Here is a 41,224-nt window from a genome sequence, read left to right as displayed (position 1 = left end):
ACCCCCGCCATCGAGCGCCGCATCAAAGCCGCTCTTACACATGGAGCGAGCCGCCAAAGGACGAGGCAACATCATCGTCGTCGCAGCCACTCCCGCTAACACAGGTGTTTTGATGACAGTTCCGGCAACAACCACAGGCCCAGATACAGGGCACTCGTCGTGACAATCATGGAGAGCACGGCCTCGCGATCCGTCATCCCGCGCAGCGCGTCCTCCGTCTCGTCCCACACCGAGTCCAACGCGATGGAGAAGGCCAGCGTGCGCTTGCCGTCCTCATCCAGCGTGGGCCCTCGCTCCAACAGGTGGAGACAATCACCAGTGAGCGCCTTGCGCTTGCACCATCGGCCATACGCCGCCGCCAGCTCCGCCTCCGGAGCATCACTGAGCCGGAGGTGTCCGCGCCCAGGCTCCTGCACGGAGACGAGCCCCAGGTGCCCACGCACGTGGGCATAGGGCCGTGACGGAAGCGAAGCCGCCAGCAGCCGGCGGGCCGCCTCCATGGAGTGCAAGGAGACAGGCGCGGTGCGCGCGAGCCCCGCGACCGCGGACACGAAGGCGCCTTCGTCCAAGACCACGGGCCGGAGGTCCCGCTGTGGCATGTGGACACGGGTGGGTCCCCGGCCCGTACTGAGGCGCACGCTTCGGGACGCCGCACAGCCGGTCCCCACGAGCAGCATCCACGCGATGACGGCCATGTGTGTCATCCGGACAGTGACACTGGATCCGAGCGACCGGTGCGGTTTACCCGGGACGTGGGGCTGTGGCATGGGTGAAGAGAGTCTACCCGCCATGAAACGCCGCCCCGAGTTCGACAGCCTGCGCGGAGTGCTGCTCGTCCTGATGACGCTGACGCACCTGCCCACCCGGCTGAGTGTCATCGGCAATCAGCCGTTCGGCTTCGTGTCCGCCGCCGAGGGCTTCGTGTTCCTCTCCGCGTTCCTCGTGGGCGTGGTGCACGCGAAGAAGCTGGGGACCTCAAGCCCCGTGGCTATGTTCAAGAGCCTCTGGAGCCGTGCCCTCAAGGTGTACGGCTACCACGTCGCCCTGCTCTTCTTCGCGTTCACCATCATCGCCGCGCTGGGCGTCGCCGCGCGCAGGCCCGCCATCCACAACCTGATTGGCTTCTTCCATCAGGATCCGTTCACCGCCCTGTGGAGCAGCCTGTTCCTCCTCTACTGTCCCCCGCTGCTCGACATCCTTCCGCTCTATGTCGTGCTGCTGCTGCTCACGCCCGCCGTGCTGCTCGGTGCGCGCAAGGAGGGCTGGTCCCGGGTGCTGGGGCTGAGCGCCCTCATCTGGGTCTGGGCGCAGGTGGGCCTCAAGCGCGCCCTGTATGACCTGCTCGTCGCCATCCCCGTGCTGCCGTGGCCGCCGTTGAGCATCGACCTGTCGGGCGCGTTCGACCTGTTCGCGTGGCAGTTCCTCTGGGTGCTCGGGGTGTGGATGGGCGTGGCCCGCGCCACCGCGCCGGAGCAGCGCGAGCCCGTGTCCCGCCGGCTCCTCACGGGCGCCATCGTCGTCAGCCTGGGGTTCTTCGTCGTGCGCCACCTCGACGTGGACCTGGGCGCCGCGGGGGTGCTGTTCGACAAGTGGTCGCTCGCGCCGCTGCGGCTCGTGAACTTCCTGGCCGTGGCCCTGCTGGCGAGCTGGCTCGCGCCCCGCCTGTTCCAATGGCTGCGTCCCAAGGTGCTGGAGGCGTTGGGACAGGCGTCGCTGCCCGTGTTCGCCGTGCACGTGGTGCTGTGCCTACTCAGCCTGTCGCTGCTGGACGAGAACGAGGACCCGCTGGACTACTGGGATGAAGCCGCGGTCCTCGTGGCCACGTTCTGCAGCATGTACTTCGTGGCGCTGCGCCAGCGCATCGCGGGCCGGAGCATGGGCCCGCCGTCGACGTCCTGAATCAGCCGCGCACGGCGGCCAGCGCGGCGTCGGTCTCCACAACCAGGGCGCGCACCAGGTCCGCCGCGGGGCCCTCTCGCGAGAGGCCAATGCCCTGCCCCGCCCACAGGGCCATGAAGCGCGTGTCGTTCTGCTTCGACGACGCAGCCCTCAGCGTGCGCGTGGCTCCGTGCTGCTGCGGAAATGGCAGGATGGCTCCGGCCTCCTCCAGCGTGGTGGTCAGCTCGTTCGGAATCGCGCGGGCCGGGCGTCCGGAGAAGGCGCGGGTGATGCGTGACGATTCATCCCGGGCCTCGCGCAACAGCGCCTTGTGGGCCGCCGCCGCGCTGGACTCCTGGCACCGCAGGAACGCCGTGCCCAGCTGCACGGCCGCCGCGCCCAGCATCCGGGCCGCCGAGATACCGCGTCCGTCCATGATGCCGCCGCTGGCGATGACCGGCACCCGCACGGCGTCCACCATCTGCGGCACGAGCGCCATCGTGCCCACCATGCCCGCCTCGAACGAACCGCCGAAGGAGCCCCGGTGGCCTCCCGCCTCCGAGCCCTGCGCGACAATCGCATCCACGCCCGCGGCCTCCAGTGCCTGGGCCTCGCGCACGTTCGTCGCCGTGCCCACGACGAGGATGCCGCGCGACCGGAACGCCTCCAGCACCGGCGCGGGCGGAATGCCGAAGGTGAAGCTGAACACCGTCGGCGCCGCTTCGAGCACGGCCTCCACCTGCTTCGCGAAGTCCGGCATCGCGGTCGCCGGAATCACGGGAGGAGGCAGCCCCAGCGCGGCATGGAAGCGCTCGATGATGGCGAGCGTGGGCCCCGGGTCCGAGGGAGCCACCGCGGGCTGTGGCGCGAAGAGATTGATGGCGTAGGGCCGTGAGGTGAGTGAGCGCACCGCGCGGGCCTGCTGGACGATGTCCTCCGGCTGCACGTACGCGGCCCCCAGCGAGCCCAGACCGCCGGCTTCCGACACCGCCGCGACCAACTCCGGCGGCGTCAGGCCCCCTGCCATCGGCGCCTGGATGATCGAATGCTCCACCCCGAGCCGCTCCGAGAACCTGCGCCACGCCTGCGGATCCATCATGGCTACACCTCCCCGTGATTCACGTCGGACAGCATTAACGGCCCGGCTTCACATGGGAGCGCCGCGCGCTCCGGAGGCATCAGTCCTACTTTCACGCTCCATGCCAGGAACGAGGCGCCATGTCCCCCCGCGTCAGTCCGATAGGGTTCCGGCATGACGGCCACCTCCCGGCCGGGCCGGTCCCAAACCTGTCGGACAGTCGGACAGCCTTCCGTCGTCCGGACCTGTCCGACTGTCGGACAGCCTTCCGCCATGTGCCGTCCGGTCTGACTGTCGGACAGGTTTTCGTCGCGCGGTCCCGACGGGTCCGACTGTCCGACAGGTTTCCGTGGCCCGAACTGGTCCGACTGTCCGACAGGTTTCCATGGCCCGAACCGGTCCGACTGTCCGAGAGGTCTCCGTTGCCCGAACCGGTCCGACTGTCCGAGAGGTCTCCGTTGCCCGAACCTGTCCGACTGTCCGACAGGTCTCCGTTGCCCGAACCTGTCCGACTGTCGGACAGGTTTTCGCGGTCCGCCTCCGGCGGGGAGCCTGACGGGATTCTCACCTTCTCATTCGCAGTCGTAGTTCGGCGCGGGCGCTCCGGGCTCCAGCACCACGGGCACCGGGCCTCCCGCCCGGGCCAGGGCCTCTCCACAGTCCAGCGCCGCGTCCTTCGCCAGGTGCCGGTACAGGACACACGACGCACGCTCCACGAAGAACGCCTGCTTCGGCCAGTCCGGTCCTCTCGAGGCCAGGATGGCCACCGCGTACCGGCCACCGTCCGGCAGCGTCACCAGCCCCACCTCGTTGAGCACGTTGTAGCGCGCGTCATCCCCGCAGCAGCCCGGCGGCAGCCACCCGCCCTTGTGCTGGAGCGACGCGCGGGCGCTCGCGGGCAGGCGCGTTCCCAGCCAACCGCCGCAGCCCTCCCGAGGCGTCAACTCCATCCACTTCAGCAGCCGCGCCGTGGGCTCCGGCTCCATCAGCTCCCGCTGCTCCAACCGCGCCAGGAACGACACCATGTCGTCCGCGCAGAAGTAGTTGTCCCGCCCCATCACCCGCGGAGAGTTCGTCGCCCAGCGCTCCCGGCCGTAGTTCCACTTCGTCAGCGCCGTGTGCTCCAGACCCAGGCCGCGAAGATAGACATTGATGGCATCCGGGCCGCCCACCAGGTCAATCACCTCGCCGGAGGCTTCATTGTCCGACGTGCGGAACACCTTCTCCGCGAGCGGTGCCACCGTCGCCAGGTCCCGCTGTCCCAACGCCGCCGCCACCCAGAACACCTTCGCGGAGCTGGCGGAGATGTGCGGCTCCAGGCCGGAGACGCTCGCCGTCTCGCCCGTGCGCAGGTCCATCACCGCGAGCGACAGGTCCGTCCCGGGCGACAGGCGCGTGGCCTCGCCCGCCAGTGACTCCACCACCGCCTTCAGGGACTCACGAGGAGCGCCCGCCTCCGGCTTCGTCGCGCAACCACTCATCGCCAGGAGCCCTGCCCAGAGCAGCACCGTCCGCATCCGCGACTCCCTTCAGTGAATCAGCTGGTGCACCTGCTCCAGCATCAGCGCCGTCACCAGCCCGCAGTACGTCCCCAGCACGTACCCCAGCACCGCGAGCAGCACGCCCACCGGCGCGAGCGCGGGGTGGAAGGCCGCCGCCACCACGGACGCGGAGGCCGTGCCGCCCACGTTCGCCTGTGACCCCACCGCCGCGAAGAACACCGGCGCCTTCAGCCAACGGCGCGTGCCCATCGTCACCGCCGCGTGGATGCACATCCACAGCGCGCCCACCGCCACCAGCGCGGGCGCGTCCCACAGCCGCCGGAACTCCGCCTGCGCGCCAATCGTCGCCACCAGCAGGTACAGGAACAGCGAGCCCATCCGACTCGCCCCCGCGCCCTCCAGCCTGCGCACCGGCGTGAACGACAGCACCACGCCCACCGTCGTCACCAGCAGCACCACCCACGTGAAGCCCGTCACCACGTTGCCCAGGTCCGGCAGCAGCTTCGCCAGCGCCGTGCACACCACCGTCACGCCGAACGCCACCGCCAGCATCGACAGCAAATCGGACAGGCTCGCGGGCCTCGCGGACGCCGCCTGGATGCGCGCGGACTCTTCGCGCACGTGGTCCAGCGCGGTCCGATCCGCGCCGATGCTCGCGTCCATCGCCTTCTCACGCCCGGCGAAGGACAGCAGCACCGCCGTCCACACGTTGGACACGCCCACGTCCACCACCACCAGCATGCTCAACGTGCTGTCCAGCGCGCCCACGCTCTGGCCAATCGCCACGAAGTTCGCGCTGCCACCAATCCACGACCCGCTGAGCGCCGCCAATCCCTTCCACGCCTGGTCCCCCAGCTCCGCCGGCACCAACCACCCCAGCGCCAGATACGCGAGCGGCCCGCCCACCATGATGCCCACCGAGCCCGCCAGGAACACGCCCACCGCGTTGCGCCCCAGCCTCGCGATGGCCGGCAGGTCCACCGACAGCACCAGCAGCACCAGGCTCGCGGGCAGCAGGTACACGCGCGTGAAGCGGTACAACTCCGACTGCGTGGGGATGACGCCCGTGTTCGAAAGCAGCGTCGGCACGAAGTACGCGAACACCAGCAGCGGCACGACGTTGAAGAACCGCGCCACCGCCGGGTAGCGCTGCAACGCATACAACCCCGCCAGCACCGCGAGCAGCACGGCGAGCACCGCCATCGGATCCTGGATGAGCGGTGGCGTCACCGGGGCTCCACACCCAGGCCCGCGCCCGCGCCCAGCTGGATGCGGCCCTGCACCACCGGATGCGCGCGGTACGGGTCCTCCGCGAGCAGCAGGTTGCCGTCCAGGTCCACCCAGTCCACCAGCGGCGCCAGGTGCGCACCCGCCGCGATGCCCAGCCCTGTCTCCACCATGCAGCCCAACATCACCTTCAGGCCGCACGCTCGCGCCGTCTCGATGATGCGCAACGCCTCACGGATGCCACCGCTCTTCTGGAGCTTCACGTTGATGCCATGGAAGCCCTCCGCCAGCTTCGGCACGTCCGACGCCTTCGTCAGCGACTCGTCCGCCACCAGCGGCAGCGGCGAGCGCGCGCGCAGCCACTTCGCGCCCTCCACGTCCGCCGCGGGCAGCGGCTGCTCCACCAACTCCACGCCCTGCGTGGACAACCACTGGATGTGCGCCAGCGCCTCGTCCGGCTTCCACGCCTCGTTCGCGTCCACGCGGATGGTCTGCCCCGTGAGCGCGCGCACCGTGCCGAACACCTCCTGCACGCGGTCCGCGCCCAGCTTCACCTTCAGCACCGGGAAGTCCGCCGCCTCGCGCACCTTCACGGCCAGCGTCTCCGGCACGTCGATGCCAATGGACATGGACGTCACCGGCTGCCGCGCGGGGTCCACGCCCAGCATCCGGTACAGCGGCACGCCCATCACCTTGCCCGCCCAGTCATGCAGCGCCAGGTCCACCGCCGCCTTCGCCGCGGGGTTGTCCGGCAGCGCCGCGTCCACGGCCTCGGACACGTCGCGGAAGTGGCGCAGGTCGCGGCCCTCCAGCACAGGGGACAACTTGTGGAGCGCCGCCTCCACCGTCTCCCACGACTCGCCGTAGCGCACGTTCGGCGCGGCCTCGCCGTAGCCCACGTGTCCTTCCGAGCGCACCTCCACGAACACGTTGCGCTTCACCGTGCTCGTGCCCCGGGCAATGGTCCAGGCGTGACGCAGCGGCAGCTCCACGGTGCGAAAGCTCAACGGCGAGGCCATGGCGGAATCCCTCCAGGGCCCTTCCCTTAACACGGCACTCCTCGCAAACACCGCTTCCGTTGCCTTCCCGGGCCGGAAGGCGCGAGCCTCTACTCCATGCGTCTTCTGCCCCTCGTCATCGCCTTGTTCGCGCTGGGTCCAAGCCACGCCGCGTCATCCCGTCCCGCGCCGAAGGATGAACTGCGGACGCTGCTCGCGGAGCTCGTCGCCGCGGACACCTCCAACCCGCCCGGCAACGAGACGGCCGCGGCCCAGGTGGCGGCGAAGTGGCTGCGCGAGGCCGGCATCGAAGCGGAGCTCATCGAGCCCTCGCCCGGTCGCGGCAACCTGCTGGTGCGCTTGAAGGGCAGCGGCAAGGGCCGGCCGGTGCTCGTGCTCGCGCACCTGGACACGGTGCCCGCCGTGAAGACCGAGTGGGCCACCGACCCGTGGACGCTCACGGAGAAGGACGGCCTGCTCTACGGACGCGGTGTGCAGGACAACAAGGGCATGGCGGCGGCGAGCATCCTCGCGCTGCGCCGGCTGAAGCAGGAGGGCGGCACACGCTCGCGCGACATCCTTCTGTATCTGGGCGCGGATGAAGAGGTGGGCTCCGGACAGGGGCTGGACTGGATGATGGAGCACCGCTCGGAGCTCAAGGAGGCGGAGTTCGCGCTCAACGAGGGCGGCCTCACGGAGCTGTCACCGGACCGCAAGGAGGTGCGCTTCGTGGCGCTCCAGGCCGCGGAGCGCGTGTCCCGCAACGTGACGCTCAAGGCCACCGGCCCCGGCGGTCACTCCTCCGCGCCGCCCGTGGACGCGGGGCCCCTGGTGCGGGTGGCCGCGGCGGTGGCGCGCGTGGGCGCCCTCACCTTCCCCGCGCACCTGACACCCGCCGCCAGGCTCCACGTGCAGGGCCGAGCACAGGCGACTCCCGGCGAGCTGGGTGAAGCGCTGCGCCGCATCGCCGCCTCGCCGGACGCGCCGCCCGAGGACGCGGTGGCCACCGTGGCACGGCTGGAGCCCGCGCTGGGCGCCGTGCTGCGCACCACGTGCGTGCCCACGGTGTTCAAGGCGGGCACGAAGTCCAACGTCATCCCCGCCACCGCCGAGGCCACCGTGAACTGCCGCCTGCTGCCGGACGCGGACCCGAAGGCCGTGCGCGAGCGCATCGTCGCCGCGGTGAACGACCAGGACATCCAGGTGGAGATGGACGTGTCGCCGCCGGACTCGCCCATGTCCCCCGTGGGGGACAACGCCATGTTCCGCGCGGTGAAGGCCGCAGCCGCGAAGGTGTGGCCGAAGGCGCCGGTGATTCCGCGCATGTCCACCGGCACCACCGAGTCCGCCACGCTGCGCCGCGCGGGGATTCATGCCTACGGCATCGACCTCTTCGCGCTGACGCCTGACGACGCGCGCACCGCGCACGCCCCCAACGAGCGCGTCCCGGTGGCGTCACTCCAGCCCGGCGCGGAGTTCGTCTACCTCACGCTGAAGCACCTGACGCGCTGACACACCGGCGCCACCTCCTCACGGGCCCTGGCATCACCTCCGGTGCTTGCTCAGGAGGCGTGCGTGAACCCCAGCAGGACCGTGGCGAATCTCCGGCTGGCGTTGTGTCTGGGGTTGATCATCGGCGCCACGGGCTGCGCGGACACGTCTTTCCTCCCGGCTCGTAAGGCCCACGGAATCCACCCGTACCGCCGTGGGCAACAGCCACTCGCTGGCCATCACGGCGGAGACCCGCGGGCGCCCAGGCTACTTGCGCGTGAGCTCTTCGATTCGGCGGATGACCGCCGCGCGCGTCTGGCTTGAGACCGTGCGGTGCTCGAGCAGGTCCGACATCCACAACCCGTCGATCGCCAGACGGCAGAGCGTGAGCTCCGGCGACTCTTGCTCCTGGGGGCTGAGTTGCTCCTCCCGCGCCTCGTCCCAGATGGAGCTCCAGAGCTCCCGGACCTCCGGGTCGAAGAGCATGAGCCCGATGAGCGAGCGCATGACGCGGGCCTCGTCGTCATCGGAGGGAGCGGCGACCGTCACCCGGAGATACGCGCGGGTTCCCCTGCCGTTGGCGTCCGGATCCTTCGCCATCTCGGCGGCGACGGCCCCGGCGAAGCGCTGGGTCACGTCGTCGAACAGCGCATCGAGCAGGATGGGCTTGCTCTGGAAGTGCTCCAGGAGGTCCCCCTTCGGGACCCCTGCCCGCCCGGCGATGGCGTCGAGCGTCACGGCTTGAAGCCCCTGAGCCAGGATGAGGTCCGCGGCCGCCCGAAGAAGCTTCTCGCGGGTCACGTCAGGCTCCTTGTTCCGCCACTGGGTCATCACCATTACCTCTCGCAACAGGAACGCCGCCGCCCGTCTTTCCAAGTTAATCACGAGTAACGTCGGGGAGGCGCGGAGTCTCATCCGACCTTCCCGTGTCAGGGTGATGCGATGGGACCTGGGAGGTATTGCTGGAGCCAGACCTTCTCCAGGCCCCAGGTGAACAGCATCCAATGGGAGGAGTGGCCGCTGAAGCCCTCCGCCTGGATGGGACGGGTGACGGTGATGATGCGCGTGCCGGGAGCGCAGGTGCGCAGGTGGGTGACGAGCCGGGCCTTCGTCTCCGGACTGAACGCCACCCAGTTGCAGAAGATATGGGTCGCGTCTCCCAGGGGTTCGCGGGTCATGTCACCCACGGTGAAGGTGATGCCCGCAGGCTGAAGCCACGGCGCCACGCGCGCCACGTGGTCCGAAATCAACTCCACGCCATGCGCCCCGGCCCCCCACCAGCGCGCGGCGAGCAGCACGCGTCCGCGCCCCGCGCCCAGGTCCACCACCCGGCTGCCGCGCCCCACGCCCGCCCTCTTGAGGAACCACAGCGCCGTCACCAGCGGCGTCTCGCCGTACATCAGCTCGCGGAACGACTGGCCCGTGGTCTGGAGCGCCCGCGTCATCTCGAAGGTGCGCCGCCAGCGGTAGGGCGTCCACAGGATGCGCTGCCACCACAGTCCCATATACGGCTTCAGGAGCCGGGGGCGTAGGAGCAGCAGCAGCAGGTCGGTGACGCGCAGCACGACCGCGATGACGATGCCCTGCATCTGGAGCGCCAGCCGCTCGAAGAACGGCAGGTCGAACTCGCCCAGCGTGTCGTCGCGGCGCGGTGGGGGCTCGGGAGGAGGAGCGGGATCCGTCATGCGGTGCGGAGGCTGTCCGGATTCCGGACGCCACGCAATGGCTCCGCGTTTGACCGGGACGCGCCTGCCTCCCGTGTGGACTTCGTGAGCTGGGCGCCAGGCACGTCGCGCTCACCCTGCCCGTTCGCTTCTACGCCAACCCACTGGTGTACTCGGTCAACCTGGACACGCTCGACTTCAGCGGCGCCGCCGGCAAGCCCTTCCCCGTGCCGGCCGCGCCCACGAGCATCGACCTCACCTCGAAGCTGTCGAGCTGAGCGTCACAAGAGCTTCTTCGCCGCCTTGGCCAGCGCCCTGTCCCCGGCCACGGCGGGAAGCTCCATGAGGCGCGCGGCCACGACCTTGCCCACCGCGGGGTTCACGGCCGCGACCTTGAGGTACGCCTCCGCGCGCTTGAGCAGGTCCACGTGCATGCTGGACCTGACCACGCGGGCGAGCAGCTCCTTCGCCAGGATGGACGGGTCGAAGGCGTCGAAGAGGCCGCGCAGCGCCTGCCGTTCCAACTGCTCCGGACGCTCTTCCGCCAGGTTCAGCGCGGGCCGCAGCAGGGCCAGCCCCAGCGTGCGCATGGCCTCCGCGACGACACTGGGCTTCCACCCGTCCGCGAACGCCAGCAGCAGGGCCTCCGCGCCGCGCACGTCGCCCAGCATGCCCAGCGCGTACACGGCGTGCTTCGCCTCCACGTCGTCATGGCCGCGGCCCTGCACCATGTCGACGAACCGGCCGAGCACGTCCGCGTCCCCCATCCGGGCCAGCGCCTCCGCCGCCTCGCGCCGCACCTCGCGCGCCGGGTCCGTGTTCAGCACCTGGCGCAGCACGGGCATCGCCACGGTGCCCAGGTCCGCCAGCATGGCCACGGCCGCCCCGCGCGCGTCCTTCGTCGTCTCCGACAGCGCCGCCTGAATCAACGGCACCGCCTTGTCCTTGCGGCGCCGCGCCAGCTCCACCACGGCCTTCTCTCCCGTCTCCCGGGCCTGCACGTCCTCCAGCGTCTCCCGAGCGAACAGGCGCAGGCCCATGTCGTGCCCCGCGCGCGTCAACGCGTCCAGCTCGCGCCGCGCCTGCACTCCGCCCATCGCGCCCAGCACGCGGATGGCGGTGCGGCGCACCATGCGGCTGTGGCGCTCGTTCAGCGCGCCCCGCACGACCCCCAGCGCCTCCTCTCCGCGCGCCGCCACCGTGCGCGCCACGAAGGCGCTCGCCGAGCCATCACTCCACGCCGGGTAGAGCTCCCGCATCAGCGCGTCCGGCCCCAGGCCCGCGTAGTAGCGCGCCGCGTGCGCCGCCGCCTCGTAGCGCGTCAGCTCCCCGAGCGCCCGGCGCACCATCGCCGTTCCCGGGCTCAGCACCTCTTCCGGGCGGTGCACGTGGATGCTCGGGTGCGTGGGCACGGACTCCAATCCGGCCATGTCCACCTGCACCGCGCCCGCCAGCCGCACCAGCGCGATGCCCAGCACCTGGTACACCTTGATGAAGTCATCCAGCCGCTCCGCCGGGTCCGCCCGCTGCGCCAGCGCTTCCAACAGCGCGCCCGGCTTCTCCAGCCCCAGCTCCTTCAGCCGGGACACCAGCGGCTCCACCGTGCGAGGGCTCACCGCCGACAGGCCGCTGGCGAACGCGTCCGCCAGTTCGTCGCGAACCTCCGCCAACGCGATGGCCGCCCGCGACGCACCCGCCGCCCGCGCCGCGTCCGCCCACCCGCTGCGGGGCAGCGCGCTCGGCGTCGCGGGGGCCCGGACCCGGCCGCGCCGCCGGGGCGACACGGGCACGTCCGAGGCGCGCGCCAGCGGGCGCAGGTCCAACCCTTCCGGCGTCCGCACCACGATGGCCGAGGGGAACAATGTCGGCAGCGCCGCCTCCAGGCCCACGTCGCCCAGCACCGCCAGGAGCTTCGCGTCCTCCAGCGCGCTCGCCAGCGGCTCCTCCAGCGACGGGTCCGCGGGCAGGAAGAGTCCGCGTCCCGTGCCATCCACGAACTGCGAGCGGGCCCCGCTGGCGAGCAGCGTCTCCACCCGCACGGACACCGGCAGCAGGTCCGGCGCGAACACGTCCTTGCGGTGCTCCTGGAAGGCCGTCATCACCGCGCCCACATCCGGCAGCGCCACCTCCACCAGCCGCTCCAGCGCCGCCCCGTCCACCGACGGCGCGTCCTTCCACGACTCCAGGTCCAGCCGGTGCGGCGCGAAGCCCGGGTACTGCCCGCCATGCGCGCCTTGAAGCACCGCGCCCGCGTGGCTGTTCTTCGGCGCCACCGTCTTGAGGTTCGCGGGGAGGATCTGCTTCTCGCTGTAGTGCGTGCCCGACCCCAGGTCCACGAAGCGGCTCTCGCGGACCATGAACCGGTCCGGCGTCACCTTGGAGGAGAACGCGTACTCCACCAGCTTGAGCCCCTCGACGGGCGCGCGGTCCTTCTTCGTCCACGTCTTGCCAATGAGTTCCTCGACGTGGCGGGGCTCCAGCGCGTCACCGCCCAGGTGCTTCTCCACCTTGCGCGCGGTGAGCAGCATGTCCGCCACCAGGTCCGTGTACACCGGCGCCTCGAACGTGCCCGTGCGAGCCGCCGCCGCGTCCAACAGGCCCGCCAGCTCCACCGCCCGCGCGGACAGCCGCCGCAGGCCGTTGGCCCGGAGCGCCTCGCCCAGCGCGCGCACCTGCTCCGGCCGCTCCGCGCCCAGCGACGCCACGCCGGACAGGCCCAGCTCGCGCACCAGCGTGGACACCTGCGCCACGCCCGCCTTCATCAGGTCGCCAGTTTCGGCCTTGCCCTTCTTCACGCTCTTCTTCGCGCCGCTGGAGCCCGCGGGCGCGGCCGGGGCCGACTCCGCCGTCACGAAGGCCTGCGGGGCCCGGGCCCACGCCACCAGCAGCGCCGCCGCGTGCTTGCAGAAGGGCCGCGAGCGCGCCGCCATGCACGAGCACCGCCCCTTCACGTCCGAGCGCACCTCGCCGAACACCAGCGACACCTTGTAGGGCGTCGCCCCGGAGCCCGACGCGTCCGCGAAGAGCCGGTTCTCGAAGCGCGACAGGTTGGTGAGCTGCTTGCCGTCGAACAGCTCAGCGCCCTTGGCCAGCTCCGCCTTGTCGCTGATGATCTCCGTCATTCCGCCCATCCCGATGACGGGCCGTACCTCAGCCATGACGCTCCCCCTTCTTGTCGACGGACGCGAGCAGCGGCGCCAGGTCCTGGTTGCGCATCACCCGCTCCACCACGTCCACCAGCTTGCGGGGCGTGCACCCGAAGCACGGAATCCCCAGCGCGGTGAGCTGCTCCGCCATCGCGTGGTCATACGAAGGCCGCCCGCTGTCAGACAGCGCCAGCAGGCACAGCACCTTGGAGCGTGAGTCCACCAACTGCCTCAAGCGGGCCACCAACTCCTCGGCATTGCCGCCCTCGTACAGGTCGGTGATGAGGATGAAGAGCGTCTTCTCCGGCCGGCGCACGTAGTGCTCCTGCGCGTACGCCACCGCCCGGTTGATGTCCGTGCCACCGCCCAGCTGCGCGGAGAAGAGCACCTCCACCGGGTCCGCCAGCACGGGCGTCATGTCGACGATCTCCGTGTCGAACAGCACCAGGCTGGTTCTCAGCACGTCCAGCGACGCGAAGATGGCCGCCATCACGGAGCTGTACACCACGCTCTCCGCCATGGAGCCGGACTGGTCCACCACCAGCGTCACGTCCCACTCGTGGTGACGGCGCTGGTTGGGCCAGAAGTAGAAGCGCTCCGGGATGAGGCGCTTCCGCTCCGCGTCCCAGCCCTTCAGGTTGGAGCGGATGGTGCGGCGCCAGTCGATGTTGCGCGCGATGGGGATGGGGCTCGTCCTGTCGCGCCTGAGCGCCCCCAGCACCGCCGTGCGCAGCGGCGACTCCAGCTTCTTGCGCAGGTCTTCCACCACTTCCCGAATGATGGCGCGCGCGGTGTCCTTGGCCTGCTCCGGGATGAGCCCCCGGGCGCTCACCAGCGTCGTCACCAGCTCCAGGTTCTTGTCCAGGAAGGGCAGCGTCTCCGGCTCGAAGAGCAGCTGGGTGAGCCCCTTCTTCTCGATGGCGTCCTTCTGCACCAGCGCGATGACGTCGTCCTGGAAGAAGTCGCGCAGCGCGCCCAGCCACTTGGGCAGGTACGGCTTGGAACCGCCGCGCCCCGCGGAGCGCTCGCCGTAGACGAAGGAGAGCGCGTCATCCAGGCCCTCCAGGTCGTCGCCCTTCAGGTCCACCGTGTCCGCGCTGGCGCCCAGCTCGCCCAGGGAAGGGCAAGAGCCTGTCTTCTCCGCCTCCGGGCCCAGCGCCAGCCGCCAGCGCAAGAGCGCGTCGCGGTCCTTCGGGTCCAGGTCCTTGGGGTCCACGCTCATAGCAGGTCATCCAGGTCATCGAGCGCCTTGCCCAGGTCCGCGCTCAGGTCCTTCAGCGTCGCCTTGTCCTTCTCCTCCAGCACCGCCTTCACCGCGCGGCCCTTGTCCTTCAGCTGGCGCACGCCCATCACGTTCTCCATCAGGTAGCGGCGCTCCGTGGCCCCCAGCGCGCCCAGCGCCCGGCGCAGCACCGGCAGCGTCTGCCGGAAGCGCTCCGGCTCCACGCTGGTGAGGAAGTCATCCAATGCCTTCACCACGTCGCGGCTCTTCACCAGCACCAGCGCGTTCACCTGCAGGAAGCCCTCCAGGTACGCCGCCGCGTCCGAGGGCTCCACCGCCGCCGACAGCCGCCGTCCCACCTCCAGCGCCACCTCCGCCTCCGGCAGCTCGCGCGCCAGGTACAACAGGCCCGTGGCCAGCCCCGACGTCGCCGGGTGCACCGCGTGGCTCTCCATCAACCCGCGCGCCTCCGCGAGCCAGCCCTCCTTGTCCGCGCGCGGCTGGGACAGCGCCACTTCGTGCAGCGTGCGCAGCGCCTCCAGCACCGGGAGCACTCCTTCCGGAGCGCAGGCGCTGGCCTCGCGCACGCGCAGGAGCGCCCGGCCGAAGGTCTTCTCCCCCAGGGCCGCCACCGCCTCGTCCCCCACGGCCGAGTGCGCGCGCGAGGTGCCATAGGCCATCAACCCCGACAGCGCCCGAGCAGCGCTCGCCAGCGACGGCAGGTCCGCGTCCGTGGCCGCGTGCGCGTCACAGGCCTTGAGCGCCTGCGCCACCGTCTGGGAGCAGCCGGTGATGACGGACTCCAGGAGCACGTCCGCCGCCTCCGCCGTCGTCTTCGCCTGCGTCAGCCGCTCCTGGAGCACGCGCGTCGTCACGCCCTCCAGCGAGTCGCCCAACACAATCTTCTCCACCAGCGCCACGTCCGTGGACGGCGTCCACTGCGCCTGCCAGGCCTCGCGCACGCGGGTGAGCGCCGCGTAACCGCCGGCCTCACCTTCCGCGCCCTGCTTGCGCGACGACCCCGTCCCGGACAGCGACGCGTACGGAATGCCCGCCACGCGCAGCCGGTGAAGGAACACGGAGGAGCCCACCTCCACCGGGTTGTTGAGCCGCAGCGTGAACGTCTCCGGGCTATCCGTGCGCGGCAGCCGCCGCTCGCCCACCTCGCGCCAGAACTCCGCCTGGAGCGAGTTCTGCCCGATGCGGCTCGCCACCTGCCCCACTTCGTGACCGATGACGCTCTTCCACAGGAAGCTGTCCACGTGCGTCGCGTCTCCGCGGCACAGCGTGGCCACGGTGGCCTCGCGCAGCTCGTCCAGGCCCGGGGCGCTCTTCTCGCGCAGGTCCGACAGCGTCACCGCCAGCCGGTACGCCTCCAGCACGTCCGACAGCGACGCGGAGAAGCCGCGCATCCGCAGGTGAGAGGCGAAGTCCAGCAGCACCTCCAGCGTGGCCCGCCGGAAGTCACAGTTCGCCTCGTGGGCCTTCTGGTAGAAGTGCGGCGCCCGGTTGCCCGCGCCGTACCCCAGCTGCTCCGCCAGGCGCGGGAAGCTGTACGGAATCACCGTCACCGCGCACGGCCCGGCCTCGGGCAGCTTCGCCTCCTCCTTCGGGTCCACGTCCCCCGCGAGGAACGCCGCGGTGTGCGCCGCGCCCGCCACCACCGCCACCTTCTCCGGCGCCACGCCACCCGCCACCACCTCCAGCACCTTGCGCGCCATGAAGGCGTCGCGCTGACGGTGGTAGCCCGGCCGAGGCCCCGCGTTGACCACGTCCGCCCAGGCGGTGAGCACCGGCCGGAACTGCTCCGGGCTCCAGTCCGGCGCCTCGAAGGACGCCTCCCAGAACTCCTCGAAGGAGCGGAAGCCCTGCGAGCGCGCGAACGCCTCCGTGAGCGGCACCGCCTCATCGGGAACGGGTGCGACCTCTTCCGTGGCCTCCGTCTCCACGCCTGGCCCGGGCGCATGGCGGTCCACCGCGAGGCTGACGCCCACCGGGATGTCGATGAACTCCGCCCGCGCGCCGTTCGCCCGGGCCCATTTCAGCGCCTGGTACTCCGGCGAGTAAGCCGCGAAGGGCCACAGCGACGAGGACGGGGTGCCGTCCGTGCGGTAGCCCAGGATGGCCACGGGCGGCCGGGTCTGCGCGTCGCACAGCACGTCCACCAGCGCCGTCGCGTCGCAGGGCCCCTCCACCAGGACGACGGCGGGCTTCACGCGCTCCAGCCACTTCAGGAGCACGGCGGTCGTGCGCGGCGAGTGGTGACGGACCGGGAAGTGCTGCACCCGGGAGAGCAGTGCGAAGTCCATCAGCCCCTCAGGAGCTTCTTGCTCGCGGTGTACAGCTCCTTCCACGGGCCCGTGCGCCCCTTGGCCACCGTCTCCATGTACTCGCGCAGCGCCTTCACGTCGTCCTCCTGCTCCTTCACCACCGCGCCCACCAGCGACGCCGCCAGCTCCTGCGACGTCACCGTCCCGGAGCCGAACTGCTGCGCGAGGATGGAGCTGTTGAACAGCACGCTGATGGCCTCCGCCGTGGACAGCACCGCGCCCGGCGTGCGCACCTTCGTCTTGCCGTCCTTCGTCACGCCCTTGCGCAGCTCGTGGAAGAGCGTCAGCAGCACGCGCGACAGCTCCTCCGGCGGCGGCACGCCCACCTGATAGTCCGTGCGCAGCTCCGCCTCGCGCTTGGTGACGATTTGGATCTCCTGCTCCAGGTCCTCCACCACCGGCACGGTGACGAAGTTGAAGCGGCGCTTGAGCGCGGCGCTCATCTCGTTGACGCCCCGGTCGCGAGTGTTCGCGGTGGCGATGAGGTTGAAGCCACGCTGGGCGCTCGTCACCTCTCCCAGCTCCGGCACCGACACCTGCTTCTCCGACAGGATGGAGATGAGCGAGTCTTGAATCTCCGGCGACGTGCGCGTCACCTCTTCAAAGCGGGCGAACTTGCCCGTGCGCATGGCTCGCAGGATGGGCGACGGCACCAGCGCCTCCGGCGTGGGGCCCTGCGCGAGCAGCAGCGCGTAGTTCCACGAGTACTTGATGTGGTCCTCGCTGGTCCCCGCCGTGCCCTGGACGACGAGCGCGGACGTGCCGCTGACGGCCGCGGAGAGGTGCTCCGACAGCCAGCTCTTCGCGGTGCCCGGCTCGCCCACGAGCATCAGCGCGCGGTCCGACGCGAGCGTCGCGATGCACACCTGGATGAGCCCCTTGTCGCCCACGTACTTGGGCGTGATGGTCACGCCCCCCACGGGCTTGGGGCTGCCCAGGATGTACGTCTCCACGGCGCGAGGCGACAGCGCCCAACCCGGTGGGCGGGGCTTGTCGTCATGCGCGGCGAGGGCGTCCAGCTCGTTCTTGTACTTCGCTTCGGCAGGCAGGCGGATGTCCGGCATGAGCTGCACGCTATCCACTCGGTCTGACATCCGGCAAACGCTTCGGCTGCCTTACGGGTCGCGTCGAAAGCGGTGGGACTCCCCACCCGGTGGGGACCGTGCCGCTACCCGGACGCCTGCCCCACGACGCACGCGCGCGACGGCGCGGCGGGGACGGTCCGCACGGTGAAACCCTGTGCATCCAGGTTCCGCGCGGCCACCGTGGCGAAGCGCTTCGCATGAGCGGCAACCGGCGCTTCGTGAAAGAGGTAGAGCGCGCCACCGGGACGCAGGTGTTGCCGCAGCCGCGAAAGCTCCGCGCGCGCGTCGTCCTCCGAGAACAGGCTGACGTTGATGGCGAAGGCGACATCGAACAGCTCGAGTCCCAGTTCCACGTCCGCGAGCGTCCCGGTGCGAGCCAGGACACGTCCCGCGCGGATGGCGTCCGCGTTCCGCCGCAGCGCCTGGGTGATCATCTTCTCCGAACGGTCGATGCCCAGGACGCACCCGTCGCCAACAAGCCGCGCGGCCACGAGCCCCAGAGCGATGCCGTGACCACACCCCACCTCCAGCACCCGCGCGTCCGGGGCGACGGACAGCACCTCCATCGCCCAGCGGAACCGGGGCGCGACCGGATCCGTGCTCATGCGCGCAGCGTGGCGTCCGGGCCCCGCCCCCTCAACTTTTCGAGCCCTGCTCGGCTTTTCGAGTCCTCTGGAGCCCCAGCCCTCCAGCGAGGAAGCGTTGGCATCCGCATTGCTCAGGGCCCCTGGACACACTTCCTTCCCAGGAGCTTCCCTTGAACATCCATCGACTCGGTCGTCTCTTCTCGCTCACCCTGCCCCTGGTGCTGGCGGGCTGTGGCGGACCGGAGGGCAGCGTGGACCTGACGGGCTACTCGGAGATCGCTTGCACGGACCAGAACATCTCCGTCAGCGGCCTGACGCTGACCCCAGAGCCGGACTTCGTGCAACTGCGCTCCTTCGACCCCGACCCCCTTGGAGACCAGACGCGCTCCCCCTCTGTCAGCATGAGTTCCTCTGGCCAGCCCTGCGCGACGGCCACCGACGTCCCCGCGTGTGAGACCGCGCTGGAGGACGCGGCCGTCACCACCGGCTTCCACTACAACTGCACGCGCGAATGCCGCCAGCACTTCCTGGTGACGACCCGGGGTGACGAGGTGAAGACGTATTCGTCGCAGGCAGAGCTCCAGCAACTGCTGGGCACCATCGACACGGAACAGGAGGCGGTGCTCCAGGCCTTCGCATCCAGCTACTCCTTCGTCTGCGGGGCCAAGGAGCTAGGAGCGGTGAAGAAGAACGCGGATGGGAGCTTCAATGTCATCGGGACGAATGGCTACGCTTGCGGACCGGGCACGAATCTGACGCAGTACGTGCTGAAGGTGACCGCGGCCGGTACGGTCCAGAAGCTGGAGACGCGCGTCCTGGCGGAGGGAGACTCGGTCTGCCCCGACGGCAGGTAGGGTTCCAGGTCGCCCTGCGAGCGCGGCGTCCAGGTCCTGTCCCCCTCAACTTTCCGAGTCCATCTCGGCCTTTCGGGGCAACGCGGAAGAGTGACTCCGCTGAGAAGACGCCCTGGCATCCGCATTGCTCAGGGATCCGGACACACTTCCTTCCCAGGAGCCTCCCTTGAACATCCATCGACTGCGCCGTCTCTTCTCGCGAGCCCTGCACGCCTCGCTCGCCACGCCCCTGGTGCTGGCGGGCTGTGACGGTTCGGAGGGCAGCGTGGACCTGACGGGCTACTCGGAGGTCGCGTGCTCGGTTCAAGGCCTGTCCGTCAGTGACCTGACGCTGACGCCGGAGCCGGACTTCGTGCAGCTGCGCTACATCAACTCCAACGGAGGCCAGCCGCCCGTCTCCTATGTCAACGTGAGCTCCTCCGGCGAGCCCTGCGCGACGGCCACCGACGTCCCCGCGTGCACGGCCGCGCTGGAGAACGCGAACGTCACCGCCGGCTTCCACCACGTCTGCGTGGATTTCTGCAGCGAGGCCTTCCTGGTGACGACCCGGGGTGACGAGGTGAAGACGCACTCGACGCTGGCGGAGCTCCAGCAGGTGCTGGGCACTGTCGACACGGAGCAGGAGGCGGTGCTCAAGACCTTCGCGTCCGGCTACTCCCTCATCTGCGGCAAGAAGGAGCAGGGCGCGGTGAAGAAGAACGCGGATGGCAGCTTCAACGTCATCGGGACGAAGGGCTACGCCTGCGGGCCGGGCACGGAGCTGACGCAGCACGTGGTGCGGGTCTCCGCTTCCGGCGAGCTCCAGGAGCAGGAGAAGCGCGTCCTGGAGAAGGGAGACCCCAACTGCAACATCGGCCGGCGGCCGGTGGGGCTCCAGGTCGCGGAGGCCTGCGAGAGCCCGGAGGCGCTGGGCCGCTACTTCGCGAACGCGGCGCACCTGGAGGCGGCGTCCGTGCATGCGTTCCTGCGGCTGCGGGATGAGCTGGCGCTACACGGCGCGGACGTGGGCCTCCAGGACGCGGCGCGCAGGAGCGCCATGGAGGAGGTCCAACACACCCAGGTGACGGATCGGCTCGCCCGCCGCTTCGGTGGCACGCCCCAGCGTCCGGTGGTGGAGGAGTTGCCTCCGCGCTCGCTGATGGACGTGGCCCTGGAGAACGCCGTGGAGGGCTGCGTGCGCGAGACGTACGGCGCGCTGCTCGCCCACCACCAGGCGCTGCATGCTCGCGACCTGGAGGTGCGCGACGCCATGGTCCGCATCGCGGAGGACGAGACGCGGCACGCGGCGCTGTCGTGGGACATCGACCAGTGGGCCCGGCCGCGTCTGTCCGCCGAGGAGCGTGAAGCGCTGCGCGAGGCCCAGAAGCGCGCGGTGGCGGCCTTGCGCGAGGACGTCGCGGTGCCGCTCGACGCGAGCATCATCACGATGGCGGGCATGCCCACACCCGAGGCGGCCCTGGCGTTGCTGGACACGCTGGAGCAGGACCTCTGGGCCTGAGCCGCCTCTTCTCACGAGTCTCCGAGGCTCTTCCCCTGCGCCTTCCGCATGGCCAGTTCCCGGGCCATGCGGAAACGTTCGCGCCAGGCCTGCAGCTCCGCTTGAGCGGAAGGACCTTCAGCCACGGACTCCTTCTCCACGAAGTCACTCAAGTCCTTGAGGGTGCGCATGGACTCTCCAAGGGCGAGGTCATGCCCATAACCCACGGAGCGTGATGCCGCACCGCAGGGTCGCGCACGGCGCTCTAGCAACCGCGTCTGACATTCCAGCGCCTGGACCGACATCTGTCCGCCCGGTCGGACTTTCCAGGAATCCGACTTGAGCCCCCGCGCGGGCGTTTGCGAAACTCAGTCCCGTGAACGCCCGCGCTCGCGTCCTCTCCGCCGTCCTGCTGGCCACCTGCATCTGGGCCTGCGCCTCCTCGCCGCCGTCGGCCCCTCCGGACACGTCGCCGGAAGCAGGCTCGCCCGCGCGCCTGTGGCAGAAGACGTCCGTGTCAGGCGACCTCGCGCGCTTCTCCCGCGACGGCACGCGTGTCACCGCCGACGGCGCGCTGGAGCTGGACCCCTCCACCGCGAAGGACGGCACCGACCCGTTCCCCGCGGGCGGCTGGCTCGACGGCGGCAGCTTCTACAACGGCGGCACCTTCCGCGTCGGCACCGCCACCTCCGAAGTCCAGTCCGTCCCCGGCGGCTTCGACAGCGTGGTGCCGTCCTTCGACGCCCAGACGCCTCCCGGCACCTGGGTGAAGCTCTCCGTCTCCGCCCGCATCGAAGGCACCTGGACGAAAGACTACGAGCTGGGCGTCTGGGCCTTCGACACCACCACCGTCGCGCGCCACAGCGTGGACGGCCAGGGCGACGCCGACGGCAACGTCCTCACCGACACCCTCAACCTCAAGCGCCGAGCGGACGCCCTGCGCGTCACCGTCCACCTCTTCTCCGAACGCCCTGACATCAGTCCCCGCGTCCGGGCGCTCGCCGCCGCCGTCACCGACACACGCCTCAAGCCCCAAGACGCCACGTCGGACCGCACCGGCTGGGGCGTCGTGCTCGACGTGCCGGGCTACTCGCAGATGATCTACCCCGACGGCGGCGAGGTCTGGTGCTCCCCCACGTCCACCACCATGCTGCTCGGCTACTGGAGCCGGAAGCTGGGCCGCGCGGACCTGGAACACCCCGTGCCCACCGCCGCCGCCCATACCTATGACTGGGTCTACAAGGGCACCGGCAACTGGGCCTTCAACACCGCCTACGCCTCCAGCATGTCCAATGGCGCGCTGCACGGACTCGTCGCCCGCTTCGACTCGTTCGCCCCCGTGGAGCGCCTCGTCGCCGCCGGCATCCCCGTCAGCATCAGCATCGCCTATGAACCCGGCGAGCTCCCCGGCGGCGCCTCCCGCCGCACCGACGGCCACCTCATCGTCGTGAAGGGCTTCACCGACAAAGGCGACGTCGTGGTCAACGACCCTGCTTTCGGCTCCAACGAAACCACCCACGCCACCTACCCCCGCGCCGAGCTGTGGCGCGCCTGGCAGCACTCCCGGGGGGCCGCGTACGTGCTGTGGCCCGCCGGCACCGCCCTGCCCGAGCAGGGGCTCGTTCCCCTCCCGTAGCTCGCGTCCGAATGCGGACACGCGGCCAATGCAGCGCGGCGCGCAGTGTCCACTGGCCGGGGCGTCAGGCACCCCGTCCCTTGACGTTCGAGCGTCCGTGCGCGCCCCAACAAAACCTTTAGCCTTCAGTCCGCCGAAATTAGGCTTGATTTCGCATCGCGGAATGTAAATACCTGCGCCCGTGCTTTTGATGTCTCCGCCGGTATTCCGGAACCGGGGACACGCCTGGAGGCAGGACCATGGAGCAGAAGCCGCTGCGGGACTTCCTGGAGATTCCCTACGACGAGTTGGAGGAGCTCAACCTCAAGGTGAAGCGCCAGCGCATCAAGCGCGAGTCGCCGGACAAGGTTCGCGAGGAGCGGATCAAGTACCTGACGGACGAGAAGCGCATCAAGGCCGTCACCGTGTGCTTCACCGACCTGGAAGGCCGGCTGCACATGCTGGACTACGACAAGAAGTTCCTCCTCAAGAGCGCGGACAACCTCACCTTCGACGGCTCCTCCATCCGCGGCTTCTCCGCGCAGGCGGAGAGCGACCTGCGCCTGAACGTGGACTGGAGCGCGTTCTACTGGCTGCCGTCCGACATCTTCGGCCCCGGCAAGGTGCTGGCGTTCTGCGAAGTGCTGGAGCGTGACGGCACGCCGTACCACTCGGACATGCGCGGGCAGCTCAAGCGCGCCACCGAGCAGCTGTTCCAGAAGGACGGCACCGTGTTCCACGCGGCGCCGGAAATCGAAGGCTTCCTCTTCAAGAACCGTGACGCCGAGCGCCACTACCACGAAGAGGGCAAGTTCGAGTTCATCTCCATCGGCGGCTACTACCACGCGCTGCCGGGCGACGGGCTGCGCGCCTTCATCGACAAGGCCGCGGAAGCGCAGCGCGCCATGGGTTTCGAGAACGAGAAGGACCACCCGGAGGTGGCGCCCTCCCAGTTCGAGATGAACTTCTCGTACAGCGAGGCGCTCGTCGCCGCCGACCAGATCCAGCTCTACAAGCTGCTCTGCCGCCAGGTGGCCGCTCAGCAGGGGCTGACGGCCAGCTTCCTGCCCAAGCCCGTCACGGGCGTGAACGGCAACGGCATGCACATCAACATGTCGCTGTCGAAGAACAACAAGAACCTGTTCTACGACAAGGGCGGTCAGGACGGCCTGTCGGCCATGGGCTGGGAGTTCATCGACCGGATCCTGAACAACGCGAACGACATCTGCCTGGTGCTCAACTCCAGCGTGAACTCGTACCGCCGGTTGGATCCGCACTACGAGGCGCCCAACCAGATCAAGGCCTCCGCGAACAACCGCGGCGCCATGGTGCGCATCCCGTTCGGCAACGAGCGCAGCGCGCGCGTCGAGTGCCGTTCCGTGGCGCCGGACGCGAACCCGTACATGGTGCTCTTCACGCTGCTGAAGACCGGCCTGGAGGGCCCGCAGCCGCAGGAGGACGCGGAGACCAAGCGCAGCCGCACGCGCTTCCTGCCGGACAACATCTACGACGCGGTGCGCTTCTTCAAGGGCAGCCAGTTCATCGCGCAGACGCTGGGTGAGCAGGTGCAGGGCAAGTACGCGGAGCTGAAGGTGTCCTCCGCGGACCGCTGCCCCAAGCAGCTGGGCACCCGCGTGAAGGACGCGGAGATCCAGTTCCACCATGAGGTGACGAACCAGTACCTCTGGAACCTCTTCTAGAGTTCGCGGTAGCGCGCCTGGAGGAACAGGTAGGCGGCGTAGGCCACCAGGCCCGCCGCCACCACTCCCAGGAGCACGTCGCCCGCGGGTTGGCGGGCGACAACAGCCAGGGCCTCTCCCAGGCCCTTGGCCTCACCCGGGTTCGCGTCCACGCCCGCGAGCACCAGGAAGCCGCCGATGACGGCGAACACGACGCCTCGCGCGGCGATGCCGAACTGGCACACCCGCTCCACGCGGTGCTGATGCGCCGCCGCCAGGCCCGTGAGCGTGAGCTTCTCCCGGAACTTCGCCTTCCAAGCCGTGTGGAACTGCTTCAGCGCGAAGCCGACGATGCCCAGTCCCACCAGCACCACCAGGACGCGGCCGAAGGGCTGCTCCATCAGCGTCGCCGTCCAGCCCTGGGTGCCCTTGCCCTTCCCCTGTGACGCGCCCACCACGGTCTTCACTGCGAACAGCGCCAGCGAGCCGTAGATGACGCCGCTCACGAAGTACATGGCGCGCGTGGCGATGCCCTTCGCGTCCGAGCCCTTGTCCTCCGTGTCCGCGAACGCCTGCGCGAAGCGCCAGATGACGTAGCCGACGAGGCCCACGGCCAGCAGCGACAGGAGCACGATGCCGAAGGGTCCGTGCGCCACGGTGGCGACGGCGCCGTGACTGTCCGTGGCGCGTCCGCCCTCGCCCGCCGCGAGCTTCAGCGCGAGCACCCCGATGATGGCGTAGACGCAGCCCTTGGCCGCGTAGCCCATGCGGCCCAGCTTCTTCGCCCACGGGTGGTTCGCGGCTTCCTTCGCGCCACGCGACAGCCGGTCCATGCCCGGCCCGCGCATCACGTCCATCGTCGCCATGCGGTGTGCTCCTCCCTGCCTTCAGGACCGAAGAACAGGGTGCGCATCCGGAGGCGCGGACGGGCGCAAGGCGCTCCCCCCGGTTCCCCATCCGAGCGGGGAACAGGGGGCCCGGCTGGCTGGCCGCTCAGCGAAGGTTCTTCACGGCCTGGACCACGCGGGGCCACTCCTTGGAGCGCGGGTCGATGAGCTCGAAGTGGCCCGCGCCCTTCAGAGGCACCAGGTGCACGGGGTCCTTCTGCTGGACGCCCCGGGCGTGGAAGCCCTCGCTGACCTTGAGGGGGACGGTGTCGTCCTCGGTGCCGTGGAGGAGGACCTGCGGCAGCTTCAGGGGCTGGAGCGCGGCGGGGGACGCCACGGCGTAGCGCTCCGGGACCTGCTCCGGGGTACCGCCCATGAAGGTCTTCACGATGCCGTTGCCCAGGTCCAGCGCCGCGCCCTGCGCGAGGTCCAGCACACCGGCCAGGGACACCACGCCCTTCAGCTTCAGCGGGGCGTCGCGGTACAGCGGGTGCTTCGGTGTGAGGCGGTGCCGCGCGGCCAGCCACATGGCCAGGTGTCCGCCCGCGGAGTGGCCCATGGCCACCACGTTGGAGAGGTCCAGCCCCAGCGACGGAGCCGCGCTCATCAGGTGGTCCGCCGCGGAGGCCACGTCCTCCAGGGTGCCGGGGAAGCCGCCGCCGTCCTGGCCCACGCGCCGGTACTCCAGGCTCCACGTCGCGAAGCCGCGCTTCGTCAGGTCCGCGCACAGGTGGCCCGCGTGCTCCAGGCCGTACTCGGCGCGCCAGAAGCCGCCGTGGACGAAGAGGACCACGGGGTGTGGGCCCTTGCCCTTGGGCTTGCGCAGCTCGGTGAACTGCTGCGGGGCTTCGCCATAGGCGATGCGCGCGTCCGGCGGCGGCGGCGGCGTTTCCAGGACCCACATGGAGCTCATGCCGCGCATCTTGGGAACGGGCGGCCGGACACCGCAAGTCGCGCCGCGCCGCCGTGCGTGGAGGATGGGGGCTCCGGTACTCTTCCGCGCGATGGGAGCGTGCTGGCGTGTTTGAGGCGAACGAAGCGGAGCTGCGCATGGCCCTGGCCGAGGGCCTGCTCTCCCGCGAGGACGTGGCCCCCCTGCGCGAGGAGGCGGCGCGGCGCGGCGTCTCTCCACTCCAGCTCCTCGTGGAGCGCGGGCGGCTCACCGAGGATTCGCTCGTGTCGCTGCGCCGGAGCCTGGAGGCGGAAGCCGGGACACCGCCCGTGCCCGATGGCGCGCCCAAGCCGGGCACCGCTGACGACACGTTGCCTCCAGGGGCCGCCCCCGCCGCCGCCACGGACGGTCCCGCGTTCCCGGTGCCGCACTGGACGCTCTACCGGCCCGTGAGGTTCCTGGGCCAGGGAGGCATGGGCCGCGTCTTCCTGGCCCGGGACCTGCGGCTGCACCGCGACGTGGCGCTGAAGTTCGTTCGCGACGAGGACCCGGAGCTGTCCCGCCGCTTCATCTCCGAGGCCCGCGCCCAGGCCCGCGTGGACCACGAACACGTCTGCCGCGTGTACGAGGTCGGTGAAGTCCAGGGCCGCGCGTACATCGCCATGCAGTACATCGCGGGGGCGCCGCTGCACACGCTCGCCGGCACGCTGTCCGTGGAGCAGAAGGCGCTCGTGCTTCGCGACGCCACGCTGGGCGTGCACGCGGCCCATCTGGCCGGGCTCGTGCACCGCGACCTCAAGCCGTCCAACATCCTGGTGGAGCGCGGCGAGGATGGAGCCCTGCGCCCCTACGTCATGGACTTCGGCCTGGCGCGAGACTGGTCCAGCGACGATGCCGTCACCGCCACCGGCACCGTTCTGGGCACGCCCCAGTACATGGCCCCTGAACAGGCCCGGGGCGAGGTCACCCGGCTGGACCGGCGCGCGGACATCTACAGCCTGGGCGCCACGCTGTACCACCTGCTCACCGGCCAACCGCCTGTCATCGGTGCCAATGGATTGGAGGTGCTCGGACGCATCGCCACCCAGGAGCCTCGCCGTCCTCGTGAGCTGGACGCCGGGATTCCGGCGGACCTGGAGGCCATCGCCCTCAAGTGCCTGGAGAAGGACCGCTCACGGCGCTATGGCTCCGCGCGGGCGCTGGCGGACGACCTCACGCGGTTCCTCGAAGGGGAGCGGGTCCTCGCGCGCACCGGTCCTGCGTACCGCGTGCGCAAGTGGGTGGCCCGTCACCGGGTCGCCGTCGTCGTCGCGAGCATCACCGGGCTCGCCGTTGCGGGCGCCGTGGGCCAGGGGGTGATGGCCCGGCGGGAGGTGGCTCGCCGCGAGGCCCTTGTCCGGCGCTTCACTGAAGGCGTCGAACGCATCGAGGCCCAGGCCCGTTACTCCGGACAGGCGCCCCTGCACGACACGCGGCCGGACCGCGAAGCGATGCGCGCCCGCATGCGCGACATCGAAGCCTCCATGCGAGACGCTGGTCCCGTCGCGGAAGGCCCGGGCCATTACGCATTGGGGCGCGGGTTCCTCGCGCTGGGAGACGAGGAGGCCGCGCTCACGCACCTGGAGGCCGCCTGGGCGAAGGGCTTTCGCGAGCCCCGCGTGGCGTATGCGCTCGCGCTGGTGCTGGGCCACCGCTACCAGCGCGAACGGTTGGAAGCGGACCGCATCCCGGACGCGGCCAGCCGCGAGGCGAAGCAGCGCGAAGCCTGGGCGCACTCGCGAGACCCGGCGCTGGCCTTCCTGGAGCAGGGCCGAGGCGCGGAGGTCCCTGCCCCCGAATATGCGCAGGCCCTCCGCGCCTTCCATCAAGAGCGCTTCGAGGACGCGCTGAAGTCGCTGGACGCGCTGGGCACGCGGCTGCCGTGGTTCCACGAAGCGCCGCTGCTCCGGGGCGACGTGCTGCTCGCTCGCGCCGTGCGCCACTCCCTGGCGAGTGAACGCGACGCGGCCCGGGACGACCTGGAGGCCGGACGGCGGGCCTACGACGCGGCGGCGGACATTGGCCGCAGTGTGTCCGCCGTGCACCGCGCGAGGGCGGAGCTGGAGCAGGAGGCCCTCATCCTGGAACTGTCCGGCAAGGGCGATGTGATGCCCGCGTACACGCGCGGCATGGAGGCCGTTTCACGCGCGCGCACGGCGGCACCCGATGAAGCGGACACGTGGGTGCTGGAGGCCCGGCTCCACCGGCGTCTGGCCCAGGCGAGCCTCAGCAGTGGAGGCGACGTGGAGCCGCTCCTCACGCGCACACTCGACGCGGCGAAGGAGGCGCTGAGGCTTGCGCCCGAGAAGGTGGAGGCGCGCCACGCGCTGGCCATGGGCTGGTGGCAGTGGGCCCGCTACCGTCAGGACCGGAACGAGGATCCGCGCGAACACCTGCGGGCCGCCGTCGCCGCCTTCGAATCCATTCCCGAGTCCTCGCGCGACTACGACTTCCACCTGGACCTGGGGCTCGTCTTCAAGGTGTGGGCGGATTCGGAGGACGGGCGCGGAGGGGACTCGCTGCCCTTCCGGCAGCAGGCCATCGCGTCCTACCGGCGGGCGTTGGCGCTGGACGCGAAACGGCCGGATGCGTGGATCAACCTGGGCACGGCCTATGTGAACCGCGCCAACCATCCGCGTGCACCGTCGCAGGACGCGGACCTGGAAGAAGCCCGGACCGCGTTGGAGCGCGCGAGCCAGCTCGACCCGGGGCACGTCGTCGCGTGGTTCTACCTGGCGGAGGTGCATCGCGCGCTCGCCTTGCGCCTGCGAGACCACGGCGGCGACGCGGGGCCAGGGCTTGCCCGCGCGTTGGAGGCCTACCGCCAGGGCGTCACCATCAACGCGAAGCTGCCGCCGCTCCAGAACGGCGTGGGCACCATCCTGCTCGACCAGGCCCGCGAGGCGTGGGACCGGGGGGATTCGCCGGAGCCCCTGCTGGACCAGGCGGAGCAGGCCTTCCTCCAGGCCATCGCCATCGCGCCCAAGGTGGGCTTCGCGCACAACAACCTGGGCGAGGTGCGCATGTGGCGCGCGACCTGGCGCCTGCCGCGCGACCAGGATCCCACCGCGAGCGCGAAGGAGGCACAGGCCGAACTCCAGCAGGCCACCACGTTGCTGCCCGGACTCGCGGAGCCGTGGGCCAACCTGGGCCAGGTGCACCACACCGTGGCCGCGTACGCGCTGAAGCACGAGAAGGATCCACGGCCGGCGCTCGTCCAGGCCACGGAGGCGCTGGAGCGCGCGCTGAAGCTCAACCCATCCCTCGCGCAGGCGTGGCGCTGGCGTGGCGAAGTACGGGCGCTCCAGGCTCGCGCGGAGGCCCGACGGGGGCAGAAGCCAGACGCGTCCTTCCAGGCCGCCGCGAGCGACTTCCAGAAGGCGCTGGAGCTGGATCCCGAGAACCTGGACCCGCGACTGGCCTACAGCGCGTTCCTCCGCGAATGGGGCGCGACGGCCTCGGGTCCGGACGCACGCGCACACCTCCAGCAGGGGCTATCCCTCATCGAAGCCGTGCACACCGCGCGCCCCCGGTGGAAGGACGCGAGCAGCTTGCGCGATGACCTGCGTCGCGCACTCGCGAAGCTGCCGCCGGAATGACGGCACCGGCTGCGTGCAACAAGGAGGCATTGCTCGGGCCTCCGTGCGTGACGACCTGGCGCGGCGCTGGAGAGTGCGCGGCATCTTCGCCGTTCAGGCGTTGTCGTCCTGATGCAACGTACATAGCGTCGGCGCATGCCGCTCGCGCTCTACTCTGGAATCGCCGTCTCGAACTACGCCACGGCTTGCGACTGGTACTCGCGACTGTTCGGCGGGCCGCCCACGCTCGTCGCCACGCCCACGAAGGCGGTGTGGGATCTCGCGGAGTACCGGTCCATCTTCATCGATGAACGCCCCGAGCACGCGGGCCACGCGAACCTATCGATCTTCGTGGACGACCTGGACGGCCTCGTGGCCCAGCTCTCCGAGCGGGGGATCCACGCGGAGAAGCAGGAGACGTACAAAGACGGCGTCCGACGGGTCACCTACCGGGACTTCGACGGGAACGAGATCGGCTTCGGCAGCGCCCCCCAGCTCTGAGCACTGCCGGCAACGCCCAGGCGGTCACCTCCCGCGCTGCGAGGTACCTTCAAACGGCCCCGAACTCCTTCGGGCGGGAGCACTTCCATGAGCGCAGCCGGGCCCCCCTTTGGACCGCAGGTCTTCACCCCAGCGGACGCCGCGTTCGAGCAGCGCGTTCGAGACAGCTTCGCGCGCCAGCGCGTGATGGACACGATTGGCGCGTCGCTGACGTCCGTGTCACCGGGAGAGGTCGTCATCGAGCTGCCGTTCCGGGAGGACCTCACGCAGCAGCACGGCTATCTGCACGCTGCCATCGTCACGGCCATCGTCGACAGCGCATGCGGCTACGCGGCGTACTCGCTGATGCCCGTGGACGCCGCCGTCCTGACGGTGGAGTACAAGGTGAACTTCCTCGCACCCGCCGCGGGCCGGAAGTTCATCGCGCAGGGCCGGGTGACGAAGCCCGGCCGGACGCTCACGGTCACCACAGGTGACGTGTTCGCGGAGACCGATGCGGGCCTCAAGCCCATCGCAACCATGCTCGCGACGATGATGGCCGTGAGCCATCGGGAGACCTCGGGCTGAGCTGGGTCATCCGAGGCAGCACCGCCGCGTTGAACGCCGGAGTGGGCTCACGCCCCAAGCGCCCAGCCGTCCCCGCTATCCACCTCCTGCCGGCGCGACCCTCCAAAACCTGTCCGACTGTCGGACAGGTTTCCGTGGGCCGTACGCAGCGGAGCCCCTGCGGACAATGACCGCCTGAACCTGTCCGACTGTCGGACAGGTTTCCGTGGGCTGTACGCAGCGGGGCCCCCTGGCGGGCATGACCGCCCAAACCTGTCCGACTGTCGGACAAGTTTCCGTGGGCCGGATGGAACGGAGGCTCCTCCCTGCCATGCCCTCTCAAAGCTGTCGGACTGTCCGACAGGTCTCCTCAGCTTGAATGGAGCGGCGCACCTGCGGACACGGCCGCCCAAACTTGTCCGGCTGTCCGACAGGTTTCCGAGGCCCGGATGGAGCAGCAGCTCTCGGTCCGGGTTCTCCTGAACCTGTCCGACTGTCCGACAGGTTTCCGCGGCCCGGATGGAGCGGCCTGCCCCCCCCGGCGCGTTTGTCCAACCTGTTCGACTGTCGGACAGGTTTCCGCAGCTCGGCTGGAGCGGCGTGCCCTGCGGACATGACCGCCCAAACTTGTCCGACTGTCGGACAGGTTTCTGCGGCTCGGTAGACGAGGGAGCTCCCGGCACGGTCCTCCCAATCGCGGTCCGACTGTCCGACAGGTTTCCGTGGTCCGGGTGAAACGGGGGCTCTTGCGGACTCGGCTGCTCAAACCTGTCCGACTGTCCGACAGGTTCGTGCGGTGCTCCGCGGACGGGGAGACCCTGCTGGGTTCTCACCTTCTCATCCGTGCGGACGAGCAGACCTCACGTCCGATGGCCTGGCGCGGCGCGCGCCCTCCTCTCGCCAATCGGACGGCAGGATGCCGCCGGTCCAGCGGCTCCGGGCGGCCTCGTGTCAGACCTGGCGCGTAGATCCGAGGCGCCAGCGCTTCTCCATCGCGCTCACAGGATCGTGCCAGCGTCCGGTGCGAAGTAGTGGTCGTCGTCGAGGTCCGCCAGGAGCCCGGGCCCTTCAGGCCGCCAGCCGAGCTGTTCGCGCGTGCGGGCGCTCGACGCAGGCGCATCGAGCGCGAAGAGCGCCCCCAGGAAGCCGAGGAAGTCGCCGGCCTCTGCTGGCATCTTCGAAGCGACCGGCACCCCTACCCGACGACCGATGACGGTCGCGATGTCCCGGGTGGGCACGCCCTCGTCGGCGACGGCGTGGAGCCTTGAACCAGCAGGGGCCCGCTCCAGCGCGAGCCGGAAGAGCCGGGCCGCGTCGGACCGGTGCACAGCGGGCCAGCGATTCGCCCCCTCCCCCACGTAGGCAGCCATGCCCGTCCGCCGCGCGGAGGCGATGAGGTGCGGCACGAAGCCGTGGTCACCCTTTCCATGAACCGACGGAGGAAGCCGCACGATGGACGTGCGCACGCCTTTCTCGGCCAGCGCGAGCATCATCGCCTCCGACGCGCCGCGCCCCGATGGAGCCGCCGCGTTGGTCTCCACGGCGACGCGTCCCGGCGCCAGGAACAACAGCCCCGCCGCGATGACGAGAGGCCGCTGGGAGCCCTCCAGCGCCTTGCCCATGGCTTCAATCGCGCGCGCGTCGGCACGCACCGAGTCCTCGAAGCGGGAGAAGTCGTGGATGAACGCCAGGTGGATGACCCCGTCCGCCTTCGCCGCCCCGGCGCGCAGGCTGTCCGGATCGTCCAGCGAACCGCGATGCACCTCCGCCCCCGCCGCCTCCAGCGCCCGGGCCGAAGCATCCGAGCGGGCAAGCCCCACCACCTGATGCCCCGCCCCCAGCAATTCAGGAACGACCGCCGAGCCGATGAAACCAGACGCACCCGTCACGAATACGCGCATGGAAAGCTCCTTGATGTCAGCTACTGACATCACTCCTAACAAGTGATGTCAGTGACTGCAATCAGGTTATGCTGGTGCCCATGGGCCGCTGGGAACCCAACGCACGAGACCGGCTCGCACAGGCCGCGATGACGCTGTTCCAGGAGCACGGGTACGACCGGACGACGGTGGAGGAGATCGCCGCGCGCGCGGGGCTCACGGAGCGGACGTTCTTCCGCTACTTCACCGACAAGAAGGAGGTCCTGTTCGGAGGCTCGGACGCGCTCCACGAGCGCATCGTCACCACCATCGCGGAGGCGCCCCAGGGGACCGCGCCGCTCGACGCGGTCTCCGCGGCCCTCGAGTCCCTTGCCCCCTTCTTCAAGGACCGCCGCGACCATGCCCGGGCGCGACAGGCGCTCCTCGCCGCGCACGCGGAGCTGCGGGAGCGCGAGCTGATCAAGCTGGCCTCCCTGGCCTCGGCCGCCGCGGACGCGCTTCGAAAGCGCGGCGTCACCGAACCCACCGCGAGCCTGGCCGCGGAGGCAGGCATCGCGGTGTTCAAGGTCGCATTCGAGCGCTGGCTCGAGGACCCGAAGGCGCAGGACCTCTCACGGCACATCCAGCTCGGGCTCGAAGAGCTCAGGGCCGTTACCGCGAGCACCGGCACCACCGCGACTCCGGCCCCGCCGCCACGGCAGCCCGCCCGGCCGGCCAGGGCCCGCAAGCCCTGACGAGGCCCACTCCGGGGGACCGCGCGCCTCAGTCCTCGCTGCGTCCGGTGACTTCCAGCGTGCCGTTGATGGTCACCCGGATGCCCTGCGGTTTCGTGCACTTGGAGCAGTCGCTCGTCGGGCAGGACCACAACGACGTGGTCGTTCCCGGCTCATCCCCGGCGCGCAGCGTCCAGGATGCGACCTGACACGCGGGCACCGGCAGGGGGTTCTCTGTGCAGTCCTTGAGGAGCCCACTGTTGGACACGCCGATGCACCGGTCCTGCTGCACCTGGGACACGAAGCTCACCGTCTGCCCGGCCTGAACCTGCACCTTCGTGCTGCTGAAGTGCACCTTGCCGTCCGAACTGGCGGTGATGAACACCGGGATGCTCCCCTCGGGAGGCGTCGGGCTCACCGCGCAGGGCTGCACCGGCCCGCTGTCGGACGACGCCGCTTCGGAGGAGGTGGAACGGGCGCCACCGCTGGCACAGGCCAGCAGCAGTCCGGTGAGGCACAGCGGGAAGAGGACGCGGCTTCGCATGGGGAACCCTCCAGGGGGATGGGGACGGACGACGCGACGGCTTAGCATCCAGCGTGCCATGCGGCGTGGCCCCCCGCTCAGGGCGCCTTCGCCGTAAGCCCCAGCTCCTTCATCCTCCGCCCCAGCGCGCGCTTCGACACCTCCAGCGTGCGCACCATCGCGTCCAGGTCGCCGCCGCAGGCCTCGAAGCAGCGGGTGATTTCGTCCGCGCCCAGGTCCCCTGCGGTGCGCAGGTTCGGGCTGCGCTCGATGAGGTCGTAGACGGACGGACGGGGAATGCCCAACGCGTCCGCCGTGGCCTTCAGGTCCCACGCGCTCGCCCGCAGCGCGGCCAGCAGCTCCGCCTCCGTCACCTGCGAGGGCTTGCGCCGGGGCACCGCCTCCGGAGCCCCCGCACCCCGCGCCGGAGCCACGGGAGCGCCAGCCAAGGCCTGTGTTCCTTGCGGCATCAGCGCGGTCGCCGCTCCCGCCGCCCACGCCGGAGCCACTGCGGCGCCAATCCCCACGTGGGCTCCTTGCGGCATCGGCGCGGTCGCCGCTCCCGCCGCCGTGCCCAGCGCTTCCTCCAACTGGGAATCCAGCTGCAAGCGTGTCTGTCCTCGGCTCCCGATGACGAGCTGCCGCGTGAGGTTTCGCAGCTGCCGGATGTTCCCCGGCCACGCCGCCCGCACCAGCCGCGACGCCAGCGGCGCGGGCAGCCACGGCTCCGCGTGCGGATCCTCCGAGTCCAGCCGCGCCGCCTCGCCCAGCGCCGCCAGCTCCTCGCGCGCGAAGTGGAAGAACAACCGGCCCACATCCTCGCGCCGTTCACGCAGCGCGGGCACGCGCAGGTCGTAGCCCGCCAGCCGGTGCAAGAGCGGCGCCTTGAAGCGCCCGTCGCGGATCTGCTCCTCCAGGTGCGCGTCCGTCGCGGCGATGAGCCGCACGTCCACCTTCACCGGCTGGCTGGCGCCCACGGGATACAACTCCCCCGTCTCCAGCACGCGCAGGAGCATCACCTGCACTTCCGGCGGCGCCTCGCCCACCTCGTCCAGGAACAGCGTGCCTCCGTGCGCGGCGCGGAAGAAGCCCTCGCGGTCCTGCGTGGCCCCGGAGTATGCGCCCTTCTTCGAACCGAACAGCTCCGCCGCCGCCAGGTCCTTGGGGATGGCCCCCAGGTTGACGCTGACGAAGCGCCCGGCACTGCGCGGTGACAGCCGGTGGATGGCCTGCGCCACCAGCTCCTTGCCCGTGCCCGTCTCGCCCCGGATGAGCACCGACACGTCCAGGTCCGCCACCCGCTCGATGTGCTTGCGCAGCCGTCGCAGGCCCGCGCTCTCGCCCACCATGCCCGGCGTGTCCGCCGGGCCCTCGCCATCCAGCTCCACCGTATGCAAGAGCAGCACCACGCGGCCCGACAGCTCCAGCGCCACCCCATCCATCAACTCCGCCGGCTCGAAGTCCCTCGCGCCCTGGAGCGGCACGCCCGTCGCGACCACGTGCGTGCCGTCCTCCGGCACCGCCAGGCGCACGCCCCCGGCCGCGAGGGCGGAGAGCTCCAGCGGCTTGCGGCTCACGAATGGATCCGCCAGCGGCAGCCCCAGCGAACTGCCCGGCTTCGCGAAGTCCGGCGCGTTGCGCGACAGGGCCAGGGTCCGCCCCGCCACCACCGCGTCCAACAGCAGCCGCTCCCCCACGCGCCGGGGCACAGGATGGGACACCACCGTCAGCGCGGACACGGCGCGGGGAGTCCCCCGTGAACCTCCGCGCTCCTGCATCGCGGCCGTGGAGACATCTGCGAGGGCGTCATGCGGCATGGCCCCGACCCTAGCGCACCCTCCCCGCCCCCTTTCGACGCGTCGAGCCGCGCCGGCCGACCCGTCGGCGCTTCTGCCGCACTGCGTTTTCGGACACTCCGCGCGGACTTCTTGAGACCTGGGAACCTACCGGGTTGAGGCGGCCCCGCTCACACGGGTAGCGTGGGAGGACATGCCGATGACCCCCGAACGCCTTGTCTTCCAGCAGAGCTTCGAAGGGCTGATTCGCGCCCTGGGTGACCACCTGGACGAGCCGTGCGCGCAGCAGTTGCGCGCGGCCGGCATCGACCCTCGCGGAAAGCTGTCGGTGGCCTATCCGCTGGAGGTGTGGGTGGAGTCGCTGAAGCTGGCGTCGTCCGTGCTCGCGCCCGAGGCCACGCTGGACGACGGCGCGGAGGTGGTGGGCCGGCGCTTCCTGGAGGGCTACGGCGCCACGCTCATCGGCAGCGCGCTCCTGGCGGGCGTGCGGCTTTTGGGGCCGCACCGGATGCTGGAGCGGATGACGCGCAACCTGCGCACCGGCACCAACTACCTGGAGGCGCGGCTGGAGCAGACGGGCCCCACGCGCTACGTGCTCACCTGCCGCCCGGTGGTGATCGCCGGCTTCTACCGGGGCCTCTTCTCCGCCGGCCTGGAGATGAGCGGCGCGCACGGCGCCTCCGTGGTGCTGATGCGCGCCGCGGGCGACGCGGCGGTGTACGACCTGTCCTGGCTGCCGGAGAAGGGCGTCAGCAAGCCCCCCGAAACAAAGCCCCTGCCGCCCCGAGGCCCCCAGCCGAGGAGCTGAGCGGGCCCTATATTCGGCCCATGCTCCACATCCCGAAAACCGCCGTGGTGGTGCTCGCGCTGGCCCTCGCATCCGGGGCCCTGGCCGCGAGCGGCAGTCCGCAGTTGCAGACCTACTTCCAGGGCTCGGTGGACAGCCCGGCCTATCAGCAGCAGGCCTTCCAGCGCGTGGCGAAGGCCTGGAAGCAGCCGGGCCCCAAGGGCACACCGGCCCTGGGCAAGAAGACCATCGTCCAGGCCGTGCTCGACAAGGACGGCAAGCTGGTCTCCACCGCCATCCTCACGGAGTCCGGCGCCAAGGCGTGGGACGCCGCCGCGCTCGCCGCGGTGAAGAAGGCAGCGCCCTTCCCGCCCCTGCCCAAGAACACCACCACGCCCACGGTGGAGGCCCACTTCCACTTCGCGTGGGTCAGCTCACCTTGATGACAATCTTCCCGAAGTGCGCGCCCTGCTTCATGTGCTCGAAGGCGGCGCGCGCTTCCGCGAAGGGGAACACGCGGTCCACCACCGGGTGGATGTCATTGAGCGTGAACGCGCGCGCCATCGCCTCGAAGGACTGACGGTGGCCCACGAACACGCCCTGCACGCGCAGGTTCTGCATCAGGATGGGGACCAGCGACACGGAGCCTGCCCCACCGGACAGCACGCCGATGACGGACACGGTGCCGCCTACGCGCAGCGCCTTGAGTGACTTCTCGAAGGTCCCCGAGCCGCCCACCTCCACCACGTGGTCCACGCCCACGCCGCCGGTGAGCGTGCGCGCCGCCTTCTCCCAGTCCGGAGTGGAGACGTAGTTGATGCCCTCCTGCGCGCCCAGCTTCAGGGCCCGCTCCAGCTTGTCGTCGCGGCTGGACGTGACGATGACGTGCGCGCCGAACAGCCGGGCAATCTGCAGCGCGAAGATGGACACGCCGCCCGTGCCCTGGACCAGCACCGTGTCTCCCGCCTTGAGCCCGCCCTGCGTGACGAGCGCGCTCCACGCCGTCACCGCCGCGCACGGCAGCGTGGCGGCCTCCTCGTCGGAGAGGTACGCGGGCGTGAGCACCACGCCGTCCTCGTGCAGGAGCATCGTGTCCGCGAGCGCGCCATCCAGCGGTCCACCCAGCGTGGTGGCGGTGATGGCCTTCGTCGGCTCACCGGACTGCCAGCCCTGCGCGAACAGCGTCATCACCCGGTCGCCGGGCTTCACGCGGGTGACGCCCGGGCCCACCGCGTCCACCACGCCCGCGCCGTCCGAGTTGGGCACCAGCGGCAGCTTCTGGCGCGGGTTGTAGCGGCCCTCCACCATCATCAGGTCGCGCGAGTTGAGGCTCGTGGCCTTCACGCGCACGCGCACCTGGAAGGGCCCTGGCACGGGGTCCGGCCGCTCCGCGCGCACCAGGTTGTCCAGACCGAAGGCACCGCGAATCTCGTAGACGTTCATTGCCCGGGACCTTAGAGCCAGGGCCTCCCACCGAACAGGGTCCCACCATGTCACTGCTCCAGAAGTTGATGGAACACGCCTCGCTCCACGAGCCCTGCGGGACGGCCGGGAAGCGGGCCCACCTCAAGGCCGGACTTCCGACCTCCGCCGCGACGAAGCAGGTGGACGGAGACCTGACGCTCTCCGAAGGCACGGACCTCGTCTTCGAAGAGGGCCGCGTCCACGTGAAGGGCCACCTCCTCCTGGAGGACCAGTCCCGCCTGCTGGTCGCGGGGGACCTGGTGGTGGAGGGCAACATCATCCACGAAGGGTTCGACTACGCCCTGCTCTTCGCGGGCGGCTCCATCCAGGCGGACAACCTCCTCTTCCATGGAGAGCTGGTCGCGCTGGGAGGCCTCACCCTGCGCGGCGCGGCCTGGACCTATTACAACGATTACTCCACCTACGCGGACACACTGACGGCTCGCGCGGTGGTGGCCGACGACCGCGCGGACGCCGTGGACCAGGTCCACGCGGACACGCACCTGGAAGGGCACGCCCGGGTCATCGAGGGAGCGCTGGAGCAGTTGCTGCACCCCGACGCGTGGGCCAGGTACCAGGGGGGCTCCTACGCCGCGCTGGCCAGACACCTGCGCCAGGGTCAGCCGTTGCTGCGCGACTCAGCTCCACGGCGTAAGTAATTGCCGGGAAGCACCTGGGACGTCCTTCTTCTGGAAATACAGGACCGGCATGTTCGTTCTGTCTTTCGCCCAAGGAGGGCTTTACCCATGTCACGTTTCTTCGGTCGTCCCGCGGTGCTGGCGTGTGCGCTGGCACTGGGGCTCCAGGCATACGGCGGCAGCGAACTCCCCCCGGAGTCCATCGCCCCGAGCGCGCCAGAGGTCCAGGCGCAATCCCTGACACAGGACGCGGCGCCGGACATCCTGGCGCAATTGCAGGCGATTCCCGGCCTCACGGTGCTGCTGGAGCGGCCGCCGACCTCCACTGGCGCGCGCATCTTCGTGCTGGCCTATGACCAGCCGGCGGACCACCTGCACCCGAATGGCACGCGCTTCCAGCAGCGGATGACGCTGGTCTTCCGGAACGCGGCGGCGCCCATGGTGCTGGCCAGCACGGGCTACGGCATCAGCACGAACCCCGGCCAGACGGAGCCCGCCTTCCTCTTGCAGGGCAACCAGCTGCAGGTGGAGCACCGCTTCTTCGGGCCCTCCATTCCGCAGCCCGCGAACTGGAAGCTGCTCAGCATCGAGCAGGCCGCGGCGGACCACCACCGCATCGTCCAGGCGTTCAAGCCGCTCTTCCCGGGCAAGTGGATCAGCACCGGCGGCAGCAAGGGCGGCATGACGTCGCTCTACCACCGGGCGTTCTTCCCGCGCGACGTGGACGCCACGGTGGCCTACGTGGCGCCCAACAGCTACGGCACGCAGGACCCGCGCTACGTGAAGTTCTTGAGCAAGCTGGGCACGCCCGCGTGCCGCGAGAGCATCCGCGGCTTCCAGCGTGAAGTGCTGGAGCGGCGCGCGGAGACGGAGCCGCTCTTCCAGGCGACGGGCGCGGCGTACTACGGCAGCACCTACGACTTCCTGGGCGTGGACAAGGCGCTGGAGTTCAGCGCCCTCGAGTTCGCCTTCGCCTTCTGGCAGTACGGCGACGCGTCGCTGTGTGACGAGATTCCCCCGCCGGGAGGCTCCGCGCAGGGGCTGGTGGACTTCCTGGATTATGTGGTTGGCCTCTCGTACATGAGCGACGGAGACCTGGACTACTACGCGCCCTACGACTTCCAGGCCGCCACGCAGCTGGGCAGCTACGCGTCCGACGAGGCCCACCTGAGCGGCGTCCTGCACCATCCCCGGGGCTACGACCCGCGGGCGCTCGTGCCCTTCGACATGAGGCCGTACCCCTTCAACCCCTTCGTGATGCCCATCGTGGAGGGCTGGGTGAAGGTGTTCGGCGAGCGCATCCTGCTCGTCTACGGAGAGAACGACCCCTGGTCCACGGGAGCGTTCAGCGTGAGCGCGCGCAATGACTCGTTCCGGTTCTTCCAGCCGGGCGGCAACCACGGCTCCCGCATCACGGGCCTGCCGGAAGCGGAGCAGGCCGTGGCGCTGGAGCGGCTGCGGACCTGGGCGGGGCTGCCCGCGGAGAGCACCGGGTCCATGAGCCTGCGGGCCCGGAGCGAACAGTCCGCGGACCTGCCCGTCACCACGGGCGTGGTGGACCGCCGCCGCGGTCCGCCGCGCGACTGACCTTCAGGGCCGTTCAGCCGTCACCTCGCGGGCCACGTCCAGGAAGGCGCGGAACGCGGGGGACACCTGGGCGCGGCTGGGGAAGTAGAGGAACAACCCTTCCATCCACGCCGCGTAGGGTTCCAGGACGAGCTTCAGGGTGCCGCGCTTCAAGCGCGGCACGATGGTGGGCTCAAAGGCATACATGAGCGCCAGGCCCGCCTCCGCCATCGCCACCAGCACCTCCTCGTTGGTGGCGAGCACGGGGCCGCGCACGGGGATGCGCCACGTCTTCTTGCCGCGCTCCAGCTCCCACGCGTACTTCGCGCCAGTGGTCGGCAGGAAGATGTTCACGCAGTCGTGCTCCAGCAGGTCCTCCGGGCGCTGGGGCGTCCCCTTGCGCTTGAGGTACGCGGGAGAGCCCACCACCACGTAGCGGAAGCGCTTGGACAGACGCACCTGCACCATGTCCCGCTCGACGGCCTCGAACGGGCGGATGCCCGCGTCCAGTCCCTCCGCGACGATGTCCACGAAGCGGTCTTCGATGCGCAACTCCACCTCCACCTGGGGATGGCGCTGGGCGAAGCGCAGCAGGATGGGCGTCACCACCGTGGACAGGGAGATGGTGGGCACGGACAGGCGCACGCGGCCGGTGATTTCTCCCGCGCTGGCGGTGGCCGCCTCCAGCGCCTCCAACGCCTGCGCCACGGAAGGACCGGCGCGCTCCAGGAGCCGCTGCCCCGCGTCCGTCAGCGCCACGCTGCGCGTCGTGCGGGTGAGCAGCGGCACTCCCAGCTTCGCCTCCAGTTGACGCACCTGCTGGCTCAGCGCGGACGGGGAGATGCCCAGCTCGATGGCCGCCGCCGCGAAGCTGCGCCGGCGTCCCACGGCGAGGAAGGCGTTCAGGGCATTGAGGGGGGTGGTGGCCATTCGGAAGTTTTCCGACATGCCGCGTGCGGATTCCATCCGTTTCGCGAACAGCCTCCCAGGGACATGTTTCCGGGCGTCGGAAGCGACACATTCCTTCAGGAGCACTGCCCATGATTTCCGCTCGCGGTTACGCGGCCCCGGATGCCTCTTCCCTACTTGCCCCCTTCCCGTTCGAGCGCCGCGAGCCCGGCCCGCGCGACGTGCAACTGGACGTCCTCTACTGCGGCGTCTGTCACTCGGACCTGCACATGGCCCGGAACGACTGGGGCTTCTCCCAGTACCCGCTGGTGCCGGGACACGAAATCGTGGGCCGCGTGGTCCGCGTGGGTAGCGAGGTGACGAAGTTCCGCCCGGGTGACCTGGCGGGCGTGGGCACGATGGTGGACTCATGCCGCGCCTGCGCGGACTGCCGGGACGGGTACGAGCAGTACTGCAAGGTCCAGGGCGTCCTGACCTACGGCAGCCGGGAGCGGGACGGGAAGGGCATCACGCAGGGCGGGTATTCGGATCGCCTCGTGGTGGACGAGCACTTCGCGCTGAAGGTGCCCGCGAACCTGGACCCCGCGGCGGTGGCGCCGCTGCTCTGCGCGGGCATCACCACGTACTCACCGCTGCGGCACTGGAAGGTGGGGCCGGGGCAGAAGGTGGGCG

The 41,224-nt window shown here is 70.4% G+C and carries 35 protein-coding genes; 15 read left to right on the top strand and 20 right to left on the bottom strand.

The window, feature by feature from the left end; translation table 11 throughout:
• Positions 1-95: 95 nt before the first annotated feature.
• Positions 96-575, bottom strand: coding sequence for a hypothetical protein (locus tag D7Y21_RS19495; protein WP_199735448.1), 480 nt, complete (start codon positions 573-575; stop codon positions 96-98).
• A 214-nt stretch (positions 576-789) separates the two neighbouring features.
• On the opposite strand from D7Y21_RS19495, the gene opgC reads away from it, so the two are divergent.
• Positions 790-1,899, top strand: a complete 1,110-nt coding sequence (gene opgC / locus D7Y21_RS19490; RefSeq protein WP_121714947.1) for an OpgC domain-containing protein — start codon at positions 790-792, stop codon at positions 1,897-1,899.
• A gap of 1 nt (position 1,900) precedes the next feature.
• Here the strand turns inward: opgC and D7Y21_RS19485 are convergent, their stop codons facing one another.
• The 4 genes from D7Y21_RS19485 to D7Y21_RS19465 all read right to left on the bottom strand — a co-directional run bounded on the left by D7Y21_RS19485 (position 1,901) and on the right by D7Y21_RS19465 (position 6,704).
• Positions 1,901-2,977, bottom strand: a complete 1,077-nt coding sequence (locus tag D7Y21_RS19485) for a nitronate monooxygenase family protein (protein WP_121714945.1) — start codon at positions 2,975-2,977, stop codon at positions 1,901-1,903.
• A gap of 551 nt (positions 2,978-3,528) precedes the next feature.
• Positions 3,529-4,473: a serine hydrolase gene (locus D7Y21_RS19475; protein WP_120562173.1), complete on the bottom strand. Its 945-nt coding sequence runs from the start codon at positions 4,471-4,473 to the stop codon at positions 3,529-3,531.
• A gap of 12 nt (positions 4,474-4,485) precedes the next feature.
• Positions 4,486-5,688 carry a DUF819 domain-containing protein gene (locus D7Y21_RS19470; protein ID WP_233591442.1) on the bottom strand — a complete coding sequence of 401 codons (1,203 nt, stop codon included), beginning with the start codon at positions 5,686-5,688 and terminating at the stop codon, positions 4,486-4,488.
• Positions 5,685-6,704: a dipeptide epimerase gene (locus tag D7Y21_RS19465; protein WP_121714941.1), complete on the bottom strand. Its 1,020-nt coding sequence runs from the start codon at positions 6,702-6,704 to the stop codon at positions 5,685-5,687. Before D7Y21_RS19465 ends, D7Y21_RS19470 begins: the two co-directional genes overlap by 4 nt.
• A 96-nt stretch (positions 6,705-6,800) precedes the next feature.
• Between D7Y21_RS19465 and D7Y21_RS19460 the strand changes: the two genes are divergently transcribed.
• The gene (locus D7Y21_RS19460) at positions 6,801-8,195 is read left to right on the top strand and encodes a M20/M25/M40 family metallo-hydrolase (protein ID WP_120562175.1); all 1,395 of its coding nucleotides are present in this window, start codon (positions 6,801-6,803) and stop codon (positions 8,193-8,195) included.
• A 246-nt stretch (positions 8,196-8,441) separates the two neighbouring features.
• On the opposite strand, the gene D7Y21_RS19455 is transcribed toward D7Y21_RS19460, so the two are convergent.
• The 7 genes from D7Y21_RS19455 to D7Y21_RS19420 form a co-directional block, all read right to left on the bottom strand.
• Positions 8,442-8,975 (bottom strand): TetR/AcrR family transcriptional regulator, encoded by a 534-nt coding sequence (locus D7Y21_RS19455; protein WP_233591443.1) that lies wholly within the window; start codon positions 8,973-8,975, stop codon positions 8,442-8,444.
• Positions 8,976-9,103: 128 nt separating this feature from the next.
• Entirely contained in the window at positions 9,104-9,859 is a 756-nt protein-coding gene (locus D7Y21_RS19450) for a class I SAM-dependent methyltransferase (RefSeq protein WP_233591444.1), read from the bottom strand.
• A 260-nt stretch (positions 9,860-10,119) separates the two neighbouring features.
• Entirely contained in the window at positions 10,120-12,996 is a 2,877-nt protein-coding gene (locus D7Y21_RS19440) for a HEAT repeat domain-containing protein (RefSeq protein WP_121714939.1), read from the bottom strand.
• Positions 12,989-14,206: a VWA domain-containing protein gene (locus tag D7Y21_RS19435; protein WP_120562177.1), complete on the bottom strand. Its 1,218-nt coding sequence runs from the start codon at positions 14,204-14,206 to the stop codon at positions 12,989-12,991. Before D7Y21_RS19435 ends, D7Y21_RS19440 begins: the two co-directional genes overlap by 8 nt.
• Positions 14,203-16,515: a DUF5682 family protein gene (locus D7Y21_RS19430; protein WP_121714937.1), complete on the bottom strand. Its 2,313-nt coding sequence runs from the start codon at positions 16,513-16,515 to the stop codon at positions 14,203-14,205. The genes D7Y21_RS19435 and D7Y21_RS19430 overlap by 4 nt, the downstream gene beginning before the upstream one ends.
• Complete coding sequence (locus D7Y21_RS19425) at positions 16,515-17,630, bottom strand: AAA family ATPase (protein WP_233591445.1); 1,116 nt, start codon at positions 17,628-17,630, stop codon at positions 16,515-16,517. The genes D7Y21_RS19430 and D7Y21_RS19425 overlap by 1 nt, the downstream gene beginning before the upstream one ends.
• Before the next feature lie 74 nt (positions 17,631-17,704).
• A complete protein-coding gene (locus tag D7Y21_RS19420; protein ID WP_121714935.1) occupies positions 17,705-18,226 on the bottom strand; it encodes a bifunctional 2-polyprenyl-6-hydroxyphenol methylase/3-demethylubiquinol 3-O-methyltransferase UbiG in 522 nt (173 codons plus the stop codon).
• 152 nt (positions 18,227-18,378) lie between these two features.
• Between D7Y21_RS19420 and D7Y21_RS19415 the strand changes: the two genes are divergently transcribed.
• Both D7Y21_RS19415 and D7Y21_RS19410 read left to right on the top strand, forming a co-directional pair.
• Positions 18,379-19,062, top strand: a complete 684-nt coding sequence (locus tag D7Y21_RS19415; RefSeq protein WP_121714933.1) for a hypothetical protein — start codon at positions 18,379-18,381, stop codon at positions 19,060-19,062.
• 166 nt (positions 19,063-19,228) lie between these two features.
• The gene (locus tag D7Y21_RS19410; RefSeq protein WP_120562181.1) at positions 19,229-20,560 is read left to right on the top strand and encodes a ferritin-like domain-containing protein; all 1,332 of its coding nucleotides are present in this window, start codon (positions 19,229-19,231) and stop codon (positions 20,558-20,560) included.
• Between the two features lie 11 nt (positions 20,561-20,571).
• On the opposite strand, the gene D7Y21_RS41835 is transcribed toward D7Y21_RS19410, so the two are convergent.
• Positions 20,572-20,730 (bottom strand): hypothetical protein, encoded by a 159-nt coding sequence (locus D7Y21_RS41835; protein ID WP_158627317.1) that lies wholly within the window; start codon positions 20,728-20,730, stop codon positions 20,572-20,574.
• Between the two features lie 185 nt (positions 20,731-20,915).
• Between D7Y21_RS41835 and D7Y21_RS19405 the strand changes: the two genes are divergently transcribed.
• A complete protein-coding gene (locus D7Y21_RS19405; protein WP_121714931.1) occupies positions 20,916-22,175 on the top strand; it encodes a C39 family peptidase in 1,260 nt (419 codons plus the stop codon).
• Positions 22,176-22,414: 239 nt separating this feature from the next.
• Positions 22,415-23,854, top strand: coding sequence for a glutamine synthetase family protein (locus D7Y21_RS19400; protein ID WP_120562187.1), 1,440 nt, complete (start codon positions 22,415-22,417; stop codon positions 23,852-23,854).
• Here D7Y21_RS19400 and D7Y21_RS19395 read toward each other — a convergent pair.
• Complete coding sequence (locus tag D7Y21_RS19395) at positions 23,851-24,699, bottom strand: DUF1206 domain-containing protein (protein ID WP_120562188.1); 849 nt, start codon at positions 24,697-24,699, stop codon at positions 23,851-23,853. The two genes, D7Y21_RS19400 and D7Y21_RS19395, sit on opposite strands and share 4 nt — an antisense overlap.
• Positions 24,700-24,826: 127 nt before the next feature.
• The gene (locus D7Y21_RS19390) at positions 24,827-25,633 is read right to left on the bottom strand and encodes a S9 family peptidase (RefSeq protein WP_121714929.1); all 807 of its coding nucleotides are present in this window, start codon (positions 25,631-25,633) and stop codon (positions 24,827-24,829) included.
• Positions 25,634-25,740: 107 nt separating this feature from the next.
• Between D7Y21_RS19390 and D7Y21_RS19385 the strand changes: the two genes are divergently transcribed.
• From D7Y21_RS19385 to D7Y21_RS19375, 3 genes are all read left to right on the top strand, one after another.
• Positions 25,741-29,250 carry a serine/threonine-protein kinase gene (locus tag D7Y21_RS19385; protein ID WP_233612194.1) on the top strand — a complete coding sequence of 1,170 codons (3,510 nt, stop codon included), beginning with the start codon at positions 25,741-25,743 and terminating at the stop codon, positions 29,248-29,250.
• Between the two features lie 135 nt (positions 29,251-29,385).
• A complete protein-coding gene (locus D7Y21_RS19380) occupies positions 29,386-29,730 on the top strand; it encodes a VOC family protein (RefSeq protein ID WP_121714927.1) in 345 nt (114 codons plus the stop codon).
• Between the two features lie 87 nt (positions 29,731-29,817).
• A complete protein-coding gene (locus D7Y21_RS19375) occupies positions 29,818-30,297 on the top strand; it encodes a PaaI family thioesterase (RefSeq protein ID WP_121714925.1) in 480 nt (159 codons plus the stop codon).
• A 977-nt stretch (positions 30,298-31,274) separates the two neighbouring features.
• Here the strand turns inward: D7Y21_RS19375 and D7Y21_RS19370 are convergent.
• Positions 31,275-32,177: an SDR family oxidoreductase gene (locus D7Y21_RS19370; RefSeq protein ID WP_121714951.1), complete on the bottom strand. Its 903-nt coding sequence runs from the start codon at positions 32,175-32,177 to the stop codon at positions 31,275-31,277.
• 80 nt (positions 32,178-32,257) lie between these two features.
• On the opposite strand from D7Y21_RS19370, the gene D7Y21_RS19365 reads away from it, so the two are divergent.
• The gene (locus D7Y21_RS19365; protein WP_120562604.1) at positions 32,258-32,890 is read left to right on the top strand and encodes a TetR/AcrR family transcriptional regulator; all 633 of its coding nucleotides are present in this window, start codon (positions 32,258-32,260) and stop codon (positions 32,888-32,890) included.
• Positions 32,891-32,918: 28 nt separating this feature from the next.
• Here D7Y21_RS19365 and D7Y21_RS19360 read toward each other — a convergent pair whose 3' ends face one another.
• Positions 32,919-33,413 carry a hypothetical protein gene (locus tag D7Y21_RS19360; protein ID WP_121714923.1) on the bottom strand — a complete coding sequence of 165 codons (495 nt, stop codon included), beginning with the start codon at positions 33,411-33,413 and terminating at the stop codon, positions 32,919-32,921.
• Positions 33,414-33,490: 77 nt separating this feature from the next.
• A complete protein-coding gene (locus D7Y21_RS19355) occupies positions 33,491-35,209 on the bottom strand; it encodes a sigma 54-interacting transcriptional regulator (RefSeq protein ID WP_121714921.1) in 1,719 nt (572 codons plus the stop codon).
• A 178-nt stretch (positions 35,210-35,387) separates the two neighbouring features.
• Between D7Y21_RS19355 and D7Y21_RS19350 the strand changes: the two genes are divergently transcribed.
• Positions 35,388-35,996: a DUF2378 family protein gene (locus D7Y21_RS19350; RefSeq protein ID WP_120562194.1), complete on the top strand. Its 609-nt coding sequence runs from the start codon at positions 35,388-35,390 to the stop codon at positions 35,994-35,996.
• 20 nt (positions 35,997-36,016) lie between these two features.
• Entirely contained in the window at positions 36,017-36,418 is a 402-nt protein-coding gene (locus D7Y21_RS19345) for a TonB family protein (RefSeq protein WP_120562195.1), read from the top strand.
• Here D7Y21_RS19345 and D7Y21_RS19340 read toward each other — a convergent pair.
• Positions 36,405-37,418 (bottom strand): NAD(P)-dependent alcohol dehydrogenase, encoded by a 1,014-nt coding sequence (locus tag D7Y21_RS19340; protein WP_120562196.1) that lies wholly within the window; start codon positions 37,416-37,418, stop codon positions 36,405-36,407. The two genes, D7Y21_RS19345 and D7Y21_RS19340, sit on opposite strands and share 14 nt — an antisense overlap.
• A 47-nt stretch (positions 37,419-37,465) precedes the next feature.
• On the opposite strand from D7Y21_RS19340, the gene D7Y21_RS19335 reads away from it, so the two are divergent.
• Both D7Y21_RS19335 and D7Y21_RS19330 read left to right on the top strand, forming a co-directional pair.
• Positions 37,466-38,098, top strand: a complete 633-nt coding sequence (locus tag D7Y21_RS19335) for a hypothetical protein (protein ID WP_121714919.1) — start codon at positions 37,466-37,468, stop codon at positions 38,096-38,098.
• A gap of 87 nt (positions 38,099-38,185) precedes the next feature.
• On the top strand, positions 38,186-39,664 hold the full coding sequence (locus tag D7Y21_RS19330; RefSeq protein ID WP_121714917.1) for a S28 family serine protease: 1,479 nt from the start codon (positions 38,186-38,188) through the stop codon (positions 39,662-39,664).
• Positions 39,665-39,667: 3 nt separating this feature from the next.
• On the opposite strand, the gene D7Y21_RS19325 is transcribed toward D7Y21_RS19330, so the two are convergent.
• On the bottom strand, positions 39,668-40,573 hold the full coding sequence (locus tag D7Y21_RS19325) for a LysR family transcriptional regulator (protein ID WP_121714949.1): 906 nt from the start codon (positions 40,571-40,573) through the stop codon (positions 39,668-39,670).
• A 110-nt stretch (positions 40,574-40,683) separates the two neighbouring features.
• On the opposite strand from D7Y21_RS19325, the gene D7Y21_RS19320 reads away from it, so the two are divergent.
• A partial coding sequence (locus D7Y21_RS19320) for an NAD(P)-dependent alcohol dehydrogenase (RefSeq protein ID WP_158627316.1) occupies positions 40,684-41,224 on the top strand: 541 nt, incomplete at its 3' end.

The organism is Corallococcus sp. AB045 (genome assembly GCF_003668895.1).
Lineage (GTDB): Bacteria > Myxococcota > Myxococcia > Myxococcales > Myxococcaceae > Corallococcus > Corallococcus coralloides.
The sequence above is the reverse complement of the archived record's forward strand: the minus strand, read 5'-3'. Positions and strand labels throughout refer to the sequence as shown.

Coding starts and splice junctions, on each gene's coding strand:
- opgC (WP_121714947.1), top strand. CDS start 790: ATGAAACGCCGCCCCGAGTTCGACAGCCTGCGCGGAGTGCTGCTCGTC.
- D7Y21_RS19485 (WP_121714945.1), bottom strand. CDS start 2,977: ATGATGGATCCGCAGGCGTGGCGCAGGTTCTCGGAGCGGCTCGGGGTG.
- D7Y21_RS19475 (WP_120562173.1), bottom strand. CDS start 4,473: ATGCGGACGGTGCTGCTCTGGGCAGGGCTCCTGGCGATGAGTGGTTGC.
- D7Y21_RS19465 (WP_121714941.1), bottom strand. CDS start 6,704: ATGGCCTCGCCGTTGAGCTTTCGCACCGTGGAGCTGCCGCTGCGTCAC.
- D7Y21_RS19460 (WP_120562175.1), top strand. CDS start 6,801: ATGCGTCTTCTGCCCCTCGTCATCGCCTTGTTCGCGCTGGGTCCAAGC.
- D7Y21_RS19450 (WP_233591444.1), bottom strand. CDS start 9,859: ATGACGGATCCCGCTCCTCCTCCCGAGCCCCCACCGCGCCGCGACGAC.
- D7Y21_RS19440 (WP_121714939.1), bottom strand. CDS start 12,996: ATGGCTGAGGTACGGCCCGTCATCGGGATGGGCGGAATGACGGAGATC.
- D7Y21_RS19435 (WP_120562177.1), bottom strand. CDS start 14,206: ATGAGCGTGGACCCCAAGGACCTGGACCCGAAGGACCGCGACGCGCTC.
- D7Y21_RS19430 (WP_121714937.1), bottom strand. CDS start 16,515: ATGGACTTCGCACTGCTCTCCCGGGTGCAGCACTTCCCGGTCCGTCAC.
- D7Y21_RS19425 (WP_233591445.1), bottom strand. CDS start 17,630: ATGTCAGACCGAGTGGATAGCGTGCAGCTCATGCCGGACATCCGCCTG.
- D7Y21_RS19420 (WP_121714935.1), bottom strand. CDS start 18,226: ATGAGCACGGATCCGGTCGCGCCCCGGTTCCGCTGGGCGATGGAGGTG.
- D7Y21_RS41835 (WP_158627317.1), bottom strand. CDS start 20,730: ATGCGCACCCTCAAGGACTTGAGTGACTTCGTGGAGAAGGAGTCCGTG.
- D7Y21_RS19400 (WP_120562187.1), top strand. CDS start 22,415: ATGGAGCAGAAGCCGCTGCGGGACTTCCTGGAGATTCCCTACGACGAG.
- D7Y21_RS19395 (WP_120562188.1), bottom strand. CDS start 24,699: ATGGCGACGATGGACGTGATGCGCGGGCCGGGCATGGACCGGCTGTCG.
- D7Y21_RS19390 (WP_121714929.1), bottom strand. CDS start 25,633: ATGAGCTCCATGTGGGTCCTGGAAACGCCGCCGCCGCCGCCGGACGCG.
- D7Y21_RS19380 (WP_121714927.1), top strand. CDS start 29,386: ATGCCGCTCGCGCTCTACTCTGGAATCGCCGTCTCGAACTACGCCACG.
- D7Y21_RS19375 (WP_121714925.1), top strand. CDS start 29,818: ATGAGCGCAGCCGGGCCCCCCTTTGGACCGCAGGTCTTCACCCCAGCG.
- D7Y21_RS19370 (WP_121714951.1), bottom strand. CDS start 32,177: ATGCGCGTATTCGTGACGGGTGCGTCTGGTTTCATCGGCTCGGCGGTC.
- D7Y21_RS19365 (WP_120562604.1), top strand. CDS start 32,258: ATGGGCCGCTGGGAACCCAACGCACGAGACCGGCTCGCACAGGCCGCG.
- D7Y21_RS19360 (WP_121714923.1), bottom strand. CDS start 33,413: ATGCGAAGCCGCGTCCTCTTCCCGCTGTGCCTCACCGGACTGCTGCTG.
- D7Y21_RS19355 (WP_121714921.1), bottom strand. CDS start 35,209: ATGCCGCATGACGCCCTCGCAGATGTCTCCACGGCCGCGATGCAGGAG.
- D7Y21_RS19350 (WP_120562194.1), top strand. CDS start 35,388: ATGACCCCCGAACGCCTTGTCTTCCAGCAGAGCTTCGAAGGGCTGATT.
- D7Y21_RS19345 (WP_120562195.1), top strand. CDS start 36,017: ATGCTCCACATCCCGAAAACCGCCGTGGTGGTGCTCGCGCTGGCCCTC.
- D7Y21_RS19340 (WP_120562196.1), bottom strand. CDS start 37,418: ATGAACGTCTACGAGATTCGCGGTGCCTTCGGTCTGGACAACCTGGTG.
- D7Y21_RS19335 (WP_121714919.1), top strand. CDS start 37,466: ATGTCACTGCTCCAGAAGTTGATGGAACACGCCTCGCTCCACGAGCCC.
- D7Y21_RS19330 (WP_121714917.1), top strand. CDS start 38,186: ATGTCACGTTTCTTCGGTCGTCCCGCGGTGCTGGCGTGTGCGCTGGCA.
- D7Y21_RS19325 (WP_121714949.1), bottom strand. CDS start 40,573: ATGGCCACCACCCCCCTCAATGCCCTGAACGCCTTCCTCGCCGTGGGA.